At 52.1% G+C, this 57295-nt stretch carries 57 protein-coding genes; 18 read left to right on the plus strand and 39 right to left on the minus strand.

Annotated elements, in window-relative coordinates:
• Positions 1-244 precede the first annotated feature (244 nt).
• From DPV68_RS08545 to DPV68_RS08555, 3 genes are read right to left on the minus strand one after another with little or no spacing between them, the layout of a single operon-like run.
• Positions 245-832 (minus strand): SCO family protein, encoded by a 588-nt coding sequence (locus DPV68_RS08545; RefSeq protein WP_114166444.1) that lies wholly within the window; start codon positions 830-832, stop codon positions 245-247.
• An 11-nt stretch (positions 833-843) separates the two neighbouring features.
• Positions 844-1260 (minus strand): disulfide oxidoreductase, encoded by a 417-nt coding sequence (locus DPV68_RS08550; protein ID WP_114166344.1) that lies wholly within the window; start codon positions 1258-1260, stop codon positions 844-846.
• Positions 1257-1928 carry a DsbA family protein gene (locus DPV68_RS08555; RefSeq protein ID WP_114166345.1) on the minus strand — a complete coding sequence of 224 codons (672 nt, stop codon included), beginning with the start codon at positions 1926-1928 and terminating at the stop codon, positions 1257-1259. Before DPV68_RS08555 ends, DPV68_RS08550 begins: the two co-directional genes overlap by 4 nt.
• 157 nt (positions 1929-2085) lie before the next feature.
• On the opposite strand from DPV68_RS08555, the gene DPV68_RS08560 reads away from it, so the two are divergent.
• Positions 2086-3681, plus strand: a complete 1596-nt coding sequence (locus DPV68_RS08560) for a diguanylate cyclase domain-containing protein (RefSeq protein WP_114166346.1) — start codon at positions 2086-2088, stop codon at positions 3679-3681.
• 37 nt (positions 3682-3718) lie between these two features.
• Here DPV68_RS08560 and odhB read toward each other — a convergent pair whose 3' ends face one another.
• Positions 3719-5002, minus strand: a complete 1284-nt coding sequence (gene odhB, locus DPV68_RS08565; protein WP_114166347.1) for a 2-oxoglutarate dehydrogenase complex dihydrolipoyllysine-residue succinyltransferase — start codon at positions 5000-5002, stop codon at positions 3719-3721.
• Between the two features lie 18 nt (positions 5003-5020).
• Positions 5021-7867 (minus strand): 2-oxoglutarate dehydrogenase E1 component, encoded by a 2847-nt coding sequence (locus DPV68_RS08570; RefSeq protein WP_114166348.1) that lies wholly within the window; start codon positions 7865-7867, stop codon positions 5021-5023.
• Positions 7868-8200: 333 nt separating this feature from the next.
• On the opposite strand from DPV68_RS08570, the gene DPV68_RS08575 reads away from it, so the two are divergent.
• The 4 genes from DPV68_RS08575 (at position 8201) to DPV68_RS08590 (ending at position 10762) form a co-directional block, all read left to right on the plus strand.
• Positions 8201-9133: an ABC transporter ATP-binding protein gene (locus DPV68_RS08575; protein WP_114166349.1), complete on the plus strand. Its 933-nt coding sequence runs from the start codon at positions 8201-8203 to the stop codon at positions 9131-9133.
• The gene (locus DPV68_RS08580; protein WP_114166350.1) at positions 9111-9848 is read left to right on the plus strand and encodes an ABC transporter permease; all 738 of its coding nucleotides are present in this window, start codon (positions 9111-9113) and stop codon (positions 9846-9848) included. Before DPV68_RS08575 ends, DPV68_RS08580 begins: the two co-directional genes overlap by 23 nt.
• 64 nt (positions 9849-9912) lie before the next feature.
• Positions 9913-10461, plus strand: coding sequence for a cysteine hydrolase family protein (locus tag DPV68_RS08585; protein WP_114166351.1), 549 nt, complete (start codon positions 9913-9915; stop codon positions 10459-10461).
• Positions 10462-10567: 106 nt separating this feature from the next.
• Positions 10568-10762, plus strand: coding sequence for a hypothetical protein (locus tag DPV68_RS08590; RefSeq protein WP_114166352.1), 195 nt, complete (start codon positions 10568-10570; stop codon positions 10760-10762).
• Positions 10763-10781: 19 nt separating this feature from the next.
• Here the strand turns inward: DPV68_RS08590 and DPV68_RS08595 are convergent, their stop codons facing one another.
• The 4 genes from DPV68_RS08595 to DPV68_RS08610 all read right to left on the minus strand — a co-directional run bounded on the left by DPV68_RS08595 (position 10782) and on the right by DPV68_RS08610 (position 14798).
• Entirely contained in the window at positions 10782-11396 is a 615-nt protein-coding gene (locus DPV68_RS08595) for a class I SAM-dependent methyltransferase (RefSeq protein ID WP_114166445.1), read from the minus strand.
• 102 nt (positions 11397-11498) lie between these two features.
• Positions 11499-13406 (minus strand): LTA synthase family protein, encoded by a 1908-nt coding sequence (locus tag DPV68_RS08600; protein WP_114166353.1) that lies wholly within the window; start codon positions 13404-13406, stop codon positions 11499-11501.
• Between the two features lie 200 nt (positions 13407-13606).
• Complete coding sequence (locus tag DPV68_RS08605) at positions 13607-14386, minus strand: sulfite exporter TauE/SafE family protein (RefSeq protein WP_114166354.1); 780 nt, start codon at positions 14384-14386, stop codon at positions 13607-13609.
• A 40-nt stretch (positions 14387-14426) separates the two neighbouring features.
• Entirely contained in the window at positions 14427-14798 is a 372-nt protein-coding gene (locus DPV68_RS08610) for a rhodanese-like domain-containing protein (RefSeq protein ID WP_232819570.1), read from the minus strand.
• 112 nt (positions 14799-14910) lie between these two features.
• Here DPV68_RS08610 and DPV68_RS08615 point away from each other — a divergent pair, with 112 nt between their 5' ends.
• The 3 genes from DPV68_RS08615 (at position 14911) to DPV68_RS08625 (ending at position 17862) form a co-directional block, all read left to right on the plus strand.
• Positions 14911-15207, plus strand: coding sequence for a rhodanese-like domain-containing protein (locus DPV68_RS08615; RefSeq protein ID WP_114166355.1), 297 nt, complete (start codon positions 14911-14913; stop codon positions 15205-15207).
• A gap of 69 nt (positions 15208-15276) precedes the next feature.
• Positions 15277-16677 carry an MBL fold metallo-hydrolase gene (locus tag DPV68_RS08620; protein ID WP_114166356.1) on the plus strand — a complete coding sequence of 467 codons (1401 nt, stop codon included), beginning with the start codon at positions 15277-15279 and terminating at the stop codon, positions 16675-16677.
• Positions 16678-16740: 63 nt separating this feature from the next.
• Positions 16741-17862 (plus strand): redoxin family protein, encoded by a 1122-nt coding sequence (locus tag DPV68_RS08625; protein WP_114166357.1) that lies wholly within the window; start codon positions 16741-16743, stop codon positions 17860-17862.
• A gap of 21 nt (positions 17863-17883) precedes the next feature.
• Here DPV68_RS08625 and nfsA read toward each other — a convergent pair whose 3' ends face one another.
• The 3 genes from nfsA to DPV68_RS08640 form a co-directional block, all read right to left on the minus strand.
• Entirely contained in the window at positions 17884-18633 is a 750-nt protein-coding gene (nfsA, locus tag DPV68_RS08630) for an oxygen-insensitive NADPH nitroreductase (protein WP_114166358.1), read from the minus strand.
• Between the two features lie 135 nt (positions 18634-18768).
• Complete coding sequence (locus DPV68_RS08635) at positions 18769-20238, minus strand: catalase (RefSeq protein ID WP_114166359.1); 1470 nt, start codon at positions 20236-20238, stop codon at positions 18769-18771.
• A gap of 108 nt (positions 20239-20346) precedes the next feature.
• Positions 20347-20928 (minus strand): DUF2238 domain-containing protein, encoded by a 582-nt coding sequence (locus tag DPV68_RS08640; protein WP_114166360.1) that lies wholly within the window; start codon positions 20926-20928, stop codon positions 20347-20349.
• A gap of 154 nt (positions 20929-21082) precedes the next feature.
• On the opposite strand from DPV68_RS08640, the gene DPV68_RS08645 reads away from it, so the two are divergent.
• Complete coding sequence (locus tag DPV68_RS08645; protein ID WP_114166361.1) at positions 21083-21496, plus strand: VOC family protein; 414 nt, start codon at positions 21083-21085, stop codon at positions 21494-21496.
• Positions 21497-21530: 34 nt separating this feature from the next.
• Here DPV68_RS08645 and DPV68_RS08650 read toward each other — a convergent pair whose 3' ends face one another.
• From DPV68_RS08650 to DPV68_RS08700, 11 genes are all read right to left on the minus strand, one after another.
• A complete protein-coding gene (locus DPV68_RS08650) occupies positions 21531-22256 on the minus strand; it encodes a class I SAM-dependent DNA methyltransferase (protein ID WP_114166362.1) in 726 nt (241 codons plus the stop codon).
• A complete protein-coding gene (rsfS, locus tag DPV68_RS08655; protein ID WP_034776639.1) occupies positions 22256-22603 on the minus strand; it encodes a ribosome silencing factor in 348 nt (115 codons plus the stop codon). The genes DPV68_RS08650 and rsfS overlap by 1 nt, the downstream gene beginning before the upstream one ends.
• A 10-nt stretch (positions 22604-22613) precedes the next feature.
• Positions 22614-23171 (minus strand): bis(5'-nucleosyl)-tetraphosphatase (symmetrical) YqeK, encoded by a 558-nt coding sequence (yqeK, locus tag DPV68_RS08660; RefSeq protein WP_114166363.1) that lies wholly within the window; start codon positions 23169-23171, stop codon positions 22614-22616.
• Positions 23161-23730, minus strand: coding sequence for a nicotinate-nucleotide adenylyltransferase (locus DPV68_RS08665; RefSeq protein ID WP_114166364.1), 570 nt, complete (start codon positions 23728-23730; stop codon positions 23161-23163). The genes yqeK and DPV68_RS08665 overlap by 11 nt, the downstream gene beginning before the upstream one ends.
• On the minus strand, positions 23727-24023 hold the full coding sequence (yhbY, locus tag DPV68_RS08670) for a ribosome assembly RNA-binding protein YhbY (protein WP_034776635.1): 297 nt from the start codon (positions 24021-24023) through the stop codon (positions 23727-23729). The genes DPV68_RS08665 and yhbY overlap by 4 nt, the downstream gene beginning before the upstream one ends.
• A gap of 5 nt (positions 24024-24028) precedes the next feature.
• Positions 24029-24814: a shikimate dehydrogenase gene (gene aroE, locus DPV68_RS08675; protein WP_114166365.1), complete on the minus strand. Its 786-nt coding sequence runs from the start codon at positions 24812-24814 to the stop codon at positions 24029-24031.
• On the minus strand, positions 24811-25923 hold the full coding sequence (gene yqeH / locus DPV68_RS08680; RefSeq protein ID WP_114166447.1) for a ribosome biogenesis GTPase YqeH: 1113 nt from the start codon (positions 25921-25923) through the stop codon (positions 24811-24813). Before yqeH ends, aroE begins: the two co-directional genes overlap by 4 nt.
• A 134-nt stretch (positions 25924-26057) precedes the next feature.
• Positions 26058-26684: a YqeG family HAD IIIA-type phosphatase gene (locus DPV68_RS08685; RefSeq protein ID WP_034776630.1), complete on the minus strand. Its 627-nt coding sequence runs from the start codon at positions 26682-26684 to the stop codon at positions 26058-26060.
• 127 nt (positions 26685-26811) lie between these two features.
• Positions 26812-27594 carry a phosphatidylserine decarboxylase gene (locus tag DPV68_RS08690; protein WP_114166366.1) on the minus strand — a complete coding sequence of 261 codons (783 nt, stop codon included), beginning with the start codon at positions 27592-27594 and terminating at the stop codon, positions 26812-26814.
• Positions 27591-28010: a thioredoxin family protein gene (locus DPV68_RS08695; protein WP_114166367.1), complete on the minus strand. Its 420-nt coding sequence runs from the start codon at positions 28008-28010 to the stop codon at positions 27591-27593. Before DPV68_RS08695 ends, DPV68_RS08690 begins: the two co-directional genes overlap by 4 nt.
• 67 nt (positions 28011-28077) lie before the next feature.
• On the minus strand, positions 28078-28272 hold the full coding sequence (locus tag DPV68_RS08700; RefSeq protein WP_114166368.1) for a YjzD family protein: 195 nt from the start codon (positions 28270-28272) through the stop codon (positions 28078-28080).
• A gap of 164 nt (positions 28273-28436) precedes the next feature.
• Between DPV68_RS08700 and DPV68_RS08705 the strand changes: the two genes are divergently transcribed.
• Positions 28437-29249 carry a Cof-type HAD-IIB family hydrolase gene (locus tag DPV68_RS08705; protein ID WP_114166369.1) on the plus strand — a complete coding sequence of 271 codons (813 nt, stop codon included), beginning with the start codon at positions 28437-28439 and terminating at the stop codon, positions 29247-29249.
• A gap of 93 nt (positions 29250-29342) precedes the next feature.
• On the opposite strand, the gene DPV68_RS08710 is transcribed toward DPV68_RS08705, so the two are convergent.
• From DPV68_RS08710 to DPV68_RS08755, 10 genes are all read right to left on the minus strand, one after another.
• Positions 29343-30191, minus strand: coding sequence for a YitT family protein (locus tag DPV68_RS08710; protein ID WP_114166370.1), 849 nt, complete (start codon positions 30189-30191; stop codon positions 29343-29345).
• Positions 30192-30336: 145 nt separating this feature from the next.
• Positions 30337-32634 carry a glycoside hydrolase family 65 protein gene (locus tag DPV68_RS08715; protein ID WP_114166371.1) on the minus strand — a complete coding sequence of 766 codons (2298 nt, stop codon included), beginning with the start codon at positions 32632-32634 and terminating at the stop codon, positions 30337-30339.
• Positions 32635-32851: 217 nt separating this feature from the next.
• Positions 32852-33259, minus strand: coding sequence for a general stress protein (locus tag DPV68_RS08720; RefSeq protein ID WP_114166372.1), 408 nt, complete (start codon positions 33257-33259; stop codon positions 32852-32854).
• Entirely contained in the window at positions 33256-34065 is an 810-nt protein-coding gene (locus tag DPV68_RS08725; RefSeq protein WP_198662281.1) for a YsnF/AvaK domain-containing protein, read from the minus strand. Before DPV68_RS08725 ends, DPV68_RS08720 begins: the two co-directional genes overlap by 4 nt.
• A gap of 89 nt (positions 34066-34154) precedes the next feature.
• A complete protein-coding gene (locus tag DPV68_RS08730; RefSeq protein ID WP_198662282.1) occupies positions 34155-35096 on the minus strand; it encodes a YsnF/AvaK domain-containing protein in 942 nt (313 codons plus the stop codon).
• Between the two features lie 236 nt (positions 35097-35332).
• Positions 35333-36376 (minus strand): LacI family DNA-binding transcriptional regulator, encoded by a 1044-nt coding sequence (locus DPV68_RS08735; RefSeq protein WP_114166374.1) that lies wholly within the window; start codon positions 36374-36376, stop codon positions 35333-35335.
• A gap of 49 nt (positions 36377-36425) precedes the next feature.
• A complete protein-coding gene (locus tag DPV68_RS08740) occupies positions 36426-37937 on the minus strand; it encodes an alpha-amylase family glycosyl hydrolase (protein WP_114166375.1) in 1512 nt (503 codons plus the stop codon).
• Positions 37938-37960: 23 nt separating this feature from the next.
• Positions 37961-38794 carry a sugar ABC transporter permease gene (locus tag DPV68_RS08745; protein WP_114166376.1) on the minus strand — a complete coding sequence of 278 codons (834 nt, stop codon included), beginning with the start codon at positions 38792-38794 and terminating at the stop codon, positions 37961-37963.
• Position 38795: 1 nt separating this feature from the next.
• Positions 38796-40148: a carbohydrate ABC transporter permease gene (locus tag DPV68_RS08750; RefSeq protein WP_114166377.1), complete on the minus strand. Its 1353-nt coding sequence runs from the start codon at positions 40146-40148 to the stop codon at positions 38796-38798.
• Positions 40149-40253: 105 nt separating this feature from the next.
• A complete protein-coding gene (locus DPV68_RS08755) occupies positions 40254-41519 on the minus strand; it encodes an extracellular solute-binding protein (protein ID WP_114166378.1) in 1266 nt (421 codons plus the stop codon).
• Positions 41520-41892: 373 nt separating this feature from the next.
• On the opposite strand from DPV68_RS08755, the gene DPV68_RS08760 reads away from it, so the two are divergent.
• Both DPV68_RS08760 and DPV68_RS08765 read left to right on the plus strand, forming a co-directional pair.
• Positions 41893-43677 (plus strand): glycoside hydrolase family 13 protein, encoded by a 1785-nt coding sequence (locus DPV68_RS08760; RefSeq protein ID WP_114166379.1) that lies wholly within the window; start codon positions 41893-41895, stop codon positions 43675-43677.
• A 158-nt stretch (positions 43678-43835) separates the two neighbouring features.
• Positions 43836-45194: an MATE family efflux transporter gene (locus tag DPV68_RS08765; RefSeq protein WP_114166380.1), complete on the plus strand. Its 1359-nt coding sequence runs from the start codon at positions 43836-43838 to the stop codon at positions 45192-45194.
• 46 nt (positions 45195-45240) lie between these two features.
• Here DPV68_RS08765 and DPV68_RS08770 read toward each other — a convergent pair whose 3' ends face one another.
• On the minus strand, positions 45241-45975 hold the full coding sequence (locus DPV68_RS08770) for an enoyl-CoA hydratase/isomerase family protein (protein ID WP_114166381.1): 735 nt from the start codon (positions 45973-45975) through the stop codon (positions 45241-45243).
• Positions 45976-46128: 153 nt separating this feature from the next.
• Here DPV68_RS08770 and ybaK point away from each other — a divergent pair, with 153 nt between their 5' ends.
• The 6 genes from ybaK (at position 46129) to DPV68_RS08800 (ending at position 51364) form a co-directional block, all read left to right on the plus strand.
• Positions 46129-46593: a Cys-tRNA(Pro) deacylase gene (gene ybaK / locus DPV68_RS08775; protein ID WP_114166382.1), complete on the plus strand. Its 465-nt coding sequence runs from the start codon at positions 46129-46131 to the stop codon at positions 46591-46593.
• 19 nt (positions 46594-46612) lie between these two features.
• A complete protein-coding gene (gene pssA / locus DPV68_RS08780) occupies positions 46613-47311 on the plus strand; it encodes a CDP-diacylglycerol--serine O-phosphatidyltransferase (RefSeq protein ID WP_021066674.1) in 699 nt (232 codons plus the stop codon).
• An 86-nt stretch (positions 47312-47397) separates the two neighbouring features.
• Positions 47398-48150 carry a carotenoid biosynthesis protein gene (locus tag DPV68_RS08785; RefSeq protein ID WP_114166383.1) on the plus strand — a complete coding sequence of 251 codons (753 nt, stop codon included), beginning with the start codon at positions 47398-47400 and terminating at the stop codon, positions 48148-48150.
• Complete coding sequence (locus DPV68_RS08790; RefSeq protein ID WP_114166384.1) at positions 48116-48811, plus strand: lysophospholipid acyltransferase family protein; 696 nt, start codon at positions 48116-48118, stop codon at positions 48809-48811. The genes DPV68_RS08785 and DPV68_RS08790 overlap by 35 nt, the downstream gene beginning before the upstream one ends.
• A gap of 26 nt (positions 48812-48837) precedes the next feature.
• Positions 48838-49878 carry a glycosyltransferase family 2 protein gene (locus DPV68_RS08795; protein WP_232819571.1) on the plus strand — a complete coding sequence of 347 codons (1041 nt, stop codon included), beginning with the start codon at positions 48838-48840 and terminating at the stop codon, positions 49876-49878.
• Positions 49879-49897: 19 nt separating this feature from the next.
• Positions 49898-51364, plus strand: coding sequence for a phytoene desaturase family protein (locus DPV68_RS08800; protein WP_114166386.1), 1467 nt, complete (start codon positions 49898-49900; stop codon positions 51362-51364).
• Between the two features lie 430 nt (positions 51365-51794).
• On the opposite strand, the gene DPV68_RS08805 is transcribed toward DPV68_RS08800, so the two are convergent.
• The 5 genes from DPV68_RS08805 to DPV68_RS08825 form a co-directional block, all read right to left on the minus strand.
• Positions 51795-52634, minus strand: coding sequence for a phytoene/squalene synthase family protein (locus DPV68_RS08805; protein WP_114166387.1), 840 nt, complete (start codon positions 52632-52634; stop codon positions 51795-51797).
• Complete coding sequence (locus DPV68_RS08810; RefSeq protein ID WP_114166388.1) at positions 52603-54081, minus strand: phytoene desaturase family protein; 1479 nt, start codon at positions 54079-54081, stop codon at positions 52603-52605. Before DPV68_RS08810 ends, DPV68_RS08805 begins: the two co-directional genes overlap by 32 nt.
• Positions 54078-55571: a phytoene desaturase family protein gene (locus tag DPV68_RS08815; protein ID WP_114166389.1), complete on the minus strand. Its 1494-nt coding sequence runs from the start codon at positions 55569-55571 to the stop codon at positions 54078-54080. The genes DPV68_RS08810 and DPV68_RS08815 overlap by 4 nt, the downstream gene beginning before the upstream one ends.
• Positions 55572-55677: 106 nt before the next feature.
• Positions 55678-56679: a class I SAM-dependent methyltransferase gene (locus DPV68_RS08820; protein ID WP_114166390.1), complete on the minus strand. Its 1002-nt coding sequence runs from the start codon at positions 56677-56679 to the stop codon at positions 55678-55680.
• 101 nt (positions 56680-56780) lie between these two features.
• Positions 56781-57161: a YisL family protein gene (locus tag DPV68_RS08825; protein ID WP_114166391.1), complete on the minus strand. Its 381-nt coding sequence runs from the start codon at positions 57159-57161 to the stop codon at positions 56781-56783.
• Positions 57162-57295 lie beyond the last annotated feature (134 nt).

Raw genomic sequence — 57295 nt, forward strand, 5'->3', positions numbered from 1 at the left:
GCACAATTGAAGTTAGTTTTAATTAAAAAAGATTTTAATGAGTTAATCAAAAATTTAAAAGATTTATTTACGCGATTTGAAAGTGAATTTTCCACTATTACTTTTGATGAAATAAAAACTGTAATGGGGTTCCCCACTAATTGGGAAAGTTACTTTTAAACAGCAGTATTAAAGAGACGGGATTAGCCATAATAAACATTGGCTAATCCTGTTTTTTTCATACTAACTTAGTGTCAACATTTTGTTATGACTCCTGTAAAATCTTGATATCGTTCACGATATCCTCGAGCGGTACGTCTTGGAAACCAGGATACACTTTAATGATCTTCCCGTCCTGGTCGACGAGATAGAACGATGTCCCGTGATCGACTTGCGTACCTTCTGACGGTTTACGAACGAGCGCCTTGAAGTTCTGTTGCGCGAACGCCTCAATCTCCTCTTGTGAGTAGCCCGTCAAGAACTGCCAGTCGGCTTTCGCCAAGTCATAGTTGGCCATGAACGCTTTGATCTTGTCTGGCGTATCGACGGTCGGGTCGACGCTGAACGACACGAATTGGACGTCCTCGACACCTTCCTCGACGAGCGCCTCATTGAGTTTTGTCATGTTGTACGTCATCGGTGGACAGACCGTCTCACAGTTTGTGAACACGAAGTCGGCCATCCATACCTTCCCTTTCAAATCATCGAGACTGACCATCTTTTCATTTTGATTCATATAATTAAACGACTCGATCTCCCAGTTGAGTGGGTCTTCAATTTCATTGCTGCACGCGGCGAGCACCGCCATCAGGCTAATCAGTCCGATGAGCATCCATTTCTTCACACGTTCCATCTCCTTCATTGTCAGTTGCGTCTCACGCGCCAGACGAGGAGCGTGATTAAAGTAAATGCCGTCAAGGCAAGGAACGGGATTGTGACGAACCCGAACCAGTTGATGTATTGCACGTTGCACGGTACCCCTTGCACGCACGGTTTGATATCAGCGAAACCGGGTACTTTTTGAACTAAATAATGGTACAGTGAAATCAGACCTCCGATGATGGAGAGCGGTAATACATATTTCTTCACCGCCCGGTCGTCCGTGAACACGGCGACCCCGAGCAAGATGACTAGCGGATACATGAAGATACGCTGAATCCAACAGAGCTCACACGGCACGAACTCGCGAATCTCACTGAAATAAAGACTGCCGAGCGTCGCCGTGAGAGCAACGAGCCAAGCGAGATAGAGACCATAACGGGTCAAGAACGATTGCTTCATGGTGTGCCTTGCTCGATCAAGCGCTCAATCGTCGCATAGTCAAACGGGTCTTCAAGCATGACGCCGTTAATCATGATCGATGGCGTGAACTCGACACCGTGCTCTTTGACGAGTCCGTCATCGAGACTCACCTCGTCGAGCACCGTCGAGTTCTCACTCAAATCATCCTCGAGCTTCGCCACGTCGACCGATGTCGTCTTGCTCGCGATTTCTGTCAATCGCTCGACCGTGACCCACGCCTCGTCGTGTTGCTGACTCGCCGGCTGCGCGTCATAGAGCGCCTTGTGGAACTCCCAGAACGCGTCGGGGTCTTGCTTATACACCGACTCTGACGCGAGCGATGCCAAAATCGACTCTTGCCCATGAAACAGGACGTTGATGTAGCTGAAACTGATTTTGCCTGTGTCGATATAGTCTTCTTTCAACTTCGGATAGACCGTCTCGCCCCACTGTTTACAAGACGGGCATTTGTAATCCCCAAACTCGACGACCGAGACGGGTGCGTCCGCATCACCGAGCGTCGGTTGGCCTTCCGTCGCCACGTGCTCCGTCGTCGCCGGGGCCGCCGTCTCGGCTTGTTCGGCCGGGCGGTTCAAGAGAACGACCACGACGGCAATGAGCGCGACCGCAAGCAGCGTCGCGACGACCAATAATTTGTTCTGTTTCATTCGTCTCACCTCAATTTGTATCGATTCGTCTTTCATTATAACGAAAGCGCTATCCGTTTCCACGAAATCGACCTTGTTTTTTCTCAACTTTGCTTCATGTCACGGAAGAGATGACGATGAACAAAGTGGATGTTGTCATTGTAGGAGGAATTTGTTTATGAAATCATTTTCGATGCGCCTCGGTCTCATCTTGGCGCTCAGCATCGCCATGCTCGTCTTTTTACTCACCATCACGCTGACGTACATGACGAGTCAACGGTCCGCCACTTCGCTCGAAGCGGAGATCGGGGAACGGTTATCGATGACGTCGCATCAGCTCGTCGACAAACTCGACTTTTACATGTGGTCGCGCTATCAAGAAGTCCAATTGCTCCAAGGACTCGACGCCCTGAACGACCCCGCCTCAAGCCGGGCGCTTCTCGACCAGGTCCAGACGAACATCCCCGCTTTCTCGTGGATGGGTGTGACAGACGCGACAGGGAACGTTGTTGCCTCGACGGACGGCATTTTAGAAGGCGCCAGTATAAAGGAACGCCCCGTTTTCCTTGAGGCACAGCAAGAGCCGTTCATCGGTGACGTCCATGAAGCGGTACTCCTCGCCGAACTGTTGCCGAACCCGAGCGGCGAACCGCTCCAGTTCGTCGACATCAGTGTCCCGCTATTCCGTGACGGGGCGTTCCAGGGCGTGCTCGCGACCCACCTCAGTTGGGAGTGGGGCAAGGAAGTGCTCCGCCACTTCAATCGGACGCTCCACCATCAATCCGACTATACCGACTTGTTCGTCGTCAGCGGACGCGACAACACGGTGTTGCTCGGTCCCGCCCATCTCGTCGGCAAACCGCTCCCGACGTCATTGAAGGAAGGTTGGCACGTCGACACGTGGCAAGACGGCACGTCTTACTTGACCGGTGTCGCCACCGGTGAAGGCTACGAGGATTACGCCGGACTCGGTTGGAGCGTCGTCGTTCGCCAACCGACCGAGGTCGCGTTCGCGCCGGTCATGGAACTTGAGACTAAAATCTTATGGATCGGTCTGATCGCCTCGCTCGTGACGTCCACGCTCGGATGGTTCCTCGCCTCGATTGTGACGCGACCGCTAAAACGCATCACCGAGACGGCCGCCCTCATGAAACAAGGTAAGGTCAAGACGTTCCCGCACCAGTCTGGTATCCGAGAGATCGAATCGCTCGCGTTCGCCTTGGAGTCACTTGTCTCGTCGCTCACCGAATCCGAGACGGAACGTGTCCATTACGAGTCGCTCGCCAACCGTGACGTCTTGACCGGACTTGCCAATCGGACGGCGCTCCGACACTATTTGAACGAAGCGCAGGCGACGAAGAACGAATATGTCTGTTTCTATATCGACCTCGATGGCTTCAAAGACGTTAACGACACGTACGGCCACGCCACGGGCGATGACGTCTTGATTGAGATTGCAGAACGATTGAAACGCGTGACGCTCGACGGTGCCTATCCGGTTCGGTTGAGCGGTGACGAGTTCTTCCTCTTGTTCGAACGGAATGGAATGAGTGAACGATCGATCACGCAAATCGGCCAAGACCTCATCACGTCCCTATCCGAACCGATTGCCATTGAAAGCGGGACGACAAGAGTCGGGGCCAGTATCGGCGCCTCGCTCTGGCACACGGATATGTTGCCACACGCTGCCATCGAACGAGCCGATCAGGCACTTTACCGTTCGAAAGCGAACGGTAAGCATCAAATCACGCTCGATGAGACGCTCATCGCATGAGCAAAGGTCCATGCCGCTCGGCATGGACCTGCTTGTATTACGCTTCGAACAACAATTGTTCTGGATCTTCAATCATATCTTTGATGTGCTTGAGGAACGTCACGGCCTCACGACCATCGACGATGCGGTGGTCATATGAGAGCGCCACGTACATCATCGGACGGTTCTCCATCGTCTCCGCGTCGATGGCGATCGGACGGAGTTGAATCGAATGCATCCCGAGGATGGCGACTTGTGGTCCGTTCAAGATCGGTGTCGACAAGAGTGAGCCGAAGACGCCGCCGTTCGTGATCGTGAACGTGCCGCCTGTGAGGTCGCTCAGCCCGAGCTTGTTGTTGCGGGCTTTATCAGCGAGGTGCAAGATGTCCTTCTCGATCTCACCGAAGTTCTTGCGATCCGCTTCGCGGACGACCGGGACGACGAGTCCGTCTGGAGCCGACACGGCGATGCCGATGTCATAATATTTCTTCAAGACGATCTCGTTGCCTTGAATCTCGGCGTTCAAGTAAGGCATCCGTTTGAGTGCCGCGACGGCTGCTTTCGTGAAGAACGACATGAAGCCGAGTTTGACGTCGTTGTCTTTGACGAACTTCTCTTGGCGACGTTTGCGGAGCGCCATGACCGCCGACATATCGATCTCGTTGAACGTCGTCAGCATCGCTGCCGTCTGTTGCACTTCGACGAGGCGGCTCGCGATCGTTTGACGACGACGCGTCATTTTGATGCGCTCTTCGTCTTTGCCGCTCGCTGCCGGCTGCGGTGCCGCTGCCGGTGCTTTTGGCGTTTGTGGTGCTTGTGTCGGTGCCGGTTTCGACTCGTGGTTCGTCACATCATGGACGTTGATCCGGCCGATCGGGTCATTCGTCTGAACAGCCGAGAGGTCGATACCTTTCTCACGGGCCAATTTACGGGCCGCCGGTGTCGCGATTGGTCCTTTACCAGGGCTCGCAACGTGTTCTTCACGACGCTCGACTTTCTTCGCTTCGCCGACGGTCTCGACTTTCGTCTCGGCCGGTGCCGGAGCAGCTTCCGTCGCCGTTTCCGTTTTCGTCTTCGTCTTCGTCGCGACGGCCGTACCACCGCCTGAACCTGAACTGAGACGGGCGATCACTTGTCCGACTTGGACCGTGTCCCCTTCGCCTGCGAGTTGCTCGTCGAGCGTGCCCGACTCATCGGCCGGCACCTCGATGTTGACTTTGTCCGTCTCGAGTTCGACGATGGCATCCCCTTTTTCAACGTGGTCGCCTGGCTGTTTGAGCCACGACGCGACCGTTCCTTCCGTAATGGACTCTGCTAGTTCCGGTACTTTGATTTCGATCACAACGAGTTCCCCCTTAACTTATTTACGATCTTTTTGGTATGTGCTCGTGCCGGCAGCAGCCGAGACGGCGTCACGTGAGATGGCGTCACGGATGATGCGTGCTTGTTCTTGTTTATGGGCCGTCGGATTTCCTTCGGCCGGACTCGAACGGCGGCGGCGGCCGACGTAACGGACGTTCAACCGGTTCGACGTGACCGCTTCAAGACGCGGTTCGATATATGTCCAAGCCCCCATATTTTTTGGTTCTTCTTGGACCCAGACGATCTCTTTTGCGTTCGGATAGCGACTGATCACGTCACGGATTTCACGAACCGGGAACGGATAAATCTCTTCGACGCGGATGATGTGCAAGAAGTCGAGTGACTCCTCTGACTTCATCGTCGCTTCTTGCAAATCGATCGCCATCTTCCCTGAACAGAAGACGAGACGTTCGACTTTGTCCGGATTCTCACCGAGGCCAGCTTGCTCGATGATCGGGCGGAAGTTGTTGTCTGACAGTTCATCGACCGATGAGGCTGCAAGCGGATGACGAAGCAGGCTCTTCGGTGTCATGATGATCATCGGACGCACTTGTTCCGTGCCGAGCATCTTCGCCTGGCGACGCAAGATGTGGAAGTACTGTGCGGCCGTCGACAAGTTCGCGACCGTCCAGTTTTTCTCTCCGGCGAGCGTCAAGTAACGCTCCATGCGGGCGCTCGAGTGCTCCGGACCTTGGCCTTCATAACCGTGCGGCAACAGCATGACGAGACCTGACTTCTGGCCCCATTTGGCGCGACCGGCCGAGATGAACTGGTCGAACATGACTTGCGCCGAGTTGGCGAAGTCGCCGTACTGTGCCTCCCAAAGCACGAGCGTGTCTTGGGCGAACACGTTATAGCCGTATTCGAACCCGAGCACTGAACCTTCTGAGAGCGGGCTGTTGTGGACCGAGAATGAGGCGTTCGCCGTCGACAAGTGGTGGAGCGGTGAGAACTTCTTGCCCGTCTCGACGTCGTTCAACATGATGTTACGTTGCGCGAACGTGCCGCGCTCTGAATCTTGCCCGCTCAAGCGGATCGGTGTGCCGTCCGAGATGATCGAGGCGTAGGCGAGCGTCTCGGCATGGCCCCAATCGACTTTCCCGTTGTCCGCGAACGCGTCACGGCGACGGTCGAGCACTTTTTGCAACTTGTGAAACACGCCGAAGCCTTCCGGCCAGACGAGCAATTCGTCGTTCAACTGTTTGAGCACGTCACGTTCCACGCCCGTCTCGACGAACGGGAAGCCTTTATGGACCGCTTCCGGCAAGACGATGTCGGCGTCTTCTTCTTCAGCCGGGACGAGGTCACGGGCCGATTTGAGACGATCCTCAATCGATTGCTCGATCGTCGCTTTGTCTTCTTTTGTCATGATGCCTTCCGCTTCGAGCACGTCTGCATAGACGTGACGGACCGATTTGTGTTCTTTGATGGCCTTATAGAGCACCGGGTTTGTGTTCATCGGTTCATCCATCTCGTTATGACCGTAGCGGCGGTAACCGACCAAGTCGACGAGGATGTCTTTATGGAACTTGGCGCGATACTCGCTGCACAGTTTGGCGACGGCGACACATGCTTCCGGGTCGTCCGCGTTGACGTGGAACACCGGGATTTCGTAGCCTTTGGCGATATCGCTCGCATAGCGTGTTGAGCGCGAGTCGCTCGGGTCGGTCGTGAAGCCGATCGTGTTGTTGGCGATGACGTGGACCGTCCCGGCTGTACGATAGCCTTTCAAGTTCGTCATGTTGAGCGTCTCGGCGACGATGCCTTGTCCTGGGAACGCGGCGTCTCCGTGAATCAAGATCGATGCGGCCTTATCGTCATGTTGGACCGCCATCCCTTTTTCCGAGCGGTCGTCTTGCGCCGCACGCGTGTACCCTTCGACGACCGAACCGACAAACTCGAGGTGGCTCGGGTTGTTGGCAAGGTTCAAACGGACCTCTTTCTTCTCTTCTAACACTCTGCGGTCGAGACCGAGGTGATATTTCACGTCGCCCGACCATCCGAAGTTTATGCCGATTGACCCTTCCGATGGGATCAACTCTTTGTTCGGGGCGTGCTGGAATTCGGCGAAAATCATTTCGTACGGTTTGCCGAGCACGTGCGCGAGTACGTTCAAGCGTCCGCGGTGGGCCATGCCGATGTTGATATGTTCAGACCCGCTCGAGATGAGGCCGCCGACCATGGCGTCAAGGAGCGGCACCATCGCGTCGAGTCCCTCGATTGAGAAGCGCTTTTGCCCGACGTATGTCTTATGAAGGAACGCTTCAAACAGTTCGGTCTCGGCTAAACGTTGGAACAGTTCGATTTTCTCGTTCTTCGAGTACTTCGCTTTCAATGCGCCTTGCTCGATGCGGCGGCGAATCCAACGTTTCTCTTCCATGTCGTCCAAATGACGAAGCTCGATGGCGACCGGGCCCGTGTAGACGTCAAGCAAGTGACGGACGAGTTCGAGCGCGTTCGCGCCCGGCTTTGGCACGTCTTCTGACAACAAGTGAGCCGGTACTTGCTCGAGATCGGTTTCACTCAATCCGTAGCGGTCAAACGCAAACAAGCCATGCTCGCGCGGATGGTCTTTGAGCGGGTAAATGTCGGCCGCTTTATGGCCGAGTGCCCGGATGTCATTGACCAACCGTGTCGCTGCCACGACTTTTTCTAAATCAAACGATGCAGCCGGCGCGACAGGCGCGCTCGTTTCCGGTGCCCCGTGTTTGTCAAAGTATTGACGCGTCTCCGCATCGACTGATTCTGGGTCTTCCACATATTGCTCGTACAATTCAACGATGTAGCCTAAGTTTGGACCATAAAATGCTTGCACTTCTTCGCGACCGTTCGACGACTCTCCCATTGAATAAATCCCCCTATCCGTTCCTATGCGCTCGATGTGTGAACGCTTTCATTTTAACATTTAGCACGAAGCAGTTCATCCATCTGATTCGTCCTGTGAAAAGAGCCAAATCTTGTCTCTTTCTCTCCTCTTCATACTACACCTTTCTAAATAGAAAGACCCTTTCAAATTCACAATTCGTCCATACTATTTCGATAAGTTTTCCTTATCAACCAATTGTGAAATCGATTCATCCGTTTAACTATTTCAAAAAAAGGTGAAACCTTGTTTCAGTCGAGTCCGTATATAGGGATGAAAAGTTGGAAAAAATTCTCATGAAAGCAAGGTGACTCTATGTTATCCGTACAAAACGTACATAAGAAGATGGGCCAGACGAACGTCTTGACCAATGTCAGCTTCGACGTCACGCCTGGAGAAATCTTTGGCTTCCTCGGTCCAAACGGTGCCGGGAAGACGACGACGATTCGCATTATCACCGGCCTCATGCCAGCGACGCACGGTTCCGTTACCGTCGACGGGTTCGACGTCTCGACAGAACGCCAACAAGCCCTCAGTCGCATCGGGGCCATCGTCGAAAACCCGGCCTTCTATCCGTATTTGACGGGTCGCGAGAACTTGATTCACGCGATGAACTTGATTCCTGGTCTAAAGAAAATTGACTTGAACGCCCTCGGTGCTCTCGTCGGACTTGAGACGAAGCTTGATATGAAAGTGAAACAATACTCGCTCGGGATGAAACAGCGCCTCGGCATCGCCCGTGCCTTGCTTCATAACCCGAAAGTATTGATCCTTGACGAACCGACGAACGGGCTCGACCCGGCCGGAATCGCCAATCTCCGTAATTACTTGCGTCACTTGGCCGACCATCGCGGCATCGCCATCTTAATCTCAAGCCACCTTCTCAGCGAGATGGAACTCATCACCGATCGCTTCGCCATCATCGACCAAGGTCAAATTAAGTCGGTCCAAGACGGGGAAGCAAAGACGGAGAGCGTCATCCTTTGTAAAGTCGGCCGCGAGCAGATGAACGAAGCACTCGATGTCGTCGCGCTCGCATTTGATGAGGTGAAAATCATCCAACAGTCGGCCGAGACGTTCATCGTCCCACGTCCGGAAACGGACATCCCGCGCTTGTTGAAACATCTCGTCGAACGTGACATCGCCGTTTATCAGATTGGGATGAAGCACGAGACGCTCGAAGAACAGTTCTTGAAATTGACGAAAAAAGAAGGAGGCACGACCAATGCGTTCATTACTAGCCAATGAATTCATGAAATGGCGGCGCACGATTAAACCGCTCGTCGCGCTCGGGATGTACACCGGAATTATCGTCTTGACGTACTTCATCGTCCGGAGTGGCGACAACCCAGGTGACGCAGAAACGTTCGTCAACTATGCGACGATGGCGGCGATGACATTCCTCGGCATTTTCACGATCGTCTTCACGGCCGAGATGATCGGGAATGAGTTGAAATTCGATACGTTGAAGCACTTGCTCATGAGCCCGTACTCGCGCGACCGGATTTTACTGTCGAAACTTGTGGCCGCTCTTCTTATCATGCTTGCCCAGTTCGTGTTCATCCTTGCCGTCACATACGGCTTCGCCTTGACGCTCGATGGGGAGTTGACGCTCGAGCAGTTCCGCAATGTCCTCCTTAGCGTCTCGAGCGGCGTGTTCGTCATCTTCTTGACGCTCATGTTCTCGGTCGTCTTTAAATCTGTCGGTGTCGTCATCGGCTTCACCGTGCTCGCGAATTTCGTCTCGACGATGATCGGTGGGCTTCTCATCACGTGGAAACCAGCCATCGCCAAATGGATCGTCTTCTTGCATACGGATCTGTCGATTTATTACCAAAGCCCAGGCTTCATGGAGACGATGGGCGTGACGATTTGGTTCTCGGCGTTCTACGTCTTGATTCACATCATTGCCTTCTACATCATCACGGCGCTCGTGTTCCGAAGTAAAACGTTCGCCGAATGACGGTTAACGTCTGAGCAGTTGTGGTATTTCCTATAAAGAGACTTCTATAAATGGAGGGACCACGATGTCAAAGACGGCATTACTCATCATCGACATGTTCAATGATTTCGACTTCGTCGGTGGGGATGACCTACTTCGAAACACGGAGCCGATTGTCGAACCGATTTTAAAACTGAAGCGTCACTTTAAAGAGAACGACTGGCCGGTCATCTACTGTAACGACAACTTCGGGCAGTGGAAAGACAGCACTGAGGATATCATCCGTCACGTCGACCTCTCAAAAGGTAGCGATATCGCCAAACGAATCGCGCCAGAAGAGAAAGAGTATTTCATCATCAAACCGAGACACTCAACGTTTTATGGGACACAGCTCGACATCTTGTTGCGACAATTAGATGTCACCTCGCTCGTCATGACCGGTGTCGCCTCGGACATCTGTATTCTCTTCTCGGCGAACGATGGCTATATGCGCGAATATGAGCTCCACGTCCCACGCGACTGCGTCGCCGCTGAGACGGACAAGCGTAACGACAGCGCTTTGACTGTCATCCACGAGGCGCTCGGCATCCCGATCGACGATGCCGAGACGTATATAAATGATACCCAGGTGTGATAAAAGCCTCTGACTGTTGGACACAGAATCCCAACATTTCAGAGGCTTTTTCGTTTTGTTTTCAGCTATGCTAGAAGTATGAAGAAACCATGAAGGATGTGACAACATGTATCTCACAATTGGATTATCGTTACTCGTTTGCTTGATTGCCCTCATTTTTACGATCATGGTCGGACTCGGAAAAGACAAATCAGACTACAGTCAAAAGAAAAGCTGGTCGATGGTGTCGTGGACGTATATCGTCCTGTTCCCGATCTCCTTCATGGCACTCGGCCTATTATACTATTTCATTACCCGATGACTTCGTTCATCGGGATTTTTTATTTGACCGCGACGGCGATCCCGATCGGATAATGGCGCGTCCCCCGCTTCGGTTCGACGAGCACGCCTCGTTGATAATAAAATTCAGTCGACGTGAATGGCGTAAATAATTCCTCAAACTCGGCCTCGATGAACTGGTGAGCGTGGAACGGCTCGTTTGTCGGTTGCCCGACCCCTTGACCGAACGGTGTCGACAACACCAAGATACCCCCTGGCTTCAAGAGTTGCCACACGTTCGCCATGAACGTCTCATAGTCGGTCACGTGTTCGATCGTCTCGAAGCTGACGATGCAGTCGAACGTCCCAAGTCTCTCCGGCAACGTCCGGTCGACGACATCACCAACGATATAGTTGACGTTCGGATGATGATAACGGCCTTTCGCGTAGCGCGTCGCCTCTTCTGACAAGTCGACGGCGACGACCTCGGTCACTGTTCCTTTCAAGTTCTTGGCGATCAATTGACTGCCGTACCCGCTCCCGCTCGCAAAATCGAGGACGCGCCCTTGCATGTATAAGAGGGCAAAATGATAGCGGGCGATATGTTCAAGCAGCAAGCCGTTCAGCGGGTCCATGCGATCTGGGATGACCCGTTCTCCCGTATAGTCTAATGTCATAATTTCTCCTTTTGTTATCTGCACTTCTTTCATCTTAGTCTTCCTAAGGCACTACGACCACAAAAAAAGAGAAAAGACTGTTTCCAATCTTTTCTCTCTTCATTATTGATTTTGCTTGAAGCGAAGTAAATCTGAATAGATGAGCTGATCGTTCATCTCGAGGATTTTGTTCGCTTCTGCTTCAAGTGGCGTACATGCTGCACCGTCTTCGGCGATTTCACCAGTCTTAGCATCATAACACATCGACTGCGTGAACAGATGGTCCTGCGTCACGACCGTTCCATCCCGGAAGATGGCGCGGTCATAATGCTCTTTCGAGAACAAGTCGTTCCCGAAGCCGACCTGTTCTGACGTATCGATTCCGAGCAAGTGCTGAATCGTCGGGTTCATGTCGACATGACTGCCGATCGTCTCGTGCACTTTCCCTTCCTCTTGGCCCGGCAAGTGGATTGCGAACGGGACAGCTTGGAGCTTGGCGACGTCATACGGTGTCAACTCGTCTTTCCCGAGCAGGTCGGCCATCGCGGCGTTATGGTTCGTCGAGATGCCGTAATGGTCACCGTAGAGTATGAAAATCGTGTCATCCCACATGCCGTTCGCCTTCAACTCGTCGATGAACAAGCCGAGGGCGTAATCCTGGTAGGCTAGCGCCTGCGGGAAATTGTTGAGCGTCGTCGAGTCCGTCTTAAATTTCGGGACGAGCTCGTGCTTCTCACTCGGCATCGTGTACGGGAAATGGTTCGTCAGCGTGATGAACTTCGCATAGAACGGTTCCGGCAGCTCTTCAAGCATCGGGATCGATTGGCGGAAGAACTCGTCGTCGAGGAGACCCCACTCCGTCATGTCCTCAGGATTGCCGAGGTCATAGCTCGCTTCGTCAAAGAACTTGTCGACGCCGATGTTTTGATACATCTGATCTCGGTTCCAGAACGACTTGTTGTTGGCGTGAAACACGGCCGAGTAGTAGTTGTCTTCTTTGATGACTTCTGGTAACGCGTTATATTCGTTATCGGCGTTCGTGAAGTAGACTCCTCCACGCGAGAGGCCATAGAGCGAGTTATCGAGTGCGAACTCGGCATCTGACGTCTTCCCTTGGCCTGTCGTATGGTAATAGTTCGGCCAGTAGTGAGACTCTTCGATCAACTCGTTCAAGTTCGGCGTGATGTACTCGCCGTTCGAGGCTTTCATGTTGTGCGTGAAGTTCTGAGCTGACTCGAACGAGACGATGATCACATTCTTGCCTTTATACTTCCCGAACATGTCAGGATTCGGGGCCGCATAGTTTTGACGTGTGAAGTTCTCGACTTCATCGAGTTCAGAACTATCCGCAAGCGCCTTTTGAGTAGACGTTTTCGTTTGAAGCATCGCATCGTAGACATGGAAGTTAAATGTTCCTAAGTTTTTGACCAACAGTTCCCGGTCGAACGAACGTGTGAGTAACTCTGGACGTTCCGTCTCGGCAAGGATGAGGTTGAATCCAAACATAGCTACCGCTGCCGAAAACGTAATTAAAACACGGCGCTGTGACGCTTGACTTGTTTCATTTATGTTGCGCAATACGAACGGTAAGACAATCAGGTCACCTAAAATCAACAAATCTTTCCACTCGAGAAGCGACAGGAATGAAGACGAGAGCGTCTCCATGTTCGATGATTGGAACAAGACCGGTACCGTCAAGAAATCCGTGAACTCACGATAATAGGTCGTATCCGCGAACAAGATAAGCGAGGAGACGAGATACAGGCTGTAAAGCGCCCACTTTCGCTTATTCCCCCCGAAGAAGAAGCTGAAGGCGAACAGGAACAGCGTGAAGCTGAGCGGGTTGATGATGAGGATGAATGTCTGGACTGCATTCTCGACTGGCATGTTGAAGAAGAACTGATACGCGATCAGCGACTTCGTCCATAACAAGATGGTGAACATCCAAAATAGACGATGAGTTTTGAACGAGTCGAACGCCGCTTGGCGGAATCGGTCCACTTTTCCTTTCGATGGATTCATGTGATTCATGTAAACACTCCTTGTACGAAATATAAAATTCAAGTTAATCATTCATTTTTTAGATGTATAATTCATATTTTAACGTTCTCGTGACCTTAATTCAACTAATTGACGTTTACAACTATACATAAACTTAACAATTCCATTGCAGTCTTTACACAAAAAAAAGGCTACCAAGTCGCCTCAGTAGCCATTTAACATTGATTCGATTAACCGATAATGTCCATCCAAATTTTGACGGTGCTCGCTAAAATAAGGAGCGCCAAAATCATTTGAAGTGACTTCGTCTTCATGTTCTTGCCGACGTTCGCGCCGAGCGGTGCCGCAATCAAACTGGCGATAATCATGATGACGGCTGGTTCCCACACGATTTGGTCGGTAATGATTTTCCCCGCTGTCGAACCGATCGACGAGATGAACGTAATGGCAAGCGAACTCGCGATTGCCATCTTCGTCGGAATCCGGAGCACGACGAGCATGATCGGCATCAAGATGAACGCTCCTGCTGCCCCGACGATCCCCGCGGCCACCCCGACGATGAACGCCGAGCTTGCCGCAATCAGTTTATTGAACGTGACTTGGTCGAGCGGAACGTCCTCGACGTTCTGTTTCGGTAAGAACATCATGATTGTCGCAATCGTCGCGAGCACGGCATAGACGACGTTAATCAAGTTCTCAGACAAGAGCGTCGAACCGTAGCCGCCGATGAAACTCCCAATCAAGACGGCGACACCCATATACAAGATGAGCTGCTTGTTCAAATAGCCACCTTTTCGATACGCGTAAATCCCGCCGATCGTCGCGAAGAAGACTTGAATCGCACTGATCCCTGATACTTCATGGGCGCTGAACGCCGCGAAGCCGAGAAGCGGTGGAATATACAACAACATCGGATATTTGATAATCGATCCGCCAATTCCGACCATCCCTGAAATGAACGACCCGATAAAGCCGATCAAAAAGATGGTGATGATAAATCCAAATTCCATATCAATTCCTCCAATTCCCTACCCTATACATAAGTAAGTTTTATTGTTGTTCCCAGGCAATCATGCCGCCTGAGACGTCATAAATTTCGGTATAGCCACGTTCATTCAACAGTTGTGCCGCTTGGGCGCTCCGGTTCCCGCTCCGGCAGATGACGTAAATCGGTTCATCTTTCGGATAAGGCAATTCGGTTTCATTCAATGAAGAAAGTGGTGCGTTCACCGCTCCTCCGATATGCCCCCCCTCGTATTCTTCCACTTCTCGAACGTCTAACAAAGTTATTTCTTCGTTTTCCAATCTGTTTTGTAGCGTTTCAACATCAATTTTTGTAATTTCACTCTCATTCAATGTTAAAAGGACGACTCCGAGAGTCAAAATCACCAAACCAGATAAAATCAGCATGATTTTCTTCAATTTTCGACCTCCGATTCTTTTTCTTGCATTCAGTATACCTCAGGGGGTATATTAAAAACAACGAAATAAACTCATTTCAAAATTCCACAACCACAAAGGAGATTTCAAGCTTATGAAAACCATTTCGACAACTGAACTAGAAACGTTGCTTCAATCTGATGAGACGCTCAACTTGATTGATGTTCGGGAAACAGACGAATTCGCCGCCGGCCACATCAAGCAAGCAAAAAACGTGCCACTCTCTGAATTCGGTGCGAAAGTCGATGAGCTCGATCGTTCGAAACCGATTCATGTCATCTGCGCAGCAGGCGGACGAAGCATGAACGCTTCGGCGTATCTCGACTCACTCGGCTTTGACGTCATCAACGTCGATGGCGGCATGATGAGCTGGACGGGCGAAACAGTCTAACAATCTTCTATATATAAATCGCAACAACGACAATCGTTTACAGTCAATTATTCTTAGGGGGTATTTCACATGTTATTACGTTATTTCTATGATCAAAAATTAGCACAAGCATCTTATATGGTCGGTTGCCAAATGACCGGCGAAGCCGTCGTCATCGACCCGGCCCGCAACATCACACCGTATCTTCAGGAAGCTGAAAAAGAAGGCATGAAGATTGTCGCGACGGCTGAGACTCACATCCACGCCGACTTCGTCTCAGGTTCACTCGAACTTGCGAAACGTACCGGTTCAACGGCTTACCTCTCAGACGAAGGCGACGCGTCATGGAAATATGCGTTCGCGAAAGACATCGACTCAAAACTCGTCAAAGATGGCGACACGTTCAAAGTCGGTAACGTCACACTCGAAGTCATGCATACACCAGGTCATACGCCAGAACATATCTCGTTCTTGCTCTACGACCGGAACCGAACACAACCAATGGGGATCTTCACAGGCGACTTCGTCTTCGTCGGCGATATCGGTCGTCCTGACTTACTCGAAGAAGCAGCCGGTGTAAAAGGAACAACAGCGATCGGTGCCGAGCAAATGTTCGACTCGCTCAAAAAGTTCAAAGATCTTCCTGACTTCGTTCAAGTTTGGCCGGGCCATGGTGCCGGAAGTGCCTGCGGAAAAGCGCTCGGTGCCATCCCGACATCGACGGTCGGTTACGAGAAAGCGACGAACTGGGCGCTTCAAATGACAGACAAAGATGCGTTCATCAAAGAGTTGACGACGGACCAACCAGAACCGCCGAACTACTTCGCGATGATGAAGAAAGTGAACAAAGAAGGCATCCAAGTCACGAACGAGATCGCTCGTCCAGAAATCGTCGGCACGGACCGCCTCGATAAGCTCGTCGAAGAGACACAAGTCGTCGATACACGTAAAGGGGAAGAGTTTGCCAAAGGACACGTCCCAGGCACAATCAACATCCCATACAACACAAAGTTCGTCTCATGGGCCGGCTGGCTCGTCAACTTCGACAAAGACATCACGCTCATCGCGAGCGCGGAAGACGTCGAACAAGTGCAGACGGACCTCCAATCGATCGGTCTCGACCGTCTCCGCTTCGTCGTCCCAGTCGAAGAGCTCGGTCAAGAGTTATTGACGGAAACGTACACGGACGTGACAGCGGAACAAGCAATCGAGTCGGCGGAAAAAGGTGACGTTTTCGTCCTCGATGTCCGGAATGCGACAGAATGGAACGCGAGCCACTACGAGAAAGCCGAGCGCATCCTACTCGGTAAACTGGCACGCGACCATGAAGGTCTCCCGAAAGACCAAACGATCGCCGTTCACTGTGCGTCAGGCGTCCGTTCACGGATGGCCGCGAGCGTGCTTCAATCACTCGGCTACAAGGATATCCAAAACATCCTCGGTGGCTACGGCGCGATGAAGACTGTCCTCAATGCAGAACAAATCGGCTAATGCTATACTACAAACAAAGAAAGCGCCCACTCGTTTGGGCGCTTTTTCTCTAGGAGGGATTCTGTGATTGCCATCGGTCCATTGAACGTTCGACTCGATTTGCTGGCTATGATGGCCAGCCTACTTATTCTCTACATCGGCTTTAAAAAAATCGGCTTGTCAGAAAAAGAACGCGACGCCGTCCTCGGCACCTGGTTCGCCGGCTTTCTCGCTTGGAAAGGAAGCGCAATCGTCCTTGGCCTCGCGTCGACAGGAAGTTTGGCCTTATCCCTTTATGCGACCGGCGGCACGTGGTCGCTTCTCATTGCCGCTGCCGTAATAGCTATTTTCGTATTCCGGCTCACGCCTAGCCTTCGTGGCTATTGGTTGTTCTCGGCCTTGGTCTTTTGGTTTGCGGTGACGCTCGTTGTCCCGAAATACGGGATGCTCCCACTGCTCTCATCTCCGCAACCGCTCCACCTCTATATGGCCGGCCTAATCGCCTTGCTGCTCGTCACGACATGGCGCTGGATGCGGACACCGACGCTCGGGGCGTTGCTCTGGACGGGGGTCGGTGCATTTTCGATTTGGTTGATCGGGTCGATCGTCACCGGTACGTTCGAGTTGTGGTGGATCATTCCGTTCTTCCTTCTAACCGCCTTCGCCGCCTACGTGGCGCGACCGTCCCAGAAGGCCGTTCAATACGGACTCGGTTTCATCATCGTGCTCGCCATCATCAACGCCAGCCTACCAGACGAGACACCACGTCTCGAGGCCGACTCGTCCCAGACCGGATTGAACATCGGCCAAATCCCACCGAATTTCGAGTTGAAGCGAACTGATGGGACGCCGTTCAACTTGGAAGATTTACGCGGTGAGCGGGTCGTCGTCAACTTCTGGGCATCGTGGTGCCCTCCGTGCCGGGCCGAGATGCCAGACATGGCCAAGTTTGCCCGAGAACGAGACGATGTGACCATCGTCGCCGTCAATACGACAACGAGCGAACGGGATGTCGCTGATGCCGAATCGTTCGTCGCCCCATATGAAGATGCGTTCAAGGTCGTCTATGACGAGGAAGGAATCGTCGGAAACGCCTATCGGATTCAAGCGATGCCGACGACGTACGTCCTTGATGAAAATGGGGTCATCATTGCCAAGCAATTCGGCGCGATCGACCACGCCTGGCTCGATAGCAAGACAAACTAAAACCGCCAATCGGCGGTTTTGTCATTGCTTCAAATAGCCTTGCGTCTTCAAGAAGTCTTTCACGTCGAGCCGGGTTGGTTTCGACAACATCCGTCCCATTTGTCCGGTCCACGTATCGCTTCGTTGGTTCGACCCGCGGGCCGCGTAGTAATCGTGAATCGTCGTGTCATACGCATCGAGTTCTTGTTTCAGTTGCTCGGTGTCGGCGACGTACGTGTTCTCGTGATAAATATGCTCGAGCGGGAGGCGCGGTTTCTGGCCTTCGACGTGCTCCGGGACACCGACGGCAAGTCCGAAGAGCGGCAATACCCGCTCCGGTAAACTGAGTACTTCCTTCACAGCGAACATGTCATTGCGGATTCCGCCGATATAGCAAATGCCGAGGCCCATCGATTCGGCGGCCACGACCGCGTTTTGAGACGCGAGTGCGGCATCGATGACCGCGACGAGCAACTTCTCGTCCGTCTCGAGCGTCGAATTCACGTCTGCCTCCCGCAGTTCACCGATCAACTCGTGTCGATACAAATCGGCGCAGAAGACGAAGAAGTGACCGTTGTCGATGACGTATTGCTGGTTACCGGCGATCTCGGCTAGCCGTGCTTTCTTCTCCGGGTCGGTCACCCCGATGATGGAATAGGCTTGGATGAAGCTCGACGTCGAGGCGCGCTGGGCACTCTCGACGATGAGTCGGATTTGTTCGTCGGTCAACGTCTCATTCGTGAATGAGCGGACGGAGCGGTGATTCAATAGTGTGTCGATGACTTGGTTCATGTGTAACATCCCCCTTTTTTCTTATCTTGGCATATGGACGGGCTTGGGACAATTTTTGAGATTCGAACCACTTATCCTCCTAAGGTAAAAAAAACAAAAACAGAGATGCAGCTACGCATCTCTGTTGCGGACAAGTTATTCCGTCACTTGATTCAAGAATGGTGTGATATCGACGTTGAGTGCTTCCGAGAGACGCGCGCCGAGGTCGCGGTCGGCCCGATAGAAGTTACAGATCAAGAGCAGCACCGTGTTCTCGTGGCGAACTTCTTTAATGTGTGCCACCAAGTTGTTCACGAGCGCCGTCTTCTCTTCTTCCGAGTAGCGACGGTACACTTCACCCGCTTGACCGAAGTCGTTCGTCTTCTCGATTTTTTGACGTCCGGCTACGCCTGTGAGCGGTTGTTCCGTCTCGATATAAGCCGCGTCCGGTTTCGGTGCGTCCTCATAGCGGTTTGGTTCATAGTTGACCGGGCTCGTCTGTTGTTTGAACGGCATCGCCCCATCACGCTGATTGTTCGACACTTGTGCGAACGGGCAGTTGATTGGGAGTTGCAAGTAGTTCGCCCCGATGCGGTAACGCTGCGTGTCCGAATACGAGAACAAGCGGCCTTGGAGCATCTTGTCTTCAGACGGTTGAATTCCAGGTACGAGCACGCCTGGGTTGAAGCCGACCGACTCCGTCTCAGCAAAATAGTTGTCGACGTTCTTGTTGAGTGTCATCGTACCGACAAGTTGATACGGGATGACGTCTTCAAACCAATCTTTCGTCGCATCGAGCGGGTCGAAGTCGAAGTTGTCCATATCGGCCGGATCGAGAATTTGGACGTAAAGATCCCACTCCGGGAAGTCGCCTTCTTCGATGGCGTTGAACAAGTCGCGTGTCGCATGGTTGAAGTCTTCGGCCTGTACTTTCGCCGCTTCTTCCATCGATAAGTTTTTAATGCCTTGTTTCGGGACCCAACGGAGTTTTATGTACACCGTGTTTCCGTATTCGTTGATCCATTTAAACGAGTGGACCGATGACCCGCGCATATGACGGTATGAGGCTGGAATCCCTTCATCGCTGAACAAGTGGATGAGCATGCTCGTCGATTCCGGCGTGAGCGACATGAAGTCGAAGAAACGGTCCGGGTCTTGCAGGTTTGTCCGCGGGTCCGGTTTGAGCGAGTGAATCACGTCTGGGAACTTGATCGCGTCACGGATGAAGAAGACCGGCAAGTTGTTTCCAACGAAATCGTAGTTTCCTTCTTCCGTGTAAAACTTGACCGAGAATCCACGTGGGTCACGGAGCGTCTCTGGTGAGCCGAGACCATGAATGACGGTCGAGAAGCGAGCAAAGATTGGTGTCTCTTGTCCTTCTTCCTGCAAAAATTTGGCTTTTGTATATCGTTTCATGCTATTTTTAACTTTGAAGACACCGTGGGCTCCGGCGCCACGGGCATGAACGACCCGTTCCGGTACGCGCTCACGGTCAAAGTGGGCGAGTTTCTCAATTAACTGATAATCTTCGAGAAGTGTCGGGCCACGACGACCCGCTGTGATGGAGTTAGCGTTATCCCCGATTGGGACGCCTTGGTTAGTAGTTAGATGACGGTGTTGATCCATTAATATTGCCTCCTCTTAATAATCATTATTACAAGATTAATAATATTAAAAGATAATAATTATTACAAATAAAACGCTCGATGGACTCGAGCGTTTTTGAAATCGTTTTCAGTTTTTACGTTTCTTGTGCTGTTCTTTTCGGTGAATCTCGGTCACAAGCAAGGCCGCGGTAATACCTCCGAGTGATCCCGCGACGATGTCGACCATCGTGTCATCATTCCCGTTCCCTTGCATCGTCGTGTTCCACACCAAGTCCGACGTGAATTCATACATTTCCCAAAGCGCTGCCCCGGCCATTGCGAAAACAACGATATAGACGAAAACGAACCGTTTCGGCATCTCGAGCCGGATGTCTTCATCAAGGCGACTTAAAAAATCGAAGCCGAGAAAGGCCAAGAAGACGCCGCTCAACACGTGCAGAAACGTGTCCCACCAGCCGTTCGAATATAACCCGACGATCGAGCCCAAATATTGCGATGCGAACAAGAACAAGACATAGGCGACTTTCATCTTGGCGTCGAACTCGGTCTTGAACGTCTTCTCGAGAATGAACGGAATCAATCCCGACACGATCCCCGCCCCGGCGACGCTCGCGTCAAACCATTCCCCTTCGATGATCGACGTGACGAGAATGATTGCCATGAACAACACGAACCCGAATTCCAATAGACGTCCTCGTGTCAGTTTCATCTCTTTGCGCCTTCCTTCGTAAAAATGTCTCACCTACCCCATTCCCGTTTCGGCAAGCGTTTCAACAACACTGTCCGAAAATTCGTGCTTTTGTCGGATTCTTCTGTCACTCGTTTGTCCCATACTGAAAGAAACGATTCGAGGAGGAACTCTCATGCCGATTAACCCGTATCTCAATTTTAACGGCGACTGTCGCGATGCCGTCTTGTTTTATGCCGACGTCTTCGCCGAACCCGCTCCTGACATTATGACGTTCGCGGCCCAGCCTGGACCGGACGGTGAACCGGTACCGGACGAACTGGCCGACCTTGTCCTCCATGCCCGTCTTAGTGTCCATGGCACCTCGCTCATGTTTTCAGATGCGATGCCGGACGGTCCGGTCACGTTCGGGCAAAACATCACGCTCGCCGTCGTGACAGACGACCTCGACGCCATCCGTCGGGAGTTCGAGGCTCTATCTGACGGCGGCCGTGTCCTTATGCCGCTCCAAGAGACGTTCTGGAGCAAGGCGTACGGCATGGTCGAAGACCGTTTCGGTGTCCAATGGCAATTCAGTCACGAAGCATAAACGAAAGACCCCATCGCAATGGATGGGGTCTCGTTTATTTCTGGGCGACAAAAAAGATTCGTTCTGCGTTCGGGCCCGGAGCTTGGTCCGTGAAGTCGGCGGTGACCGATTTCACATGGAAGCCGGCCCCGATGAGCCATTGCATATATTGCCCTGGCTCGTACGTCCGTTGCTCATGCGTCTCCTCGACACGCTCATACGTGCCATCCTCAAGGGCGACAAAGAACGTCAAATCGTGAACGACCGAGAGCGGTGCTTCGCCTGGGTCGGCGAACCAGATGTACGAGCAATCTTCTCCGTTCGAGGCATACGTCTTCTGGTTGAAGAGCGTCTGCATCTTGTTCGGCGAATGCACATCAAAGATGAACATCCCGCCCGGTTTCAATTGTTCGTACACCGCCTCGAACGTGTCGATGACATCGGCCTCGTCCTCAAGATAGCAAAGCGAGTCACAAAGGATCGTCACGGCGTCGACCGGTTTCGGTAACTCGAGCTCCCGCATATCCTGTTGCCAGAGCGGAAGCGTGATGCCTGCCTCGAGCGCTTTCTCTTGGGCGACTTCGAGCATCGACTCGGATAAGTCGAGCCCGATCGTCTCGTAATGCTCCGCCAAGCGAATCGTCGCCGAGCCCGTCCCGCATCCGACGTCAGCAAGCGATGCACCGTCTTTGACATGGCGACGCACGAAGGCGACCCAGTCCTCGTACGGGGCATCTTTCATCAACTCATCGTAGACGTAGGCGAACCCTTCGTACGCCATTAGCCGACTTCCACTTCCACGTGTGGCGCATCTGCCCACAATTTTTCAAGGTTGTAGTAGTCACGGTCATCGCGATGGAAGATGTGGACGACGACGTTTTCGAGGTCAGCGAGTACCCAACGTGCCGAGTCCATGCCTTCGAATTTGTGGAGCGGGAGCTCATGCTCGCCGGCCACGTCTTTGATTTCGCGTGCGATCGCTTGGACTTGCTTCTCTGAGTTACCGTGGCAGATGACGAAATAATCTGCGACCGGTGAGATACCTTCCATATCGAGGACGACGATATCTTCGGCGCGCTTATCGTCAGCGGCCTTCACGATCAATTCTAATTCTTCTTTTACAGTCATACTGTACCTCCTAGGGTGTTTTCACAAAATGGTTATACGTCTCAATCGTCAGTGGAAAGATTCGCACGGACTTTTTCAGTAAATGAGCAATCGTCTGGCGTAACGTCGCGACGACGGCCGCTTCGAGCGAGCGGTCCGCGAGGTCACGCAACGTGTCGACGCCCGGATACGACCGATTCGGCTCGATTGCGTCCGCGACAAATAAAATCTGGTCGAGCCGTGACATGCCCGGTTCCCCGGTCGTATGGTTTTTGATAGCCGATACGACAGCGGGGGCCAAGTCGTACGCCCGGCTTAACAGAATCGCGCCGACCGGCGCATGCAACAGCTCGTCATCGAACTCTAGCAAGCTAGGGTCGAGGTTCTCTTCGACCACGACTTGTCGCATCATGTCGGCGTCAAAATATTTCGCATAGTCGTGCAACATCGCCGCGAGACGCGCCTGCTCCACATCGGCCCCGTACAAGCGGGCCAACCGGTCTGCCGTCTCGACGACACCGAGCGTGTGGATATAGCGTTTCTCGGGCAACGTCGCCTCAATCAATGATTGTGCTTCCTCATACGTCATACAAGTCGCGCTCCTTGATATAAGTTTCGACATCGCGTGGGACGAGATATTTAATCGACTTGTCCCGTCTCGCCCGTTCCCGGACATCGGTCGACGAAATCTCGAGTTGCGGCATATCGATCGTGCGCACATCCGCCTGTCTCGGGATGCGGTACCGGCTACCCGGACGCGCAACGGCCCCGAACGTGACGAGGGTGACAAGCGTGTCGTAATCGTACCACTTCTCAAGCGACTCGAGCGAATCCGCCCCGATCAAGAAGAAAAACGTGTCGTCCGGATACAAATCCCGCAACCGTCTCATCGTCTCGACCGTGTAAGACGGTTCGTCGCGTTCAAACTCGATCAAGCTCAGCTTGAAATCGGCTTGGTCCGCGATCGCCCGTCGGGTCATCTCAATCCGGTCTTTAGCCGGGCTGAAACCTGCCTTGTGAGGCGGAATCGCCGCCGGCAAAAACCAGACCTCATCGAGGGCGAGCTGTTCACGCGCCTGCTCGGCAATCAATAGATGACCGAGATGCGGCGGGTCGAACGTGCCTCCCATCAGGCCGATGCGGCTCATGGAAGTTTGATTTGGCGATTTTCTTTCTCGGTCGCCTGTTTGTACAAGACGATGACTTTTCCGATGACTTGAACGACTTCGGCTTTCGTGCCTTCAGCCAATTCTCCGGCTACGTCTTTCGGCGTATCGGCACAGTTTTGAAGCACTTGAACTTTCAAGAGCTCACGTTTTTCGAGCGCGTCGCTGATGTCTTTGCACATCGCTTCACTGACTCCATTTTTCCCGACTTGGTAAATCGGTGAAAGGTGGTGTGCCTCGGCACGTAAAAAGCGTTTTTGTTTACCTGATAACATACTATTTATTCCTCCAATAAGCGTTCAATTAACTTCATTCCGACAAGTTGATCCGGTCTCACACCTGCCCAATATTCAAACGCCAAAGCACCTTGTCCGACGAACATGGCAGTTCCGTTGACGATTTTCGCGTCTCTTTTGGCGGCTTCCTTTAAAAACGGTGTGACGAGTGGACGATATATGATATCACAAACGACGGTGTTTTGTCGTAAACCTTTTAACGATAACGGGGAATCGACCCCGTTCATCCCAACTGATGTCGTCTGGATGATGACGTCATACCGTGCAATTTCGACAGCCGCGAGCGGCTGCGCTTCGATGCCGAACGCGTCCGCGAGACGCTCCGCCCGTTCCATCGTCCGATTCGTGACCGTGACGGCCCGGGTCGGCAAGGCGCTGATGATGCCGCGCGCTGCGCCGCCGGCCCCGATGACGAGCACATGACCCGTCCAATCGGTATGACGGTCGAGCGCGGCGACGAGGCCGGCCCCATCTGTGTTCGTCCCAATCAGCTTTCCGTCCCGCTTGTAGACGGTGTTGACGGCACCGGCGGCTTCAGCCGCCTGATCGAGCTCGTCAAGGTACGGGATGACCGCCTCTTTATGCGGGATCGTGACGTTAAAGCCGTCCCAGACGCCGTCCCGCATCGTTTGAAACAAGTCCGCGAGCTCGCCCGGGGTGACGTCGAGTGCCTCATAGCGCCCGAAAAGCCCAGACGCGCTCAGCCACTGCTCGTGCAGGACGGGAGAGAGCGAATGAGCAATCGGGTGACCGATGACGGCCAGTCTCATACGAGCGCCTCACGCAATGTGACGGCAACTCCTTTTGGTGCCCACGCGGCGATGCGTCCACCTTTTCCGTGGATTGCGACCCAACCGAGTCCGCTGAAGACGATGTCTGTCTTGACGCCGTCCCGGAGACTGAACTCGTGACGCACGAGCGGAGGCAACATCTGTAATGTCTTCTCGTTCGGCGGGTTGAGCATCTTACCGATATGGTTCTCATATAGTTCATCTGCTTTATCGAGCTTCGTCCGGTGCGTCTTCAACTCGTTTGACATGTAGACAACGAACGAGCGCTTGTTGCCTTCCATGTAGTCAAGACGGGCTAGTCCGCCGAAGAAGAGCGTCTGCTGTGGGTTCAACTGGAACACGTGCGGCTTGATTTCTTTTTTCGGGGTGATCGTCTTCAAATCTTTCGCATCGACATAATGTGCCATTTGATGACGGTTGATGATTCCAGGCGTGTCATAAAGGTTCGCATCATCGTCGAGCGGGATGTCGATCAAGTCGAGCGTCGTTCCCGGGAAATGACTGACCGTGATGATGGCCTCATCTTCTGCCCCGAAACGTTTGATAACTTGGTTGATGAGCGTCGACTTCCCGACGTTCGTACAACCGACGACATAAACGTCCTTGCCTTTCCGATAATACTCAATCTTTTCGGCAAGCTCGTCGATGCCGTGGCCTTTCTTCGCACTGATCAAATGGACGTCGACCGGGTTCAAACCGAGCTCTTTCGCTTCGGCCTTCATCCAGTTTGCCATCCGGTTCGGATTGACCGATTTCGGCAACAAGTCGACCTTGTTCCCGACCAAGAGGACGGGGTTCGTGCCGACCGAGCGTTGGAGTCCCGGCAACCAGCTGCCATTGAAATCGAAGATATCGACGATTTTAATGACGAGCGCTTCTTTCGCGCTGATGCCGTTCAAAATGCGCAAGAAGTCGTCATCTGTCAGTTCGACGTCTTGAATTTGATTGTAGTGCTTCAATTTGAAGCAGCGTTGGCAAATGACGATCTCGCGATCGAGTGCCGATTTTGGTGCATAACCGATACCGGTCGGGTCTTCCGTTTGAATGGCGACGCCGCAACCGGCGCAATAACGTTTTGTTTCTTCCATAATGTTGTCTGCTGTCATTTGAGTTGCCTCTTCTTCATTCACCGTAGCTCCTCGCCGCTACTCCTGAAGCGTTAATTCCGACGCCTTACGCGCCGTACATGGACAGCCTCCTTCTTCCTGTGCGTTCGAGGTCCTTATTCATCTTTTTTATGTGAATCTTCGGAACGCGAGTGCATCGCCTCACCGATTTTCTCAGCGACCGCCACTTTGGCGCGCTTCGCATCGACGGCGATTTCCTCAACTTTTTTCGTGATCAACACGTACTTCCCGCGACGTTTCATATGGGCGAACACGACTTTTTCAAGCATGCGATTGAACTTCGTGACGAGTCCGTCCGTCTTGACGACCGGTTGCACGTGGATGACGTGAATCCCGGCCATGTTGGCACCGAGCACGTCCGTGAACAATTGATCGCCTAAGAAGATGGCCTCTTTCGTCGAATAGCCATATTTTGCGAGCGCCTGTTTGAATCCAGACGGCAACGGCTTTTTCGCACGCGCCACATAGTGAAGGCCGAGCGGTTCCGTGAACGTACGTACGCGGTTCTCGTTGTTATTCGAGACGACGATGACATCGAGTCCGTGTGATTTCACTTTTTCAAGCCATAGCAAAAGAAGCTCCGGTGCGTGCGGGACGTCCCAGGCCACGAGTGTATTATCAAGGTCCGTCAAAATGACGCGTACCCCACGGTCTTTCAATTCTTCAAGGTCGATGTCAAAAACTGACGCGACGAACTGTTTCGGATAAAGTCGATTAAACACGTTTAAATTCCTCCAATTAGCTAAAGCGATTCAACTACGATACATGTAGTGATATCCCTTCTATGGTAAACGAAAACCGACCAAACGACTAGTGTATCGTTCGGTCGGCCTGAAAAAGTTTTAAAAATCAATCGTTTTGCATCGTACCGATGACTTCTCCGAGTCGCACCGGTCCGATTTTTGCTGGGTCGATCGTGACGCGGCCTTTCTCAAAACATAAGATGACGGTCGAACCGAACGAAAAGTACCCGACTTCCTCACCTTTGGCTGCGCGGTCGCCGTCGAGCGTCCATTCGATCGTGTTGACGTTTAAGGCGCCGACCATGATATGTTCGTACAACCCGGCCGCCGTTTCAAAGCGTGTGATGCGGCGATAGTTACGCGAGAGTGGACGAACCGTCTCCGTCAAGCCGATATCGTTGACCGGGGCCGAACGGTCCCCGAGCTCGTAATGGCTGAGCACCCGTCCAGCAAGCGGGACGTGGACGCGATGATAGTCGCGCGGGCTCAAGTAGAGGACACAGACCGTGCCACCGGCGTAACGTCGCGCTTCTTGTTGCGAACCGAGCAGCTCGGCGAGCGTGTACGACTGACCCTTGACTTCAAAGCGGCTGTCGTCCGTGATATCGGTCACGATTGACAGTTTCCCGTCGCATGGTGAGACGACCGAGTTCGGGTTGGCGTCAATCGGCCGGACCCCGTCTTTCAAATGACGTGTGAAAAAGGCGTGCAGGCTCGGATAAGCCTCGATCGGCTCCGCCGCTTCATCAAGATTGATTTGATACGTTTTCGCAAACGACGGGATGAAGGTACGGCTCGCTTTCGATTCAGCGAAGGCTCGGAGTCGCTTGGCAATGACCGGGGTCGCGTTCAACTCAAACAAAGTCTGATATAAGCGGCTTTTGATCACTGTGCACCCTCCTCGTTTTTAAAGAACGTCTCATATTGTTGCTCCGAGACAGCACCTTCGACACGACCGACTTCTTTTCCGTCTTGGAAACGAATCATTGTCGGTGTCCCATTGATACCGTAAGTCGTCCAGACGTTATGGTCAGCTAAGTTGATCGATACGGCGTCATACTCTTCGATGAGCGGCTCGACGTACGGTTTAACCTGTTCACAATACTCACAGCCCGTCTGCCAGAAGTAAACGACGACTTCCTCTTCTTCTGATATTTTCGTCTCTAACTCGTCAGCCGTGACGGCGTTGACGCCCGTCTCTTCGTTCGCATTGTTCAAGAAAAACAATAAAGCGAGACCGATGACGATAATGACACCGATGATGGCGAACGTAATGAAGTTTGCCCGTTTGGCACTGTTTTTCATAATTGATTCCTCCTAAATAATATAAAAAGAACTGACTCGAATGTGAGCCAGTTTGATTGTAGACGTCTTACTTCTCTTGCGCGACGTCGCTAATCCCCATGTCTTGGTTAAGCGTGTCCAAGAGCGCGATAAAGATTGTGATGACGACACCAAAGAATGTCGCGAGCACCGCATTGAACGCTACGCCATCGACAGCAGAAATGATAAAAATCGCTGTATTCGAAAGCAAAATCGCCCAGAACAATGTGACTAAGTAACGCATCGATCGTCCCCTCCATCTCACAGATGATTCATGAAAAATTCATACGACCTTAGTATAGCATTGTTACTGTAAAATGTGCGACCTCGATTGTATATTCTTTCCGTCGAAACGGGAATATGGTACGGTTTGAGAAATAAGCATCTCGTAGAAAAGAGGAACCCTTTATGTCACGGTATTTAATCGCAGTCGATTTAGATGGGACGTTGTTGCGCGACGACAAGACGATCAGCGAGCGCAATGTACGCGCGCTTCAGGCGGCCCGTGAGGCCGGTCATGAAGTGATGATCGCGACCGGTCGCCCACAACGTCATTCGATCATGTATTACGAACAGCTCGGTTTGACGACACCGCTCATCAACTTCAACGGGGCGCTCGTCCATCACCCGAAAGATCCGTCATACGAAGTGACGCACCGGCCGATCCCGCTCAAAACGGCGCACGAGATTATCGAAGAAGTGTCGGACACGAAAGCGCATAACATCGTCGTCGAAGTGACCGACCACGTCTACTTCCAAAAAGACCCACAAGAGTTTTATAGCCCGTACGCCGAGCGCGCGCTCAGCGTCACGTCAGGCAACTTGCTCAAGCACTTGCAGGAAGAGCCGACATCGCTCCTCATCCACGCGACGAAAGAGCACGTCGACAACGTCCGCGCTCGTTTGAACAAAGTCCACGCCGAGGCCGTCTTGAACCGTCAATGGCGTATGCCGGAGCATATGATTGAAGTCATGAGCCAGAACACGTCGAAAGCGCTCGGCTTACGCGAAGTGTCAAAACACCTCGGCATCAACCGCAAACACATCATCGCATTCGGCGACGAAGAGAACGACCTCGAAATGCTCGACTACGTCGGCACGGGCGTCGCGATGGGTAACGCCATCAGCCAGTTGAAAGCCGTCGCGGATGAAGTGACCGCATCGAACATGGAAGACGGCATCGCCATCTACCTCGAAGAAAAACTTGGCATCAAAGCATAATAAAACTCCTGCTGAGCGTTCAGCGGGAGTTTTTTCTCAAACGTACAATTTTTATATGATCATCCCCCGCTGAGCGTTCAGTGGGGGTTCATTTCAGCGGCGGAACGCACCTTCGACATCTTCAGTCGGGACCATGTTGATGAAGACGCTTGGGTCGGCGTCTTTGCAGATGCGCGTGATTTCACGCACTTCGTGTCGTTGGGCGACCATCATGAGCGTCGCTTTCTCGACTTTCGAGTACGTGCCAATCGCCGGCATGAGCGTGATGCCGCGGAAGACGTTCTGATGCAACTCCTTTGTCACTTCGTCCGGATGGCTCGTGACGATGAATAGCGTCTGACGCTGCGTGTTCGTATAGATCTCATCGATGACTTTCGACGTCACATATAAGAAGACAATCGTATAGAGCGCGGTCGGCCAACCGAACAACGCACCGGCCCAGAGCGCAATCATCATGTTCATAAGGAACAAGTAGACGCCGACCGAATTGTTCGTGAACTTCGCCAAGATGAGGGCGACGATATCAAATCCACCGGTCGAGGCACCGAAGCGAATCGTGATTCCCGAACCGATAGCAAGCAAGACCCCGCCGAACACGGCGTTTAAGAGCGGGTCGTCCGAAAGGAGCGGCGATTGAGGAAGCACGCGAATGAACACGGTGACTGCCGCAACGCTGATCAACGTATGAATCATCATGTTCTTGCCGAGCATGAAGTAGCTGACGATCAAGAGCGGCACGTTCAAGACGAAGAACCAAATCCCTTCTCCGAGCTCAAACGGTGTCCCCGCAAACAGTTTCGTAAAGATTTGGGCGAGCCCTGTAAATCCGGTCGAGTATACCCCCGCCGGGATTAAGAATAATGTCATGGATAATGCAACGAACACTCCCCCGATAATCGAAACGATCCCGATGCGTGCGTGTTCTTTAACGGCTTCCGTCAAGTTCTGTCTCCCCTTTCAAAAATGGCTAAGAATCAAGATAACATAGTTTTCTAATGCTGCCTACCATAAAAATAATGGGATGTGTCCGCGCTTCTCATAAAAAAACAAGCCGGCCGGAGCCGACTTGTTGAGCTGATGCGTTTGGTCACGCTTTCACTGTATCAATGGTTACCGACTCATTTGCCGGGACCGTGACGACGTTTCCGTAGACGCGAATCGACACGTCCGTGCCGCCCGTCTGCTTGATCGTCACTTGTTCACGCGTTGACGTGACTGTCAAGTGATGACCGCGCCAGAGCATGTTGAACGAGTACCCGTTCCAGTCTTTCGGGATCATCGGGCTGAACGTGAGTTCCGTCTCAAGGGCACGCATGCCTGCGAAACCGTGAACGATCGACATCCATGAACCGACCATCGATGTGATGTGAAGCCCGTCTTCAGTATCGTTGTTATAGTTGTCGAGGTCGAGGCGCGCCGAACGTTGATACAACTCGACTGCCTTGTCTTCGTAACCGACTTCGGCTGCGATGATTGAGTAGACGCAAGGCGACAAGCTCGACTCGTGGACCGTGCGCGGCTCATAAAAATCGAAGTTCGCACGCTTCTGTTCGACCGTGAAGCGATCGCTGAACGTATAGAGCCCTTGGAGCACGTCCGCTTGTTTGATGAAGTTCGAGCGGAGGATGCGGTCCCACGACCAGTTTTGGTTGAGCGGCAAGTGTTTCGGATCGAGGTCTTTCACCAAGATCTGTTCTTTATCCATGAAGCCGTCCTGTTGCATGAACACGTCAGGGACGAGGTCATCTTTCGGATAGTACATCTTCGTTTGGATATCGTTCCATTTCGCGAGTTCTTCGTTTGAAAGACCAAGCGTCGCGACGAGTTCTTCAAGGCGCGCCGGCTCTGCTTCTTTCAAATAGTTGTACACTTCTTGCGTGTACTCGAGCGTCCAAGCGGCGATTAAGTTCGTATACCAGTTGTTGTTGACGTTGTTGTCGTATTCGTTCGGACCTGTGACGCCTAGAATCATATACACGTCTTTGTGCGGGACAAAGTTGACGCGGCTAGCCCAGTAACGCGAGATCTCGACCAATACTTCAAGTCCGTATTGACCTAGGTACGACTTGTCGCCCGTGAAGTTCGTATAGTTGAAGATGGCGTGGGCGATCGCACCGTTCCGGTGAATCTCTTCATGCGTGATTTCCCACTCGTTATGGCACTCTTCCCCATTCATCGTCACCATCGGATAGAGGGCGCCTTCCATTCCGACGTTCTTGACCGAGTTCTCTTTCGCTTGCGGCAATTGGTTATGGCGATATTTGAGCAAGTTCCACGACACTTCCGGTTTCGTCGTCGCCAAGTAGAAGTGGAGGCAATACGCTTCCGTATCCCAGTACGTGGCACCGCCGTACTTCTCGCCCGTGAACCCTTTCGGTCCAATGTTGAGGCGTGAGTCTTCGCCCGTGTACGTCTGGTACATGTTGAAGATGTTGAAACGGATGCCTTGCTGGGCTTCGACGTCACCATCGATGCGGACGTCCGCGTCTTCCCAACGAGCGAGCCACGCTTCCGTCTGCTCGGCGAGAAGCGTTTCAAAGCCTTTCTCAAACGCCATCTCGACGCGCTGCATCCCCGTCGACTGCAATTCCTCGACTTCGTAGTCACGGTTCGTGACGACCGAGACATATTTGTAAGCTGTCGCCGTCTCACCAGCTGCTACCGTGACCGTGAACTTGTTGGCGACGTAAAGGTCCGTCGCTTCGAGCACTTCACAACGTGCTCCTTCGACGTCAGCAATCATCGAGGCCGTGACGTGCCAATCGAGTTTCTTCGTTTTCGTTGTCACGAATCCGAAACGCTCTTCGACGCCGTGCTCGACCGGCAACCAGAACTTCTCGTCATAGTTCGAGTCTTCGTTGACGACATCGCCATCGAGGTAAGGTGTGAATTCAACTTTCGCTTCGTAGTTGACCGGAGTGACGTTGTAACGGATTGCCAAAATTTCTTTATCGACGATCGAGAAGAAGCGGACGACTTCGACGTTCGTCTCTTCTGTCCCATTCAAGAGGGTAAACGTCCGTGTGAGGACGCCACGTTGCATATCGAGCTCACGCGTGAAGTCTTTCACTTCCCACTTCGCCAAGTCGACCGGTGTGCCGTTGATGGCGACGCGAAGACCGACGACGTTCGTCGCGTTCAATACTTTTGCGAAGTACTCCGGATATCCGTTTTTCCACCAACCGACACGTGTCTTATCAGGGTAATAGACGCCGGCCACATAGAAGCCTTGATGTGTATCATTTGAATAATCTTCTTCAAAGTTACCACGCATCCCCATATGACCGTTACCGAGCGAGGTAATCGATTCTGCGAGGCGGTTTTCTTGCGGATGCAGGCTCTCTTCCGTTACTTTCCATTCATCGACTGCAAACAATCGTTTCATCTGTCTGCCACTCCTTTTTCTCTACAAGGCTACTCGTCATCAGACAACCGATTCATGCAACCGTTTGTCTATGAAAGCGCTGTATTTAATCTCACCTCTCATTTTACACGACTCGCACGAGAATGCAATCGTTTGCATAAACTTTTTTCTTTGTTTTTTTCGTCACAGCCTGAAAAAAACTGCCGAGCTCTTAAAGAGCCAAGCAGGTAGAATCCCGTCACTTCATTTGATCTCGTCCGAACGTGGCGTTCGCCTCATGCCCTTCGAACGCGGGGTTATTCCCATCATTGAATCCTGTATCCGGTTCATCGAGAATGAGGGCATACCCTCCGTTCAAAATGTCACCGTACGCCCGGTTGACGTCATCGTCAGAAAGACCGAGGTCGAGCAAAGCCCGCTTCACTTCCTCTTCGCCTTCCGCAACACCAGAGAACTTCTGCATCCAGTTCGCGCTCGCCTCTTCTATTTTCGCATCAGTATTCCGTTTGACGAGCGAGACGTCGTCTTTGTCTTTTGCGACGACGAACACATCACTCTCGTCATATCCTTCTTCGGACAATTGATCGATTTTAGCGACAAGTGTCGCCTCCTCATGATATGTGTTGACAAATCTACGTTTGCTCATCGTTCCTCATCCTTTCGCGTCGTACGGTTTTCAATCGTGACACTGGATTGTCCGGTCTCGGTCACTTCGATTTCTTCTTTGCGGAGTGTCTCCGTCATTGTCTTGACTTCTTCAGTGACTTGTTTTCGGACGATAATTTCTTCAACGATGACAGGACGTTTTACGATGAACGCCCGTTCCTCAATCACTTGAATCCGGAGGTGGTCCCCTTCGTCAATCGTTCGGATACCCGGTTGTTCAAAGTCATAATCTTCAATCACATCCTCAGAACCAGCCATCCGCTCCACATGAACCTGTTCTTTCCGGACCGGCACTTCGATCTCTTGATTCGTTTTCGTGACATGACGATTAATGATGACTTCCCCAGTTTGGACCGTTTCTTTTTCCACAATCAACCGTTCTTCATGCAGCTCAAGCGTCTGTTCTTCAACGTCCGATGCTTGCTTTGTTTTCGAGCTTACCGCATCAAAACGTTGTTCGCCTAGGTCGGCATCGACATACAGGAAAAGTCTTCCTTGTTCGACTTCTCTCGCGAAACGATTTTGTTGTTCCGGCGTCAGACGCATGCTTTTGAGCCAACGTTCAATCGGCCGTTCACTCGATGTGACGAGTGACGCGACTGTGCCCGGTTCATCTGTAACGAGCACGTATAGATTTGAATGGTTTCGTACCGTGTCTGCGACCTCGGACCTTTTGACGAAGACATACATGTCTTCCACTTCATACCCTTCTTGCTTCAACTCAATGGTACGGTCAAGCAGTGCCTCAGGCTGGTCAAATACTTCAGAGATAATGGCGTGTTTCATGGCATTCTTTCCTCCTAAGATGACAATTGGCGAAAAAAAGGATGGTCCCTCAGAGAGAGCCATCCTTGTCGAGGTACTTGTTGAATCAATTAGAAACGGTTACGGTCGTCATCGCGGTTACGAAGATCATCTTCACCTTCGATACGCGCCTCTTCTTTACGAACTGTCTCACGAACTGTTTCCGTATCTCTTACTTTCTCTTTACCGACAACAATTTCTTCGGCGACAACGTCTTTTTTCGTCACATTAACACGTTCTTCTGTAACCGGTACGCGAATCTCGTCGCGATCTGTGGCTGAATCAAACGAGTGTCCAGTTGCTTCACGGTCAACTCGACGTCGCTCAACGTATACTTCATCATGCTCAACTTCAACATCGACACGTTCTTCATGTTCGACAACGTCTTTTTCGACGCGAACCTCTCCAGTTTGCACGCGCTCTTTGTTCACAAGAAGACGTTCTTCATGTAATTCGAGTTTCTGTTCATCCGTCAAATCCGTACGGCTACGAATGTCATCATCCATATCGTTGAAACGGTTCGAGTCGAGCCCCGCACCTGTTGCGCCAATTCCAGCACCTGTTGTACCCATACCAGTTCCAACTTCACGTGCAGTCATGTTGCCCGCTTCGTTGCCTTCTGAACCATAACCAGCAGATGTTCGTCCGCCTTCAAATGTATCGTTGCGACCGTTATCAAACACTCCGTCATTCGTGTCAAGTAAGAGAACCATGCCACCGTTTTCAATATCTTGATGATGACGCGCCGTCTCTTCTTCTGAGAAACCAAGTTTATCGAATGTATGACGTACTTCGTCTCCTCCATCTGCAACTCCGAAGAAGCGATCGAGCCATGATGCTTTCGTTTCTTTTATTTCCGCACCCGTTTCGCCGCGAACCATTGAAAGGTTCGATTTATCTTTCACAACGACGTATAAATCGTCTTCGCGGTGTCCTTGAGCGCGAAGTTCATCAATTTTTGAGACGAGCTCTGATTCCTGATAGTAAGTGCCTACATAACGTTTGTTATCCATGATTGTATCTCCCTTTCAAATTCTTTATTTTTTTTGGTTGTTGGCTGGGCGGATTCGTAATGATCTGCCATTCGGCCGGTAATGTAGATGTTCCCCAGACACCTCATTTCAATCCTTTCTTTCACATTTGTAACCTTTTTGTAACATTATGACTTTTGACTTATTGATTATTCTAATATTGTATGTATGTCGCGTTTATGCAAAAAATCCTTCCGCGGGACACGGAAGGATTCAGGTCACTCGATGACCTCGGTTTTCTTTTTCTGACCACACGATTGTCGCACGACCAAATAGTGCGGGACGATGACGCGTTTCCCATAAGGCGGTGCGCTATCACTAATCTGTTCAATCAGACAGTTTGTCGCCTCGAACCCGAGACCGAAAATGTTGATTTCGACTGACGTGAGGGGCGGATTCGAGTGCTCGGCGATATAGACGTTGTTAAAACTGACGACGGCTACCTCTTCCGGGATGCTGAGTCCCATCTCACTGAGCGTGCTGATGACACCGAGCGCCATCATATCATCACTGACGACGACAGCTGTCGGCGGCTCTTCTAATCGGAGCAACTCGCGTACGGCTTTAGCGCCACCTTTCGTCATGAACTCGGCCCGCGCGATATAGTCTTCACGAACCGGGATGCCCGCTTCCATGAGTGCCGTCGCATAACCGTTACGACGGTCTTGCGTGACGGCGAGTTTATCCGATCCCCCGATGAAGGCGATGCAGCGATGACCGAGGTTGTATAAATGTTTTGTCACCTCGCGCCCGGCCAAGTAGTTATCCGTATCGACGTACGTGATTGACGAGGCGTCCCCAAACGGCTTCCCGACGACGACGAACGGGAATTTCGTCTGACGCAAATATTGAACGACTTTGTCATCCTCACGTGAGTACAAGACGATGACCCCGTCGACGCGGCGTCCTTGCACCATCTCAATGACCCCTGACAAGACCTCTTCTTCGGTCACACCTGTCGTCATGTAGAGCGAATAGCCGTTTTGGTGGGCTTTCGTACTGATCCCGCGCAATACTTCCGGGAAAAATGGATTTTGTAGCGTCTTTGTCGCCGCGCTCGGCATGACGAGACCAATCGACTGCGTCGAGCGGTTAGCGAGGCTTCTGGCATGAATGTTCGGATGGTACCCGAGTTCTTCCATCGAACTGCGTACGCGCTCTTTTGTTTTCTGACTGATACGCGAACTGTTGGCGATGACGCGAGACACGGTCGACGGTGCGACGTTGGCGTGTTTGGCGACATCTTTAATCGTGATTTGCATGATGCTCCCCCTTGCTTCCGTTAGTTCAAAGTTCCCTATGACAGGGTGATCAGCTCGCGCTCTTGCGACGCTTCCACATGACCAATCCAGTCAAGAAAATCGGGATGGTGATGACGAGTAGACCGATCGTCCACATGTTCACTTCCGATTCTTCGACGATGTAGGCGTTCGCGCTCTCTCCTGCGAGCTTGATGGTAAACGTGCCACGGCTGTCCGTGACAAGTTGTGAGAACAAGAGACCACGAAGGCGTGTATCTTCTCCGACTTCGCTTACCTCGAATTCAATCTCTCGATCCTCGGTATTCATATTGATGGCATACAACGCGACATCGTCGCCGTCACGACGTTCGAATACGGCCATGCCGTCTTTTGAGGCGATCATCCGTTGTTCGCCGGTCGCAAACACCGGATATTCAGCGCGCATCCGATTCATCGTCGCGACGTATTCATGAAGCTCTTCATTTCCAGGGAAATCGGTCATGACCCGGTTCGCCGGGTCGGCCCCACCTGATTGGGCGTTCTCCGTCCCTTGGAAGACGATCGGCATGCCTGGCGATGCATACAGGGCGAATAATCCAAGTCGCAAGCGGCGCTCGGCCGACTCGGCCCCGCCTAATTCCGCGACGTGCATGAAGCGTTCGACGTCGTGATTGTCGAGGAACGTCGCCATTTGGTTCGGGTCATTGAAGAACGTCTCGGCGTAGCTCGCAGCCACGTCAATTTCGTCGACATTCGCCGACTTTTGCGTCATCGTCTTCGAGACGCGGTCATAAAACGTAAAGTTCGTGATGCTGTTGAAGCCTAGGTCATCATATTCGGCGACATACTGCGGGTCCGGGTCGAACACTTCGGCCAAGAGATAAAAATCAGGATCGACTTCTCGGACCGCTTTGACGAAGTCTTCCCAAAACGGTTTATCCACGTGGCGCACCGTATCGAGGCGGTAGCCGTCAATCCCGGTCTCTTCAATCCAATATGTGGCCGCTTCGAGTAAGTAGTCTTTCACTTCCGGGTCTTCGGTTTTAAAGTCCGGCAAGTCGAACAACCAGTGCGTCTCGACTTGTTCTTGATCGTTCCAAAGCACGATCGGTAACTCGTCATGGAACCAATCCGGCCGTTCTTCGACCCATGGATGGTTCGGTCCGACGTGGTTGACGACGAAGTCGAGGATCACTTTCATGTCCCGCTTATGGGCTTCGTCGACAAGTTCCTGTAAATCTTCTTTCGTCCCGAATTGGGGATCGATGTTGTAAAAATCTTTAATCCAATAGCCATGGTAACCGTCCGGCATGTTTTCAAACACCGGTGTCAACCAGATGGACGTGAATCCGAGCGACTCGATGTAATCGAGTTTTTCAATCACACCGCGGATATCACCCCCGTGAAAGGCTTTCGGGTCATTTCGATTGACTTGGGCGTTGTTGTCGGGATTCCCGTCAACGAACCGGTCGACCATGATAAAGTACATGCGTTCTTGTTCCCATGATGCTGCTTCTTTCGCTCCGACGATTGTTGGAAACAAAAGAAGCGACAGAAGAACGAGCACGACGCCTCGCCTCATATCGCTTCCCCCTTAAGTGAGTATTATCCTTTCGTACCACCGGCAGTGAGACCCGAGACGAAGTAACGTTGGAACATGAAGAACAAGAGCACGATTGGAAGGGCCGAAAGGACGGCGCCTGCCGCGAACAACGTGAAGTTGTTGTCGAACTGTCGAGAAATCATGTTGTAAAGACCAACCGCGAGCGTCTGTTTCTCTGGTGAACGAAGAACGAGCGATGCCAAGATGAAGTCGTTGAACGGGCCCATGAAGTTAAAGAGGGCGATCGTCGCGACAATCGGCTTCGCGAGCGGCAAAATGATTTGCCAGAAGATACGAAGGTGACCAGCACCATCCATCCGAGCGGCTTCATCGAGCTCTTTCGGAATCGTATCGAAATAACCTTTTGCGAGATACGTGTTCATCGGGATCGCCCCACCGGCATACAGCAGAATGAGCGCTGTGTGCGTGTCCAGGAGACCGAGCATGTTGAGGAGCACGAAAATCGCGATGATGGCGACGAATTGCGGCACCATCTGGAGGACGAGGAACAAGATGAGCGAGTTCTTCCGTCCGACAAAGCGATAGCGTGAGAAAACATAGCCAGTGATGGTAACGAGAATGACCGAGAGCGCCATCGTGATGAAAGCGATTTTCAATGTATTCACATACCATAGACTATAATCTGAAATCGTCAAATCAAACAAGTTTTTATAGTGAATAAATGTCGGATTCGCAGGGATGATCGTCGAAGTGATTGTACGTCCCGGGTTGAACGATGTCCCGACCACCCAAAGCATTGGATAGAGAATGATGATCGACGCAAGCGTCAAGATGACATAAGAGAACGCCAAATTGATTCGTTTTTGTTTTTTCATATCAGATCATATCCTCGTCTTTGAAAGATTTTGTCCGACGGAACTGGATAACGGCAAGTGTCATGATAAAGAATGACAAAATGAGCGTGATCGCAGCCGCAAGTCCGTATTGCGGGTTGGCTCCGAGAGACAATTTGTAAATCCATGAAATCAAGATATCGGTACCACCAGCAGTTTGTCCCGGTACAGCCGGTCCACCGCCGTTAAAGAGATAGATGATGTTGAAGTTATTAAAGTTGAATGTGAACTGCGTGATCAAAATCGGTGCTGTCGCGAACAAGAGCATCGGCAACGTGATCAAGCGGAACTTATCAAAGATGGTCGCACCGTCAATCGTCGCGGCTTCATATAAGTCACCAGGAATCGATTGCAATACCCCCGTCATGAGCGTCATGATGAACGGGAAGCCGAGCCACCATTGAATCAAAATGAGCGCACTGCGTGTCGCCGTCGGATCGGTCATCCAGTTGATCGGATCTAGTCCGAACGCCGGAAGGATCGTCGTGTTGAACACACCGAACGATTCGTTGAACATCGAGCGGAAAATCAAAATCGTGATGAACGCTGGAACAGCCCACGACAAGATTAAAATCGAGCGGAACAAGCGACGGAAGCGAAGACCTTCTTGGTTCAAGAGAACCGCGAGGAAAATCCCGATCGCAATGACCCCGACTGTCGAAGCGACCGTCCAGACAAGTGTCCAGCCGAGGACGCCGACGAACGTGTCGCGCCAAATATCGATTTCAAAGATACGTGTGAAGTTTTCAAAGCCGATCCACTCGACGAGTTTCGCCGGTGGCGCGTTATTGTAACGATAGTTCGTGAATGCGATCAAGAATGTGAAGATGAGCGGTAATACGACTGTGAAGACGAGCAAGATGAGCGACGGGATTAACATCAAGTATGGGAATCCATGGTCGCGCAAGTTGCGGAGCTGCACTTGGAACGTTGGAACGTTTAGGTGCTGATCACGAATGCGACCGACTCGGTAGGCGTCACGGATGTTCCAGATATAGAACGCGATCCCGAAGAAAAGTAAGATTAATGCGACAATCCCTTCTACCATCAAGAAGATGGAATGGTCGTTACGAGGTCCTGCCACTTCGCCAAGCGTGATCAATCCCCAAAGGCCGCCACGGTCACCAGGTCCTGCGCCCGCTCCTTTGAAAAAGAGATCGTAGTTTACTGCAAAATAAGACATGATGACGATAAAGAAAGCGATCGCTTTCGCTTTTTGATTGTTATAGAATTGACCGGCTCCCGGAATGATCGAAAGCAATGCGGCGTTCCGAGCATGGTTTGTCGGTTTGTCCGGACGTTGTTCCGGCGTTTTAGGGTTCGCAATTGAAGCCATCCTCAATTTCTCCTTTCAATTTGAGCAAATCAATCGAGCAAGCGTTTGCTCAATTTTAGAAAATGAGGGGGAACGCCAGTCGGCGTACCCCATCATTTCAATTCCTTATTGGTTGTTCGCTTGGATTTGTTGCTCGATGACTTTAACAGCATCGTCAGCTGATTTTTGTGCATCTTGCTTGCCAGTCGCTACGAGCTGAAGCGCTTGTGCCATCGGCTCCCAAACTTGTCCCATTTCAGGAATGTTAGGCATTGGGATTGCGTTCGTTGCTTGATCGAATACCGCCTTCGCAACTTCGTTTGACGTGATTGTCTCGTTCGTCTCGAGGGCTGCTACTGGTGGAATCTCGTTGTAAGCTTCAAACATCTTCAATGCGTTTTCTTCATTTGTGAGTTCTGCGAGGAACATTTCAGCCCACTCTTGGTTCTCCGTGTAAGCAGAGAGTGCGTATGTCTTCACGCCCATGAACGTCTTAATAGGTTCACCGTTCGGAAGTGTCGGCAGTGCAGACGCTCCGAGGTTGACGCCGGCATCTGTGTAACCAGCAACGGCCCAAGGTCCGTTCATGACTGTGTGTGCTTTCTTCTCAGTGAAGAGTTGGTCCATCGCTTGGCCGCCAGACTCGCCGATCAACCCTTTAGGGAAGAGGCCTTCTTCGTACCATTTACCGATGTACTCGAATCCTTCGACTGCACCTTCGTTGTTCAATCCGACGTCGGTTGGGTCGAGCGCGCCGCCGTCTTCTTTGAAGACGTAACCGCCGAAGCCAGATACTACGCCGTGAGCGAAGTAGAAGTTATCCCAAAGAGCGAGGAAGCCGTACTCGCCTTTGCTCTTAAGATCTGTAGACAACTTGTACAAGTCATCCATAGAAGTAGGAGCTTCTGATACCAAATCCTTGTTGTACATGAGGACTGGTGTTTCAACTGATTTCGGATACCCGTAAGCTTGTCCGTCGAACATGACAGCTGATTTCGAAGCGTCAGTGAACGCGTCAAGTGCGCCTTCGTCAGTGAGCGGTGCCAAGTGACCTTGGTCAGCAATTGTTCCGATTTGGTCATGTGGTACGAGAACGATATCAGGACCTTTTCCAGCCGGGCCATCAAGCGCCAACTTGTCCTTTTGATCCGTCATTTGGACTTCAACGACTTCAACTGCGACGCCGTGTTCTTCTTCAAACGCCTTCGCAACTTCTTTCGTCGTTTCCGACTTTTCAATATCTTCCCAAATTACGATTTTTTCTGGCTTGTTTTCGCTAGTCGAACCGCCTTCGTTAGTAGAACCGCTGTCCGTACCGCCACCACATGCAGCAAGTGCACCGAAAGCGAATACTGCTGTTGAAAGTCCTGCTACCATTTTTTTCATCTTCATGATGAAAAACCTCCCCAAGGAAATAGTATGGTCAGATTTGCGCAAACGCACTTGGCCGCCTGATTTAAACAACTCCGCTACAGAATCAGTAGGTTAGTGAAAACGTTTGCATCCTCACCTCAATTTTTATTATACAGTTGTGTAAGCGTTTTACAAGTCTTTTTTTCGCTTTTTTTTATTGCGGTTGCCCCATTTATCTATTTTTGAATTTTTTATGGTCTTATTTCGTAAAAAACGAGGAAATGAACGATTGACAAAATGAAAACGCTTTATTAACCTTTGCTTGAGCAAACGTTTTCACAACTGTTGTTTCTTTTCTGAATAGACAGTGTAAAATGGTTATAACCCTAAATAGAGAAAGGAATTTAAACCAATGATCAAAGAAGCTATCTATCACCGCGCCATGTCCCCTTTCGTGTACAAGTACGACCGAGAAACGATACATATTCGGTTTCATACAAAAAGAAATGATATCCAATCTGTGGACTTAATTTGGAACGATCCGTATGACTGGCACTCGGAAGATCCGGCTATGTGGAACTTTGATCCAAACAAGCCGAGTTTCTGGCGTACGTTCGAGACACCGATGGAAAGGATCGGTCACGATGAGCAGTACGACTACTGGTTCATCGCCATCAAACCGCCGTTCCGCCGACTCCGCTACGGCTTCCGTCTCCACGACGGGAACGAGACGGCCGTCTATACTGAAAAAGGTTGGTTTGAAGACAAACCACTTGATGACACAGGCTACTATTTCTGCATCCCGTTCATCAATCCAGTCGACATCTTCCACGCCCCGTCATGGGTGAAGGACACGGTCTGGTATCAAATCTTCCCGGACCGGTTCGCGAATGGCGATCCATCCAATGATCCGGAAGGCACGCTCCCATGGAATAGCACCGAACCGACGATCACGAACTTCTTTGGCGGCGATTTCCAAGGCATCATCGACCATATCGACCACATCGTCGACCTCGGCATCACCGGAATTTACTTCTGCCCGATCTTCAAAGCGACGACGAACCATAAATACGACACGCTCGACTATATGGAAATCGATCCACAATTCGGTACGAAAGAACAGTTCAAGCAACTCGTCGACCTTCTCCATGAGAATGGCATCAAAGTCATGCTCGACGCCGTGTTCAACCATGTCGGCTACAACCACCCTTGGTTCTTAGACGTCGTCGAGAACGGACCGCAGTCGGAGTACCGTGACTGGTTCTATCTTCGCGACTTCCCGATCGAGACGACGCCGAAGCCGAACTACGACACGTTCGCTTTCGAGAAGAACATGCCGAAAATCAATACGGAGCATCCGGCGCTAAAAGCTTATCTATTAGAAGTCGCCCGCTACTGGGTCGAAGAGTTCGGCATCGACGGTTGGCGGTTAGATGTGGCGAACGAGGTTGATCACGCGTTCTGGCGCGATTTCCGTAAAGCTGTGAAACAAGCAAATCCGGAAGCGTACATCCTCGGTGAGATTTGGCATGACGCCCAACCATGGCTTCAAGGCGATCAGTTCGATGCGGTCATGAACTATCCGTTCACGAACGCGAGCCTGAACTATTTCGCGCTCGACCGGACGTCCGCTTCCGAGTTCCGCAATGAATTGACGCGCGTCGAGATGATGAACACGACGAACGTGAACGAAGTGACGTTCAACTTGATCGACTCGCACGATACACCTCGTGCCCTCACCCGGGCAAAAGGACATAAAGGAAAGTTCAAGCTGCTCATGACGTCGATGCTCACGTATACAGGCAGCCCTTGTATCTATTACGGGGACGAGATCGGCCTCGAAGGTGAACAAGACCCAGGTTGCCGTCGTTGCATGCCGTGGAACGAAGCCGAGGAAGATCGCGAATTGTTCCGGTATGTACAGAAATTGATTCGACTCCGCAAAGAGCATCCGGTGCTCGCGAACAGCGGGTCATATCGTTTCAATCTCGTTGATGACAATGACAATGCCCTCATCATCGAGCGCGGTACAAAAGACGAGACGTATTTGATATACTTCAATAACTCAGATTCCGTGTCGAAGCTCAACCCGCTCGTCCATACCGGAAGCGCCTATGATTTATTGCGCGACCGTGATGTAGACTCGCTCGAAGTCGAACTGGCGCCGTTCAGCGCCACGATTTTAAAAATGAAATAAATTCGGTTTTCCACCCGTTTCGGCGGGTGTTTTTTTTGTTGAAAATAATTTACCAAATCCCTTTCTTTTTCATTTCAAAAGGAGTAACATGACCCTTGTGATTTTGACAACGTAAATATTTCATAGAGAGAATTGTAGAAAACAAGGGAGAATACACCATGCCGACAAAAGACACCGAACAGCTCAGTTTATTTAAAATCTCGTGGCCGATCTTCATCGAGCTCGCACTCCATATGGGGACCGGGATCATCGCCACGCTCATGCTCGCCCATTACTCAGATGCCGCCGCTTCCGCGGTCGGCGTCGCCAACCAAATCTTGAACGTCTTCTTAATCGTCTTCAGCGTGACCTCGGTCGGAGCGACCATTTTAATTGGTCAAGCGATCGGTGCCAACCGGATGAAGAAGAGCCGCGACTTCGCCCGTTCTGCCGTCAGCTTGAATATGTGGCTCGGCGTGCTCATGGTCGCCGTCGTCTTTTTGTTCGGCGAGACGTTCCTTCGCTTGTTCGGTTTATCCGATGAGTTGTTCGACCACGGTTTGTTGTTCTTGCAAATCGTCGGGTTGTCGCTGTTCACTGAAGCGCTCATCATGGCGCTCAGTTCGGTTCTCCGGAGTCATGGGATGACGAAGCATGCGATGCTCGCGACGCTCCTAATCGATATCATCACAGCCATCGGAGCGATGCTCGCTGTCATGGGCTGGTTCGGTCTTCCGGTCACGGGTGTCGCCGGTGTCGCGTGGGCCATCGTCATCGCCCGCTTCTCGGCCATGGTCTTGTTATTTTGGATCGTCAAGAAGCGGCTCTTGCTCCGCTTCCCGCTCAAAGAATTGATTCGTCCGAAACGCGACGACATTCGTGCCTTGTTACAGATTGGCGTCCCATCGGCCGGAGAGAACTTGTCATATCAGTTCTCACAAATCATCATCACCGGTTTCATCGCTACGATGGGCGAGGCTTCCCTAGCCGCCCGGGTATATGTCATGAACTTGTCGATGCTCGCCTTCTTGTTCACGGTCGCTGTCGCCCAAGGAACGCAGCTATTGATTGCTCGTGACATCGGCGGAAAACGGTTCAAAGAAGCGTATACTCGTGCCGTGAAGACGTTGAAGCTCGCCATGTTCGCATCGCTCGTCGCGTCGCTCGGACTCGCCGTATTCGGCAAGTCGCTGCTCGGCCTGTTCACATCGAACCCAGACATCATCGCCGTCGGGGTGCCGATTTTATGGGCGACGCTCATTCTTGAGCCAGGTCGTGCCATGAACATCGTCTTGATGGGCTCGCTCAAATCGGTCGGTGACGTTCGCTTCCCGGTCATGATCGGGATCGCCTCGATGTGGGGCGTCGCCGTCGTCTTCAGTTATTTGTTCGGCCTCCAGATGGGACTTGGCGTCCTCGGAATTTGGCTCGCCTTCTCGCTTGACGAGTGGTTCCGCGGTTTCTTCGCCTTCCGTCGTTGGAAATACGGCACGTGGCAACAAAAAGGGTTCCAATTCGAACCGAAGCCAACTTCATAACCAATCGAAAAGAAGCGGTCGCTGTGACCGCTTCTTTTTTTATCGATTATCGATTTAAGAACGCCTGCATCGCTTGGCGATGGACGTCCGTCTGACCACACTTCCGTTGCCAGATGATTTCTTGCTCGAGCCCGTCTTCGAACGATTCGGCCCGGAACAACGCCTTCATGCCCTGTACCGCCGTCGGTGACTGGGCGGCGAGCGTCTCGGCATATGTCGTCAACCGCTCCAAGTACGCCTCATCCTCGACGAGCTCGGTGACGAGACCGAACGTCTCGGCCTGTTCGGCGCCGATTGTGCTCCCGCTCCACATCCAAGCAAGCGCGAGGTCTGGGCGCATCAGACGTCGTAAGTGATACGGCCCCCCGGCATCTGCGACGAGACCAATCTTGATGAATGCCGAACTAAACTTCGTCGACCTGGCGACGAGACGGACGTCCGCCGCGAGCGCTAGACTCAAGCCCGCCCCAGCGACGACTCCGTGAATCCCGGCGATGACCGGTTTCGGACAAGCTTCGAGCGCCCGGACGAGCGGATGGTAGACCTCCTCTAGGTAGTGGCCATAGTCGGCATCCCCCTCGATCGTCAAATCCTGTCCCGATGAGAAGCCACGTCCTTGCCCGACAAGGACGATGACTTGGACGGTTTCGTCTGCCACAAGCTCCTCGACTGCTTTCCTTGCTTCGCGGAGCAGCGTCTCATTCAGCGCGTTCAGTTTCTCCGGCCGGTTCCATTTGAGCCAGCCGACCCCGTTATGTCGTTCTAGTTGAATCGTTTCCATCCCAATTCCCCCTTTTACTAAAATGAATCAGTATTCATTTCTATATCGTCCATTCTGTTTCCTTCTTGTCATGAAAACTTTCTGAGTTCGATTGCCCGACGCTACCACTATTTGCTATTCTTAAAAGAGTCGTTCAACGAAAGGGTGGGGCTGATGCAACTGACGAATGCCGCAAGACAATTGAAACAACGGAACATCCCGTTCACGTACCACTCCTATGAAGTGGATGCGTCCGACGTCTCCGCCAAACATGTCGCCGCGTCACTCGGTAAACCGCTCGACCAACTGTATAAAACGATTTGTCTCGAGAACGAGGAGCGGCGCTACGCCTTTTTCCTCATCTCAGGAGCGTTAGATATCGATTTGAAGGCGGCCGCGAAAGCCTGGGGTGCAAAAAAGGTTTCACCCGTACCGGTGAGAGAACTCGAGGCGTTGACCGGCTATATCCGCGGCGGAGTCTCGCCGATTGGAGCGAAGAAACGTTTCCCCGTCTTTCTTCATGACAACGCCAGACAAAAAGATACGATCATCATCTCGGCCGGAAAACGCGGCTATCAACTCGAACTCACACCGGCTGATTTGCTTCGGTTCACGGACGGTCGCTGGTTCACTCAATAAAAAGATGGAGGCAACACCTATGTGGAAAGAACGAATCCGCTCGTGGATTCCTAACTCATTTACGTTCGGTAACCTGTTTTGCGGCGTCTTGGCGATTGTCTATGCCGCGCGAGGAGACTTTTCGAATGCCACGTTATTGATTATCATCGCCATGATGCTCGACAGTCTAGACGGACGGCTAGCCCGTATGCTCGGAGTGGCCGGTGATTTTGGAAAAGAACTCGACTCGCTCGCTGATGTCGTCACGTTCGGGGTCGCCCCGGCGCTTCTCGCCTACTACACGTTCTTTATCGATTACGGCAACTATGGTCTCTTCTTCGCCGCCTTGTTCCCGTTATTCGGTGCTTATCGTTTGGCCCGCTTCAACTTGTCGGCGACGAACGTCACGGCCAGTTACTTCTCGGGTGTCCCGATTACAGCGGCCGGCGGGCTCCTCGCCGTCGTGACGACGTTCGGGGACCAGATCAACGAGCTCCTCACCCCGATCTTCTTCACGGGTCTCGCTCTGCTCATGGTCAGCCGTGTCCGTATCCCGAGCTTTAAAGATGTGCCGCTTCCGCGCCACTCGTTCATCATCACGGTCAGTCTCATTTATTTGACGTACATGATTTTCGCCCGCTGGAAAGAATGGCCATCATTTTGGTTCATCGCCGTCACATTCTATGTTTTGTTCATTGCCTTCTCGTTCGTCAAGAAACGGAAACGGATGGCAAATTGATGGGTCTCTCTCGAGGGGCCCTTTTTTGCATGCATTTATTAGACGGGAACCAAAAACCTCTCTAGAATGGGGGTAGAGGTGATGAAATGAAAGTGTATCCATGGATTTGGAAATGGTTTTTGGTTTGGTATGTCGTCGGGGTCGTCCTCGTCGGCTTTGATTTGTTGCCGAGTTGGCTCGAATGGGCAAACCCGGTCTTCTTGTGGCTCGCCGGTGTCATCGGCGGCTGGGTGATTGCGGACGGTGTCCGCCACGCCCGTCTGATCGTCCCGTTCATCTTTTTCGGTTCGATCGCCGTCGAGACGCTCGGTGTGAAAACCGGGTTCCCGTTCAGTGAGTACATCTATGCCGAGGCGTTCGGTCCGACCGTGTTCGGTGTACCGGTCACGATTGGCGCGGCCTGGCTCGCCGTCATCGGCGCCAGTTTTGCCGTCGCCCGCCTATTCTCATTCAAGAACCGGACGCTCTGGCTCGTCCCGTTCCTCGCTGTTTGGCTCGACATGGCAATCGACCCGGTCGCCGCGAACGTGAAAGGGTACTGGGAATGGGCCAATGACGGTCTCTACTATGACATCCCGACGCAAAACTTCGTCGGTTGGTTCGGACTGTCGCTCATCTTCTCTTGGTTGCTTGACCGGTTTGAAGTCGAGGCGGAACCGTTGCTACTCGGACATGGACGTTATTTGTTCGTCATGCTTCACGCCTTGTTTGGCGTCACGGCCGTCAACGCTGGCCTCTACGGCATCGGTGTACTCAGCATCGTGACAGCAGCAGGCCTCATCTTGCTAGAACGGAGGAGCCGACATGATCGAAGCGAGCAAAAAGAAATGGTTCAATAACTTGTTTTCGACGTTCGTGAAAGAACGTCAAATCCGTCCGTTTTTCCATACGATTTACGTCCGGGCCGATGATGTGCCGACACCAGGATTGTTTTTGAGCACCCACAGCTCTTGGTGGGACGGGATGATCTTGCTCATGTTGAACGAATATTACTTGCGCCACGACGTTCACGTCTTGATGGATGAGGACGGGTTACGCCGCTTTCCATTCTTCCGTCACTTGGGCGCGTTTTCCATCAAAAAAGGCAAGCTGTCGGACGTGCGGGCCTCGCTCGACTACGCCAATCGGCTATTACTCGCAGGCAAGTCCGTCTGGGTGTTCCCGCAAGGACGCGAGTATCCACAGGAGCATCGTCCGCTCGAGATTGGCTCAGGTGTGACGATGTTGCTCCGTCAGCCCGAAGTCCGGCTGTGCGCCATTTATTACACGTTCGCGTCGCACGCCGCCCCGCTCGTCTATGTGCGCTTCCGCAACCATACGGTCGTCTCCGAGACGAGACGGCTTCAAAAACAAGAGCTCGCCGAAGCAATCGAACGCCTATATGACGATACGCGCGACGACGTGATCACGCAGTCTGACCGCTATATCGCCTTGTTCCCGCCAAAGCGCAGCCTCGCGGATTGGACGGAACACTTGCTCCAAATTGGAAGAGGCCGCTGATGGTGATTTTATCGCTCACTTTCCTTATGTTCGTGTTCACACTCGTCAATTTACTATTTTTACGTCCGCTCACCGCACCCGTTCCCGCTCCTCCGACTGCGGTGTGCATTCCACTTCGGAACGAAGAACGGAACGTGCCAAAACTCATCACGAGTTTGAAGGCCGCCTTGCCGGATGAATGTCGCGTCTATTTATACGAGGACCGGTCTGAGGACGATACATACGAGGCACTCGTTCGAGCCATCGCTGATGATGTCCGCTTCACCATTTTCCGTGGTGTGCCGTTACCTAAAGGGTGGGCCGGTAAAGTCCACGCGTGTCACCAGTTGGCGAGCCGGACGACCGAGCCGTACGTATTGTTCCTCGATGCTGACGTCACAATCGATTCTACGTTCATCGGACGACTCCATGGCACACTCGCCCGTGAAGAGGCGGTCTTCTTGTCTGGTTTTCCACAATTCCCGACTCCGACATGGCTCGGAAAATTGTTGATTCCGATGCAACACGTTCTGATCGCCCAGCATTTGCCGTTGTTTTGGCGCAAAGTGCGGCACCCCGCCTTCGCCGCGGCCAATGGGATGAACGTGCTCGTTGAACGAAAAAGTTATAATGACGTCGGGGGACACGCCTCCATCCACGACTCGTTAATCGACGACATCGACCTCTGCCGCGAGTTCAAACGACGAAAAAAAGTTACATCACTCGTCAACGTTTCACCTTACATCACATGTGATATGTATGCGACGAACGAAGAAGTGTGGAATGGGTTTTCAAAAAACGTATTCAAGGGAATGAATGAAGCAGTGGGCATCGCCCTTTATTTTCTCTTATACTACGGCACCCAGCTCTCTGCTTTCCTCGCCTTCCTCGTCCGCATGGATTGGGTATCGTTCTTGGCGTGCGTGTTCGTCTTACTTGCTCGACTCGCAGTCGACGTCAAATCGGGAGGACGTCACTTCTGGCTCCATCCGTTCAGTCTGATCGCCTACTTGTTGCTCTTGTCGAGCGCGGTCGTACGCAAGTGGCGACGAAAGCCGATCTCATGGAAAGGCCGTACGTATCAATAATCTCGCTAGGAGGCACAACATGAAACAGATCGCTATTATTGGAGCGGGGCTCGGCGGCTTGAGCGCCGCCGTCACCCTTGCCGCCCGCGGTTACGACGTGACCGTCATTGAGAAGAATGAACACGTCGGCGGAAAACTCATGCCAATCGTCACTGATGGACATCGTTTTGACTTCGGACCGAATACAATCACGATGCCGGACGTGTTTCGTTCCGTCATCCGCAACAGCGGGGCTAACCCGGATGATTATTTCGAACTCGTCAAACTCGAATCGCATACGGTCAATCACTTTTCGGACGGTTCAACGTTCACGTTCCATTCAGACCGAGAAAAGATGGAAGGCGAGGTCCGCCGTCTGACCGGTGACAAGGCCGATAAAAATCAATTGGCCGCGTATTTAGACGAAGCAGAGAAACTGTTCGAAATCGCCAACAACCGCTTCTTCACGCGAATGGACTCGAAAATCGATACAGGGCTCTGGGCCGATATGATGAAAGTACATCCGCTCAAGAGCCTTCATGCGCTCCATAAAAAATATTTTAAAGATCCGCGCATCATCCAAGCACTCGACCGCTATGCGACGTATATCGGCAGCAGTCCGTACGTCACACCGGGCACGTTCGCCTTGATTTCGCACCTGGAACTGAATGACGGCGTCTATTTCGCCAAAGGCGGGAACTGGACGATCGCGAAAGGCTTCGCCAAACGGGCAAGCGAACTCGGCGTCGAGTTCCGGCTCGGTCATGAGGTCACGAAAATCGAAGTGACGAACGGGAAGGCGCACGCGGTCGTCATCGACCACGAAGAAGTCATGTCTTGCGACGCCGTCCTCTTGAACGGCGAACTGCTCACGCAATATCCGCGGCTCGTCGATGCTTCCGCTCGGCCTTCGTTCCCGGTACCGACGCGCGATACGATTGAACCGTCCGTGTCTGCTTTCGTCATTATGGTCGGCTTGAACAAGCGATTGAACTTGGCGCACCATAACGTCTATTTCTCAGACGACTATGAAGCGGAGTTCCGGGCGCTGTTCGATGAGGAACGGTATGCGGATGAGCCGACGATTTATATCTCGAACTCGGCCCATACGGACCCATCGATGGGAGAAGCTGGCGACAACTTATTCATTCTCGTCAACGCGCCGGCCCATATGACCGACATCGATGCTGAGACGTATGAACATTTGATTCGCCGACGTCTTCGAAAATTCGGTGTCGATTGGGAAGACCACGACGTCGTCTTCCACCGCCGTGTCACCCCGCTCGATTTGACGCGTGATTTTTACGCGTATTATGGGGCACTTTACGGGACATCGGCCAACTCGAAAAAAGGAGCGTTCTTCCGACCTTCGTCTCGCTCGGAAGATGTGTCGAACATCTGGTTTGCAGGCGGCTCGACCCACCCGGGCGGCGGCAGCCCGATGGTGACGCTTTCAGGACAATTCGCAGCCCGGTCGATGTTAGAGGACATACCTCTGACAATTTGAACATTTTGTGAACAGAAGATTCGACACTTGTCGACACGGGATAGACATGATAACATCATATTCGAGTTCAAGCAGTTTTGTAACGTTTGTTACACCTGTAGCGATCGAATGGCTTCCCCGAGCCTATCGCGTTTTGAACTTGTCACACCCGAGAAAAAAGTGATGAGCGAGTTTCCCCACTCGTATCCCGCGGCTGAAACAGCATGCATTCTGATGTTCCCCCTTAGTCCATCAAGCATCCTGCTTCAGCGAAGATGCCCCATCGTTTCATTCCCCATGAGACGAGGCACATCTTTAGGGTTCATCACGTCCGATTCGTTCGTTTCCCCGATGAACGAATCACACAACGCTTACACCACTTTTGGTCCCCCGCCAAAAGTGGTTTTTTTTGCGTAAAAAAAGGCAGCCGTCTCGAGACGACCACCTCATCTTATAGTCTAGCCAACAGTTTTCCTTTTTGAATCGTCGAGACAAACGCCCGTTTCGTGAAGACGTCGTGTCCGTTCTGTCGGGCCGCGTCCAAGATGCCTTCATAGAGCAAGCCTGCCGCACTGACCGGCTTCCGGCTCGTCGCAGGGTACAAGTGATGCGTCTCCCGGGCCCGTACGTATAGAAGTTCGGCCCGGCGCGCCATCGTCTCCCAGACGTCAATGAACGCCGGGGTCACTTGCCGCGCGAACAAGTCTGCTTCCGAAATACCAAACTTCATCAATAACGACTGTGGCACATAAATTCGGTCACGGTCGAGGTCTTCTCCGACGTCACGCAGGATGTTCGTCAACTGCATCGCGATGCCTAAGTCGATTGCGCCTTGTTTCAACTGATGCCGCCCTGTCGCGTCCACGTCCGGCGCGAGAATCGGCAACAGCATCAAGCCGACGGTGCTGGCCGCATAGTAACTATATTGCTCCGTCTCCTCGAGCGTCGCGTAGCGCGTTTTATGTAAGTCCCACTTCATGCCTTCAGCCAATTCAAAGAACGGTTCGACGTCCATGTCGTACCGTCCCCAAACGTCACGCAACGCCACCCAGAGCGCATCGGTCAGATGTTCACCGGCCAAGAAGCGATCGAACTCGGTCAAAAAGTCCGTCAAGCTCTCTTCAGGACGGTCGGATTCATCGACTGCGTCGTCAAGCGTCCGGCAAAACGTATAGACCGCGGCCACGGCCTGACGGTCTGGTTTGGAGAGCAAGGAAAAGGCCCGATAAAACGTGAGCGAGCCTTTTTTCATTACGTCTTCACAGTGACGATACGCTTCTTGTGTCGTCATGGTACAATGCCCCCATTTCTTCTTCCATTCTTTTCACTAACAGCTGCGAGCCGATCATGACGATTGGGACGCCTCCGCACGGATGCACCGATGCGCCGACGGCGTAAAGCCGGTCGATATGCGCGTACGGACGGGCTTGTGGTTTGAACGCGGCCGATTGGGCCAATTTCGGGGCGATGCCGAAACTCCCGCCTTCGAATAAACCAAATCGTTCCGCATCCATCGGCGTCCGCACTTTCATCTCGATCACACGGTCCCTGAAGTCGGGGACCATTTGTTCGATCCGGTCGATCAAATGCTCGATTGCACCGCTCGTCTCAAAGTCCTCACGTTCTAACTTACGCGGGACCGGTACGAGCACATAGAGAACGCTTGTCCCCTTCGGTGCCAATGAGTCGTCCATCAAAGACGGATTGAACGTATACATCGCCGGGTACTTGCTTAGTTTACCATCTTCAAAGATGGTCCGCATCGACCCGGCAAAATCATCCGGCAAATCGAACTGATGAATCGGCAAATCGATGTCCCCTGTCACGGCGAAGTAAAGTAAGAGTGTTCCGCTCGATGGTTCATATGATTTCGGTTTGACGCCGTCAATTAACCGTTCCATAAGCGGGAAGTCACCATTGACGACGACCGCATCATATGGATGAACGACACCGTCCACGACGACCGCGTTCGCCTGGCCTTGCTCGACCTGGACCCGTTCCACGTTGGCGTTCAATTCAAATGTGACGCCGCGCCGTCTCAACTCCTGTTCTATTTTCGTCGCAAGCGAAAAATATCCTCCCTTGACGTACCAGATTCCTTCCTCTTGTTCGCGATACGGGATCAGGCCGTAGAGGGATGGGGTATCATACGGGTTCCCGCCGATATAGAGCGTCTGGAGGCTATAGGCGACGCGCAAACGCTCGTCTTTGAAGAAGCGTTTCATGTTCTCATGGGCCGTCTCATACGCCTTCAAGCGCATGAGGAGCATCAATAGCTTCGGTTCGAACAAATCGGTCTTGCTCTTATAGCCCCGGTCTAAGAACGCGTCAAATCCAAGGCGATACTCTTCTCGTTTTTGAGTCATATACTTTTTAAAACCGTCACCCTCGTTGAACAGACGGTCGATTTCGGCCGCCTGACGCTCGATGTCACGGTATTTGTAGAACGTCGTGCCATCCTCGTAACGAAGGCGATAAAGCGGGTCAACCTCGATCAACTCGAGCTCTCGCTCCGGGAACCCGGCTTCTTGGAGCTGGCTTTTCAGTTTCCCGGGTAATAGAACGATCGTCGGTCCTTCATCGACGCGGGCACCGTTCTCGAACTCGACATAATTGAGACGGCCGCCGACGCGGGATTCTTTTTCGTAGATGGTCACGTCGATTGACGGATATTTATGGGTCAGGAGTAAGGCCGCGTAAAGCGAACCAATCCCGGCACCGACGAAACTGATGTTCATTGGCCGACACCCGCCCGGTCACGCAACAGGTTGACGGTAATGCGCGCCGATTCAAAAATCGTCGGCAGTCCGCTGCCAGGATGCGTCCCGCCGCCGACGAGCCAGACGTGGTCGAGCTCCTCGAACTGGTTATGGGGACGGAAATACATCATCTGGGACAAGTTATGTCCTAAGTTGAACGTCGCCCCTTCATAGACACCGAACGCTTCCCAATCGTTTGGCGTGAGCGGCTGCATCACCTCGATATGGTTCCGGATGTCACGATACGGCGAACGCGTCTCGAGTGCATCGAGGACGCGCTCGGTCATCGTCGCCTCGAGCGTCTCCCATGGCAAGTTCGCCAGGTTGTTCGGCACCGGGACGAGCACATAAAGCGATGACTTCCCTGCCGGTGCGAGTGTTGGATCGATGTTTGACGCGTTATGCACGTAAAAAGAGAAGTCCTCACTTAACTTCAAGTCTTGCGTCATCTCTTTCACATTTCGTTCATAATCGTCGGCAAAATGAATCGAATGATGCGCGACATCATCGTAAATACGATCGAGTCCGAGATAAAGCATGAACGTCGAACACGAATAGCGCTTCTTCTTCAGCTGTTTCGGACTCCACCGTGTGAGTGCATCGTTCGGGACGAGCGTCGTCATGGCGTGCGCGAAGTCGGCGCCGACAATCACTTCGTCGAAAGCGTAATGGATGTTGTTCGCCACGAGCCCGTTGACGCGTTTCCCGTCGAGCAAGAGTCGGTCGACTCCTTCTCCGAGACGAATCTCGCCGCCCTCTTCCTCGATGACACGAGCCATCGCTGTGCACAGTTGGTTCACGCCGCCAATCGGATGATGGACACCGTAAGCGTGCTCCATATACGACAAAATCGAGAAGCCGCCCGGGCACTCCCACGCCGACATGCCAAGATATTTAGCTTGGAACGTAAACGCGTACTTCAGCTCTTCGCTCGTGAAATATTCCGATAGCACATCATATAACGACTTGCCGATCGACAAGAACGGGAGCGCCTTCAAGACGCGCGTCGCCACGTAATCAGTTAGTTTGTCATGCGCCGTCTGGAGAACCGGCATTAGTTTCGACAACTTGATGGCTTGTTCGGCCATGAAGCGTTCATACCCTTCCCCGTTGCCCGGGAACTGCTCTTCAATCGCCTGATGCATTTGATCGCGGTCGGTCGTCATCGACAAGACCCGCTTTCCTCTATCAAAATAAAGGTCATACATCGGCTCGAGTCGTTTCATCTCGACGTAGTCGTGTAAATTTCGACCTGTCTCTTCAAAGATCTCTTCTAAAATGTATGGCATATTTAAAAAAGTCGGGCCACGATCGAACGCGAATTCTCCGACTTGCAGACGCGACGTTCGTCCACCGACGAACGCCTGCTTCTCAAACACTGTTACGTTGACACCACGGCTCGCGAGCAGCATCGCGGCCGCAAGTCCTCCTGGGCCGGCACCGATGACGGCGACTCTCTTTGTTGACACGTTGAACAACTCCCTATGTGAAAAGTCTCTTATGCTTCTATCTCATTATAGGAATGACCGGAGACAAGTTCAAATTTGAATCGGCTCGTCGTGTGTCCGTGATGTGTCAATTGTCTCGTTTCGCGATGACAATGTACCATGACCCTTCTGGGATGAACGGGATGAACCGGACGTTGTCGAAGCCGACCTTATTCATTTGACGGCGTAACTCGCGAATTGTTGGGAGCGGATAGAGATTATCATGCAACGTCATGAACGCATTGAATGCTGAGGCGAATCGAGCGCCGAGCGGCGTTTCAGCGAGCGGCGTAACGAGGACGGCGACACCTGCTTCATCTAAGTTCTCAAGCATCCGTCCGAGCAGTTCGATACGTTGTTCCGGGGAGAAATAATACAACATGTTATTCATCATGACGGCATCAAACCGTTCGTCGTGATCCCACTCCATAAAATCGGCCACTTCATAGCGAATCTCACCGGATTCATCTTGCTCGCGCGCCTCGGCAATCACGTCTTCCTCTAAATCGATGCCGGTCAACCGCCAATCTGGTTCGAGTCCATGCAATTTGCGCAAGTAGCCACCGTGACCGCAACCGATATCGAGCATCGTCTTGACGTCAGCTTGACGCAACAGCTGTTGCACAATCGGGAATGCAATCGTCTCGACGAGTGTCGACGTCTGTGCGACGACTTGTCCATGTGTCGCCCCGTCGAACGTCTTCTGCTTCCCCGACTCTAAAAAGTCAGGATAAGCGATGAGCGCCGGGATATGAAGCTCCATCATTTCTTGGAGCATGAAGCCGATGCTGCGCTCATCTTCATGCGACAGTTGATACTTCAAACTGCGTGTCGGAAAATAGCGCCAACCTCTCTTCTTCAAATGACGAACGGCGACCCCCACTTCGAGCCAACGCTCGAGCGCGAGCTTCGTCAACGGTTGTTTTAATCGGAGTGTCATCTCCGCATAGCTCGCCCCGCCTTGGAGCGCATCGAACAATCCATATTTGTATCCGATATACCCGTGCCATAATGGCAGGAAGGACTCGGTTTGTTTCATCCATCTTCGTGCGTGTAAGACGCGTGACCATTCATTCATTTGCTGTTCCATCGTTTCACCTCATCATCGTTATCACTGATTGTTTCATTTTCCCCTAATAATTTATGAGCAAACAAAAAAATCCCACTTCGATGTGCGAAGTGGGGGTGAAATCAAATGAAGTTACTGAAGAACGACAGTCCGTACGGCAACGCATAGCCGATGAAAATCGTCACTAGTGCAAGAATCACAAAGCCGCCGAACATCGTGCCCGCTGGCTTGTGCTTTTTCATACGGATGAGCGTCATCTCACCAAAGATGAGCGTCAAAAGCCCGACCGTGATTTTCACGTGGTAGAACATGCCGCCCTCGAGTAATTGTAAATACAAATAAAGCCCTGTGCCAAACGCGACGAGAAGCATAAGTCGAAACACCATATGGGCGATTTTCCCGCTCTTATTGCCGTTTTTGTAGCCAATATAGGCGACAGCGAACAGAACGAGTAATAAGACCCAGCTCGTGACGTGCGTGTGTAGGAATGCGATCAATGGCATTCAAAGTCTCCCCTTTCCATTATGTACAACCTCTATTGTACACGAGTCGCTCGGACTGCGGTCAAGCAAACAATCGAAAAAATCTTTAGCCGATGAACAAACGCCTGATCGTGAATGACCAGGCGTTTGTCGGA

The sequence above is a fragment of the Exiguobacterium sp. TNDT2 genome (assembly GCF_003331145.1).
In the GTDB taxonomy this organism is placed as follows: Bacteria; Bacillota; Bacilli; order Exiguobacteriales; family Exiguobacteriaceae; genus Exiguobacterium.

What these genes read in the sequence shown, in the direction of transcription:
- DPV68_RS08545 (WP_114166444.1), bottom strand. Translation starts at nt 832, where the DNA reads ATGGAACGTGTGAAGAAATGGATGCTCATCGGACTGATTAGCCTGATG.
- DPV68_RS08550 (WP_114166344.1), bottom strand. Translation starts at nt 1,260, where the DNA reads ATGAAGCAATCGTTCTTGACCCGTTATGGTCTCTATCTCGCTTGGCTC.
- DPV68_RS08555 (WP_114166345.1), bottom strand. Translation starts at nt 1,928, where the DNA reads ATGAAACAGAACAAATTATTGGTCGTCGCGACGCTGCTTGCGGTCGCG.
- DPV68_RS08560 (WP_114166346.1), top strand. Translation starts at nt 2,086, where the DNA reads ATGAAATCATTTTCGATGCGCCTCGGTCTCATCTTGGCGCTCAGCATC.
- DPV68_RS08570 (WP_114166348.1), bottom strand. Translation starts at nt 7,867, where the DNA reads ATGGGAGAGTCGTCGAACGGTCGCGAAGAAGTGCAAGCATTTTATGGT.
- DPV68_RS08575 (WP_114166349.1), top strand. Translation starts at nt 8,201, where the DNA reads ATGTTATCCGTACAAAACGTACATAAGAAGATGGGCCAGACGAACGTC.
- DPV68_RS08580 (WP_114166350.1), top strand. Translation starts at nt 9,111, where the DNA reads ATGCGTTCATTACTAGCCAATGAATTCATGAAATGGCGGCGCACGATT.
- DPV68_RS08585 (WP_114166351.1), top strand. Translation starts at nt 9,913, where the DNA reads ATGTCAAAGACGGCATTACTCATCATCGACATGTTCAATGATTTCGAC.
- DPV68_RS08590 (WP_114166352.1), top strand. Translation starts at nt 10,568, where the DNA reads ATGTATCTCACAATTGGATTATCGTTACTCGTTTGCTTGATTGCCCTC.
- DPV68_RS08595 (WP_114166445.1), bottom strand. Translation starts at nt 11,396, where the DNA reads ATGACATTAGACTATACGGGAGAACGGGTCATCCCAGATCGCATGGAC.
- DPV68_RS08600 (WP_114166353.1), bottom strand. Translation starts at nt 13,406, where the DNA reads ATGAATCACATGAATCCATCGAAAGGAAAAGTGGACCGATTCCGCCAA.
- DPV68_RS08605 (WP_114166354.1), bottom strand. Translation starts at nt 14,386, where the DNA reads ATGGAATTTGGATTTATCATCACCATCTTTTTGATCGGCTTTATCGGG.
- DPV68_RS08615 (WP_114166355.1), top strand. Translation starts at nt 14,911, where the DNA reads ATGAAAACCATTTCGACAACTGAACTAGAAACGTTGCTTCAATCTGAT.
- DPV68_RS08620 (WP_114166356.1), top strand. Translation starts at nt 15,277, where the DNA reads ATGTTATTACGTTATTTCTATGATCAAAAATTAGCACAAGCATCTTAT.
- nfsA (WP_114166358.1), bottom strand. Translation starts at nt 18,633, where the DNA reads ATGAACCAAGTCATCGACACACTATTGAATCACCGCTCCGTCCGCTCA.
- DPV68_RS08635 (WP_114166359.1), bottom strand. Translation starts at nt 20,238, where the DNA reads ATGGATCAACACCGTCATCTAACTACTAACCAAGGCGTCCCAATCGGG.
- DPV68_RS08640 (WP_114166360.1), bottom strand. Translation starts at nt 20,928, where the DNA reads ATGAAACTGACACGAGGACGTCTATTGGAATTCGGGTTCGTGTTGTTC.
- DPV68_RS08645 (WP_114166361.1), top strand. Translation starts at nt 21,083, where the DNA reads ATGCCGATTAACCCGTATCTCAATTTTAACGGCGACTGTCGCGATGCC.
- DPV68_RS08650 (WP_114166362.1), bottom strand. Translation starts at nt 22,256, where the DNA reads ATGGCGTACGAAGGGTTCGCCTACGTCTACGATGAGTTGATGAAAGAT.
- rsfS (WP_034776639.1), bottom strand. Translation starts at nt 22,603, where the DNA reads ATGACTGTAAAAGAAGAATTAGAATTGATCGTGAAGGCCGCTGACGAT.
- yqeK (WP_114166363.1), bottom strand. Translation starts at nt 23,171, where the DNA reads ATGACGTATGAGGAAGCACAATCATTGATTGAGGCGACGTTGCCCGAG.
- DPV68_RS08665 (WP_114166364.1), bottom strand. Translation starts at nt 23,730, where the DNA reads ATGAGCCGCATCGGCCTGATGGGAGGCACGTTCGACCCGCCGCATCTC.
- yhbY (WP_034776635.1), bottom strand. Translation starts at nt 24,023, where the DNA reads ATGTTATCAGGTAAACAAAAACGCTTTTTACGTGCCGAGGCACACCAC.
- aroE (WP_114166365.1), bottom strand. Translation starts at nt 24,814, where the DNA reads ATGAGACTGGCCGTCATCGGTCACCCGATTGCTCATTCGCTCTCTCCC.
- yqeH (WP_114166447.1), bottom strand. Translation starts at nt 25,923, where the DNA reads ATGGAAGAAACAAAACGTTATTGCGCCGGTTGCGGCGTCGCCATTCAA.
- DPV68_RS08695 (WP_114166367.1), bottom strand. Translation starts at nt 28,010, where the DNA reads ATGAAAAACAGTGCCAAACGGGCAAACTTCATTACGTTCGCCATCATC.
- DPV68_RS08700 (WP_114166368.1), bottom strand. Translation starts at nt 28,272, where the DNA reads ATGCGTTACTTAGTCACATTGTTCTGGGCGATTTTGCTTTCGAATACA.
- DPV68_RS08705 (WP_114166369.1), top strand. Translation starts at nt 28,437, where the DNA reads ATGTCACGGTATTTAATCGCAGTCGATTTAGATGGGACGTTGTTGCGC.
- DPV68_RS08715 (WP_114166371.1), bottom strand. Translation starts at nt 32,634, where the DNA reads ATGAAACGATTGTTTGCAGTCGATGAATGGAAAGTAACGGAAGAGAGC.
- DPV68_RS08720 (WP_114166372.1), bottom strand. Translation starts at nt 33,259, where the DNA reads ATGAGCAAACGTAGATTTGTCAACACATATCATGAGGAGGCGACACTT.
- DPV68_RS08725 (WP_198662281.1), bottom strand. Translation starts at nt 34,065, where the DNA reads ATGAAACACGCCATTATCTCTGAAGTATTTGACCAGCCTGAGGCACTG.
- DPV68_RS08730 (WP_198662282.1), bottom strand. Translation starts at nt 35,096, where the DNA reads ATGGATAACAAACGTTATGTAGGCACTTACTATCAGGAATCAGAGCTC.
- DPV68_RS08735 (WP_114166374.1), bottom strand. Translation starts at nt 36,376, where the DNA reads ATGCAAATCACGATTAAAGATGTCGCCAAACACGCCAACGTCGCACCG.
- DPV68_RS08740 (WP_114166375.1), bottom strand. Translation starts at nt 37,937, where the DNA reads ATGAGGCGAGGCGTCGTGCTCGTTCTTCTGTCGCTTCTTTTGTTTCCA.
- DPV68_RS08745 (WP_114166376.1), bottom strand. Translation starts at nt 38,794, where the DNA reads ATGAAAAAACAAAAACGAATCAATTTGGCGTTCTCTTATGTCATCTTG.
- DPV68_RS08750 (WP_114166377.1), bottom strand. Translation starts at nt 40,148, where the DNA reads ATGGCTTCAATTGCGAACCCTAAAACGCCGGAACAACGTCCGGACAAA.
- DPV68_RS08755 (WP_114166378.1), bottom strand. Translation starts at nt 41,519, where the DNA reads ATGAAGATGAAAAAAATGGTAGCAGGACTTTCAACAGCAGTATTCGCT.
- DPV68_RS08760 (WP_114166379.1), top strand. Translation starts at nt 41,893, where the DNA reads ATGATCAAAGAAGCTATCTATCACCGCGCCATGTCCCCTTTCGTGTAC.
- DPV68_RS08765 (WP_114166380.1), top strand. Translation starts at nt 43,836, where the DNA reads ATGCCGACAAAAGACACCGAACAGCTCAGTTTATTTAAAATCTCGTGG.
- DPV68_RS08770 (WP_114166381.1), bottom strand. Translation starts at nt 45,975, where the DNA reads ATGGAAACGATTCAACTAGAACGACATAACGGGGTCGGCTGGCTCAAA.
- ybaK (WP_114166382.1), top strand. Translation starts at nt 46,129, where the DNA reads ATGCAACTGACGAATGCCGCAAGACAATTGAAACAACGGAACATCCCG.
- pssA (WP_021066674.1), top strand. Translation starts at nt 46,613, where the DNA reads ATGTGGAAAGAACGAATCCGCTCGTGGATTCCTAACTCATTTACGTTC.
- DPV68_RS08785 (WP_114166383.1), top strand. Translation starts at nt 47,398, where the DNA reads ATGAAAGTGTATCCATGGATTTGGAAATGGTTTTTGGTTTGGTATGTC.
- DPV68_RS08790 (WP_114166384.1), top strand. Translation starts at nt 48,116, where the DNA reads ATGATCGAAGCGAGCAAAAAGAAATGGTTCAATAACTTGTTTTCGACG.
- DPV68_RS08795 (WP_232819571.1), top strand. Translation starts at nt 48,838, where the DNA reads ATGTTCGTGTTCACACTCGTCAATTTACTATTTTTACGTCCGCTCACC.
- DPV68_RS08800 (WP_114166386.1), top strand. Translation starts at nt 49,898, where the DNA reads ATGAAACAGATCGCTATTATTGGAGCGGGGCTCGGCGGCTTGAGCGCC.
- DPV68_RS08805 (WP_114166387.1), bottom strand. Translation starts at nt 52,634, where the DNA reads ATGACGACACAAGAAGCGTATCGTCACTGTGAAGACGTAATGAAAAAA.
- DPV68_RS08810 (WP_114166388.1), bottom strand. Translation starts at nt 54,081, where the DNA reads ATGAACATCAGTTTCGTCGGTGCCGGGATTGGTTCGCTTTACGCGGCC.
- DPV68_RS08820 (WP_114166390.1), bottom strand. Translation starts at nt 56,679, where the DNA reads ATGGAACAGCAAATGAATGAATGGTCACGCGTCTTACACGCACGAAGA.
- DPV68_RS08825 (WP_114166391.1), bottom strand. Translation starts at nt 57,161, where the DNA reads ATGCCATTGATCGCATTCCTACACACGCACGTCACGAGCTGGGTCTTA.